At 64.9% G+C, this 56,904-nt stretch carries 50 protein-coding genes, 7 tRNA genes, 1 rRNA gene, 1 other RNA gene and 1 riboswitch (1 of these 60 only partly in view); of the genes, 52 read left to right on the top strand and 7 right to left on the bottom strand.

What is annotated here, in order from left to right:
* Positions 1-145, bottom strand: the 5' end (the start) of a protein-coding gene (locus ACW4QM_RS04620; RefSeq protein WP_157012239.1) for an aminotransferase class I/II-fold pyridoxal phosphate-dependent enzyme. The gene continues 1,145 nt to the left of window position 1, outside the view; only the first 145 of its 1,290 coding nucleotides appear in the window; it begins with the start codon at positions 143-145; its stop codon lies off the left edge, out of view.
* A gap of 242 nt (positions 146-387) precedes the next feature.
* Between ACW4QM_RS04620 and putP the strand changes: the two genes are divergently transcribed.
* Entirely contained in the window at positions 388-1,950 is a 1,563-nt protein-coding gene (putP, locus tag ACW4QM_RS04615) for a sodium/proline symporter PutP (protein WP_157012238.1), read from the top strand.
* 108 nt (positions 1,951-2,058) lie between these two features.
* On the top strand, positions 2,059-3,249 hold the full coding sequence (locus ACW4QM_RS04610) for an FprA family A-type flavoprotein (protein WP_455798222.1): 1,191 nt from the start codon (positions 2,059-2,061) through the stop codon (positions 3,247-3,249).
* Positions 3,250-3,308: 59 nt separating this feature from the next.
* Here ACW4QM_RS04610 and ACW4QM_RS04605 read toward each other — a convergent pair whose 3' ends face one another.
* Entirely contained in the window at positions 3,309-4,472 is a 1,164-nt protein-coding gene (locus tag ACW4QM_RS04605; RefSeq protein WP_022740307.1) for a coiled-coil domain-containing protein, read from the bottom strand.
* A gap of 433 nt (positions 4,473-4,905) precedes the next feature.
* Here ACW4QM_RS04605 and ACW4QM_RS04600 point away from each other — a divergent pair.
* The 10 genes from ACW4QM_RS04600 to rplA all read left to right on the top strand — a co-directional run bounded on the left by ACW4QM_RS04600 (position 4,906) and on the right by rplA (position 9,188).
* Positions 4,906-4,990: transfer RNA gene (locus ACW4QM_RS04600), tRNA-Tyr, on the top strand.
* Between the two features lie 5 nt (positions 4,991-4,995).
* A tRNA-Thr gene (locus ACW4QM_RS04595) sits at positions 4,996-5,071 on the top strand.
* A 3-nt stretch (positions 5,072-5,074) separates the two neighbouring features.
* Positions 5,075-5,151, top strand: a tRNA-Met gene (locus tag ACW4QM_RS04590).
* A gap of 80 nt (positions 5,152-5,231) precedes the next feature.
* Positions 5,232-6,434, top strand: a complete 1,203-nt coding sequence (gene tuf / locus ACW4QM_RS04585) for an elongation factor Tu (RefSeq protein WP_022740306.1) — start codon at positions 5,232-5,234, stop codon at positions 6,432-6,434.
* A 116-nt stretch (positions 6,435-6,550) separates the two neighbouring features.
* Positions 6,551-6,700 (top strand): 50S ribosomal protein L33, encoded by a 150-nt coding sequence (gene rpmG / locus ACW4QM_RS04580; RefSeq protein WP_022740305.1) that lies wholly within the window; start codon positions 6,551-6,553, stop codon positions 6,698-6,700.
* Between the two features lie 23 nt (positions 6,701-6,723).
* Positions 6,724-6,800, top strand: a tRNA-Trp gene (locus tag ACW4QM_RS04575).
* A 71-nt stretch (positions 6,801-6,871) separates the two neighbouring features.
* Positions 6,872-7,273 carry a preprotein translocase subunit SecE gene (gene secE / locus ACW4QM_RS04570; RefSeq protein ID WP_022740304.1) on the top strand — a complete coding sequence of 134 codons (402 nt, stop codon included), beginning with the start codon at positions 6,872-6,874 and terminating at the stop codon, positions 7,271-7,273.
* A 3-nt stretch (positions 7,274-7,276) separates the two neighbouring features.
* Entirely contained in the window at positions 7,277-7,807 is a 531-nt protein-coding gene (nusG, locus tag ACW4QM_RS04565; RefSeq protein WP_041714608.1) for a transcription termination/antitermination protein NusG, read from the top strand.
* 114 nt (positions 7,808-7,921) lie between these two features.
* Positions 7,922-8,419 carry a 50S ribosomal protein L11 gene (rplK, locus tag ACW4QM_RS04560; RefSeq protein ID WP_022740302.1) on the top strand — a complete coding sequence of 166 codons (498 nt, stop codon included), beginning with the start codon at positions 7,922-7,924 and terminating at the stop codon, positions 8,417-8,419.
* A gap of 58 nt (positions 8,420-8,477) precedes the next feature.
* Positions 8,478-9,188 (top strand): 50S ribosomal protein L1, encoded by a 711-nt coding sequence (gene rplA / locus ACW4QM_RS04555; RefSeq protein ID WP_022740301.1) that lies wholly within the window; start codon positions 8,478-8,480, stop codon positions 9,186-9,188.
* A gap of 192 nt (positions 9,189-9,380) precedes the next feature.
* Here the strand turns inward: rplA and ACW4QM_RS04550 are convergent, their stop codons facing one another.
* Positions 9,381-10,409, bottom strand: a complete 1,029-nt coding sequence (locus ACW4QM_RS04550) for an NAD(+)/NADH kinase (RefSeq protein ID WP_455798221.1) — start codon at positions 10,407-10,409, stop codon at positions 9,381-9,383.
* A 66-nt stretch (positions 10,410-10,475) separates the two neighbouring features.
* Between ACW4QM_RS04550 and murJ the strand changes: the two genes are divergently transcribed.
* Together murJ and map are read left to right on the top strand one after the other, a co-directional pair.
* Positions 10,476-12,479: a murein biosynthesis integral membrane protein MurJ gene (gene murJ, locus ACW4QM_RS04545; protein WP_418914615.1), complete on the top strand. Its 2,004-nt coding sequence runs from the start codon at positions 10,476-10,478 to the stop codon at positions 12,477-12,479.
* Positions 12,480-12,483: 4 nt separating this feature from the next.
* Positions 12,484-13,257, top strand: coding sequence for a type I methionyl aminopeptidase (map, locus tag ACW4QM_RS04540; RefSeq protein WP_302404053.1), 774 nt, complete (start codon positions 12,484-12,486; stop codon positions 13,255-13,257).
* Positions 13,258-13,260: 3 nt separating this feature from the next.
* Here map and ACW4QM_RS04535 read toward each other — a convergent pair whose 3' ends face one another.
* Positions 13,261-14,874 carry a CTP synthase gene (locus tag ACW4QM_RS04535; RefSeq protein ID WP_302404054.1) on the bottom strand — a complete coding sequence of 538 codons (1,614 nt, stop codon included), beginning with the start codon at positions 14,872-14,874 and terminating at the stop codon, positions 13,261-13,263.
* Between the two features lie 370 nt (positions 14,875-15,244).
* Between ACW4QM_RS04535 and ACW4QM_RS04530 the strand changes: the two genes are divergently transcribed.
* The 9 genes from ACW4QM_RS04530 (at position 15,245) to ACW4QM_RS04490 (ending at position 24,560) form a co-directional block, all read left to right on the top strand.
* On the top strand, positions 15,245-15,502 hold the full coding sequence (locus tag ACW4QM_RS04530) for a type II toxin-antitoxin system HicA family toxin (RefSeq protein WP_302383954.1): 258 nt from the start codon (positions 15,245-15,247) through the stop codon (positions 15,500-15,502).
* The gene (locus ACW4QM_RS04525; protein ID WP_302383952.1) at positions 15,499-15,828 is read left to right on the top strand and encodes a type II toxin-antitoxin system HicB family antitoxin; all 330 of its coding nucleotides are present in this window, start codon (positions 15,499-15,501) and stop codon (positions 15,826-15,828) included. The genes ACW4QM_RS04530 and ACW4QM_RS04525 overlap by 4 nt, the downstream gene beginning before the upstream one ends.
* 575 nt (positions 15,829-16,403) lie before the next feature.
* On the top strand, positions 16,404-16,949 hold the full coding sequence (locus ACW4QM_RS04520) for a helix-turn-helix domain-containing protein (protein ID WP_418914599.1): 546 nt from the start codon (positions 16,404-16,406) through the stop codon (positions 16,947-16,949).
* Positions 16,921-17,349, top strand: a complete 429-nt coding sequence (locus ACW4QM_RS04515; RefSeq protein WP_418694230.1) for a HEPN domain-containing protein — start codon at positions 16,921-16,923, stop codon at positions 17,347-17,349. The genes ACW4QM_RS04520 and ACW4QM_RS04515 overlap by 29 nt, the downstream gene beginning before the upstream one ends.
* A gap of 39 nt (positions 17,350-17,388) precedes the next feature.
* On the top strand, positions 17,389-18,837 hold the full coding sequence (locus ACW4QM_RS04510) for a helix-turn-helix transcriptional regulator (RefSeq protein WP_417000074.1): 1,449 nt from the start codon (positions 17,389-17,391) through the stop codon (positions 18,835-18,837).
* Between the two features lie 185 nt (positions 18,838-19,022).
* A complete protein-coding gene (locus ACW4QM_RS04505; RefSeq protein WP_302383943.1) occupies positions 19,023-20,864 on the top strand; it encodes an FAD-dependent oxidoreductase in 1,842 nt (613 codons plus the stop codon).
* Between the two features lie 411 nt (positions 20,865-21,275).
* The gene (locus ACW4QM_RS04500) at positions 21,276-22,757 is read left to right on the top strand and encodes a DUF1846 domain-containing protein (RefSeq protein ID WP_418694229.1); all 1,482 of its coding nucleotides are present in this window, start codon (positions 21,276-21,278) and stop codon (positions 22,755-22,757) included.
* Between the two features lie 3 nt (positions 22,758-22,760).
* Positions 22,761-23,528: a trimeric intracellular cation channel family protein gene (locus ACW4QM_RS04495; RefSeq protein WP_114539925.1), complete on the top strand. Its 768-nt coding sequence runs from the start codon at positions 22,761-22,763 to the stop codon at positions 23,526-23,528.
* Positions 23,529-23,531: 3 nt separating this feature from the next.
* Positions 23,532-24,560 (top strand): asparaginase, encoded by a 1,029-nt coding sequence (locus tag ACW4QM_RS04490; RefSeq protein WP_114539924.1) that lies wholly within the window; start codon positions 23,532-23,534, stop codon positions 24,558-24,560.
* Here ACW4QM_RS04490 and ACW4QM_RS04485 read toward each other — a convergent pair.
* The gene (locus ACW4QM_RS04485; protein WP_231699595.1) at positions 24,557-25,480 is read right to left on the bottom strand and encodes a site-specific tyrosine recombinase; all 924 of its coding nucleotides are present in this window, start codon (positions 25,478-25,480) and stop codon (positions 24,557-24,559) included. The two genes, ACW4QM_RS04490 and ACW4QM_RS04485, sit on opposite strands and share 4 nt — an antisense overlap.
* A gap of 451 nt (positions 25,481-25,931) precedes the next feature.
* Here ACW4QM_RS04485 and ACW4QM_RS04480 point away from each other — a divergent pair, with 451 nt between their 5' ends.
* The 19 genes from ACW4QM_RS04480 to ACW4QM_RS04390 all read left to right on the top strand — a co-directional run bounded on the left by ACW4QM_RS04480 (position 25,932) and on the right by ACW4QM_RS04390 (position 47,079).
* Entirely contained in the window at positions 25,932-26,408 is a 477-nt protein-coding gene (locus ACW4QM_RS04480; protein WP_022740289.1) for a division/cell wall cluster transcriptional repressor MraZ, read from the top strand.
* An 18-nt stretch (positions 26,409-26,426) separates the two neighbouring features.
* The gene (rsmH, locus tag ACW4QM_RS04475; RefSeq protein ID WP_114539922.1) at positions 26,427-27,383 is read left to right on the top strand and encodes a 16S rRNA (cytosine(1402)-N(4))-methyltransferase RsmH; all 957 of its coding nucleotides are present in this window, start codon (positions 26,427-26,429) and stop codon (positions 27,381-27,383) included.
* A gap of 105 nt (positions 27,384-27,488) precedes the next feature.
* Positions 27,489-28,049: a cell division protein FtsL gene (locus ACW4QM_RS04470; RefSeq protein WP_114539921.1), complete on the top strand. Its 561-nt coding sequence runs from the start codon at positions 27,489-27,491 to the stop codon at positions 28,047-28,049.
* A gap of 4 nt (positions 28,050-28,053) precedes the next feature.
* Positions 28,054-29,961 (top strand): peptidoglycan D,D-transpeptidase FtsI family protein, encoded by a 1,908-nt coding sequence (locus tag ACW4QM_RS04465; RefSeq protein WP_232325587.1) that lies wholly within the window; start codon positions 28,054-28,056, stop codon positions 29,959-29,961.
* Between the two features lie 15 nt (positions 29,962-29,976).
* The gene (locus ACW4QM_RS04460; RefSeq protein WP_114539920.1) at positions 29,977-31,467 is read left to right on the top strand and encodes a UDP-N-acetylmuramoyl-L-alanyl-D-glutamate--2,6-diaminopimelate ligase; all 1,491 of its coding nucleotides are present in this window, start codon (positions 29,977-29,979) and stop codon (positions 31,465-31,467) included.
* A gap of 15 nt (positions 31,468-31,482) precedes the next feature.
* Entirely contained in the window at positions 31,483-32,985 is a 1,503-nt protein-coding gene (locus ACW4QM_RS04455; protein ID WP_114539919.1) for a UDP-N-acetylmuramoyl-tripeptide--D-alanyl-D-alanine ligase, read from the top strand.
* Positions 32,985-34,031, top strand: a complete 1,047-nt coding sequence (gene mraY, locus ACW4QM_RS04450; protein ID WP_114549109.1) for a phospho-N-acetylmuramoyl-pentapeptide-transferase — start codon at positions 32,985-32,987, stop codon at positions 34,029-34,031. Before ACW4QM_RS04455 ends, mraY begins: the two co-directional genes overlap by 1 nt.
* Positions 34,032-34,051: 20 nt before the next feature.
* Positions 34,052-35,518 (top strand): UDP-N-acetylmuramoyl-L-alanine--D-glutamate ligase, encoded by a 1,467-nt coding sequence (gene murD, locus ACW4QM_RS04445; RefSeq protein WP_455798220.1) that lies wholly within the window; start codon positions 34,052-34,054, stop codon positions 35,516-35,518.
* A 4-nt stretch (positions 35,519-35,522) separates the two neighbouring features.
* Positions 35,523-36,869, top strand: coding sequence for an FtsW/RodA/SpoVE family cell cycle protein (locus tag ACW4QM_RS04440; RefSeq protein WP_232325586.1), 1,347 nt, complete (start codon positions 35,523-35,525; stop codon positions 36,867-36,869).
* A 4-nt stretch (positions 36,870-36,873) separates the two neighbouring features.
* A complete protein-coding gene (gene murG / locus ACW4QM_RS04435) occupies positions 36,874-37,974 on the top strand; it encodes an undecaprenyldiphospho-muramoylpentapeptide beta-N-acetylglucosaminyltransferase (RefSeq protein ID WP_114539916.1) in 1,101 nt (366 codons plus the stop codon).
* A 46-nt stretch (positions 37,975-38,020) separates the two neighbouring features.
* The gene (murC, locus tag ACW4QM_RS04430) at positions 38,021-39,409 is read left to right on the top strand and encodes a UDP-N-acetylmuramate--L-alanine ligase (protein WP_173112451.1); all 1,389 of its coding nucleotides are present in this window, start codon (positions 38,021-38,023) and stop codon (positions 39,407-39,409) included.
* Positions 39,410-39,418: 9 nt separating this feature from the next.
* Entirely contained in the window at positions 39,419-40,570 is a 1,152-nt protein-coding gene (gene murB / locus ACW4QM_RS04425; protein ID WP_157012229.1) for a UDP-N-acetylmuramate dehydrogenase, read from the top strand.
* On the top strand, positions 40,563-41,675 hold the full coding sequence (locus ACW4QM_RS04420; RefSeq protein WP_231699598.1) for a cell division protein FtsQ/DivIB: 1,113 nt from the start codon (positions 40,563-40,565) through the stop codon (positions 41,673-41,675). Before murB ends, ACW4QM_RS04420 begins: the two co-directional genes overlap by 8 nt.
* A 660-nt stretch (positions 41,676-42,335) precedes the next feature.
* Positions 42,336-43,457 carry a cell division protein FtsZ gene (gene ftsZ / locus ACW4QM_RS04415; RefSeq protein ID WP_157012227.1) on the top strand — a complete coding sequence of 374 codons (1,122 nt, stop codon included), beginning with the start codon at positions 42,336-42,338 and terminating at the stop codon, positions 43,455-43,457.
* Positions 43,458-43,481: 24 nt separating this feature from the next.
* On the top strand, positions 43,482-44,309 hold the full coding sequence (locus ACW4QM_RS04410; RefSeq protein ID WP_455798219.1) for a polyphenol oxidase family protein: 828 nt from the start codon (positions 43,482-43,484) through the stop codon (positions 44,307-44,309).
* Positions 44,310-44,313: 4 nt separating this feature from the next.
* Entirely contained in the window at positions 44,314-45,006 is a 693-nt protein-coding gene (locus ACW4QM_RS04405; RefSeq protein WP_302012672.1) for a YggS family pyridoxal phosphate-dependent enzyme, read from the top strand.
* A gap of 104 nt (positions 45,007-45,110) precedes the next feature.
* Entirely contained in the window at positions 45,111-45,908 is a 798-nt protein-coding gene (locus ACW4QM_RS04400; RefSeq protein WP_455798218.1) for a cell division protein SepF, read from the top strand.
* A gap of 46 nt (positions 45,909-45,954) precedes the next feature.
* Positions 45,955-46,212 carry a YggT family protein gene (locus tag ACW4QM_RS04395; RefSeq protein WP_022740272.1) on the top strand — a complete coding sequence of 86 codons (258 nt, stop codon included), beginning with the start codon at positions 45,955-45,957 and terminating at the stop codon, positions 46,210-46,212.
* Positions 46,213-46,275: 63 nt separating this feature from the next.
* Complete coding sequence (locus tag ACW4QM_RS04390) at positions 46,276-47,079, top strand: DivIVA domain-containing protein (RefSeq protein ID WP_022740271.1); 804 nt, start codon at positions 46,276-46,278, stop codon at positions 47,077-47,079.
* A gap of 246 nt (positions 47,080-47,325) precedes the next feature.
* Here ACW4QM_RS04390 and rnpB read toward each other — a convergent pair.
* An RNA gene (gene rnpB / locus ACW4QM_RS04385) (RNase P RNA component class A) lies at positions 47,326-47,698 on the bottom strand.
* 178 nt (positions 47,699-47,876) lie between these two features.
* On the opposite strand from rnpB, the gene ACW4QM_RS04380 reads away from it, so the two are divergent.
* The 9 genes from ACW4QM_RS04380 (at position 47,877) to ACW4QM_RS04340 (ending at position 53,964) form a co-directional block, all read left to right on the top strand.
* Positions 47,877-48,503, top strand: a complete 627-nt coding sequence (locus tag ACW4QM_RS04380; RefSeq protein ID WP_114539984.1) for a thiamine diphosphokinase — start codon at positions 47,877-47,879, stop codon at positions 48,501-48,503.
* A 61-nt stretch (positions 48,504-48,564) separates the two neighbouring features.
* A riboswitch (TPP riboswitch) is annotated at positions 48,565-48,689 on the top strand.
* Complete coding sequence (gene thiC, locus ACW4QM_RS04375) at positions 48,680-50,038, top strand: phosphomethylpyrimidine synthase ThiC (protein WP_114539909.1); 1,359 nt, start codon at positions 48,680-48,682, stop codon at positions 50,036-50,038. It overlaps the preceding riboswitch by 10 nt.
* Before the next feature lie 256 nt (positions 50,039-50,294).
* A complete protein-coding gene (gene thiE / locus ACW4QM_RS04370) occupies positions 50,295-50,966 on the top strand; it encodes a thiamine phosphate synthase (protein ID WP_114539908.1) in 672 nt (223 codons plus the stop codon).
* 115 nt (positions 50,967-51,081) lie between these two features.
* Positions 51,082-51,678 carry a cysteine hydrolase family protein gene (locus ACW4QM_RS04365; protein WP_161128404.1) on the top strand — a complete coding sequence of 199 codons (597 nt, stop codon included), beginning with the start codon at positions 51,082-51,084 and terminating at the stop codon, positions 51,676-51,678.
* A 124-nt stretch (positions 51,679-51,802) separates the two neighbouring features.
* Positions 51,803-52,660: a bifunctional hydroxymethylpyrimidine kinase/phosphomethylpyrimidine kinase gene (thiD, locus tag ACW4QM_RS04360; protein WP_161128405.1), complete on the top strand. Its 858-nt coding sequence runs from the start codon at positions 51,803-51,805 to the stop codon at positions 52,658-52,660.
* Positions 52,661-52,837: 177 nt separating this feature from the next.
* Positions 52,838-52,911 (top strand) — tRNA-Gln (locus ACW4QM_RS04355).
* Positions 52,912-52,932: 21 nt separating this feature from the next.
* Positions 52,933-53,009: transfer RNA gene (locus tag ACW4QM_RS04350), tRNA-Glu, on the top strand.
* Positions 53,010-53,061: 52 nt separating this feature from the next.
* Positions 53,062-53,138: transfer RNA gene (locus tag ACW4QM_RS04345), tRNA-Glu, on the top strand.
* Positions 53,139-53,214: 76 nt separating this feature from the next.
* Positions 53,215-53,964 carry a sulfite exporter TauE/SafE family protein gene (locus tag ACW4QM_RS04340; protein WP_161128406.1) on the top strand — a complete coding sequence of 250 codons (750 nt, stop codon included), beginning with the start codon at positions 53,215-53,217 and terminating at the stop codon, positions 53,962-53,964.
* On the opposite strand, the gene ACW4QM_RS04335 is transcribed toward ACW4QM_RS04340, so the two are convergent.
* Entirely contained in the window at positions 53,961-55,487 is a 1,527-nt protein-coding gene (locus tag ACW4QM_RS04335; protein ID WP_237975197.1) for a CCA tRNA nucleotidyltransferase, read from the bottom strand. The two genes, ACW4QM_RS04340 and ACW4QM_RS04335, sit on opposite strands and share 4 nt — an antisense overlap.
* Before the next feature lie 504 nt (positions 55,488-55,991).
* Between ACW4QM_RS04335 and ACW4QM_RS04330 the strand changes: the two genes are divergently transcribed.
* Positions 55,992-56,904: ribosomal RNA gene (locus tag ACW4QM_RS04330) — 16S ribosomal RNA — on the top strand; the annotation flags it as partial.

Below are 56,904 nucleotides of genomic sequence, written 5' to 3'. Positions count from 1 at the left end.
GGGACAGCTCCAGCTGTGCGGCCGAGGGCTTGCCGCGGGCCATGTTCAGCTTGAGGCCCCGGGCCGCCATCTCGCCGTAGCGGGCGCGCACCTCGGCGAGCTCGGCCTCCAATTCCGCCTTGGACATCTCTGCATAGCGCGGCATATTCCGTCCTTTCGCCGTAAAACTGCTCGTCTGCATAAGATACGGAGTGTCACTCCATCACGGTAAAGTATAATCCCAAAGGTCAATGAAACGACACGGAATATGGCGCTTCGCAAGAATGGCTGGCCATACGGTGTCGGTTTCGGCAGGGCGGCGTTGGGGGCTGGCCCGCTGGCGCCTCTTGCCGAAACCGACCCTGGGAGTTCCAAACGTGTTGCAAGGATTCTCGCGGAAGGGGAAACATGATCGAAAGCGATATGCAAGTCGTACTCGCCATGCTGCTCTACTTCGTCGTAGTAGTGGTCATCGGCTTTGTGTACGCCAAGCGCTCCAACTCGTCGTCCGAGGAGTACTTCCTCGGCGGCCGCGGCCTGGGACCGTGGCTCACGGCTCTGTCGGCCGAAGCGTCGGATATGTCGGGGTGGCTTCTCATGGGCCTGCCCGGCGTGGCCTACTTCACCGGCGCGTCGGATGCCATGTGGACGGCCATCGGCCTGGCCATCGGCACCTATCTGAACTGGAAGTTCGTGGCCAAGCGCCTGCGCAAGTACTCCGAGAAGGCCGGCAACGCCATCACGGTGCCCGACTTCTTCTCCAATCGCTTCCATGACACGAAGCACATCCTCATGACCATCGCCGCGGTCATCATCCTTCTGTTCTTCACCATCTACACCGCGTCCTGCTTCGTCACCGTGGGCAAGCTGTTCGCCACGCTGTTTGGCTGGGACTACGGCGTCATGATGGTCATCGGCGCCATCATCGTGTTCCTCTATACCTTCATGGGCGGCTACCTCTCGGTGTGCACCACCGACCTCATTCAGGGCATGCTCATGTTCTTCGCGCTGGCCACCGTGTTCATCGGCTCTGTCACGGCGGCCGGCGGCGTGGAAAACACCGTCGCCTTCCTGCAGAACATCCCCGGCTTCCTCTCCGGCACCGAAATCGCCACGCCTTTGCTCGACGAGGCGGGCAACCAGCTCATCGAGGGCAACGAGCCTATGTTCGGCCCGGCCGGCACCTACGGCATCATCACCATCGTGAGCGGCCTGGCCTGGGGCCTCGGTTACTTCGGCATGCCCCAGGTGCTCATCCGCTTCATGTCCATCCGCCACTCCGACGAGATCAAAAAGTCGCGTATCATCGCCATGATCTGGCTCGTGGTGTCCCTGTCCTCGGCGGTGTGCATCGGCCTTATCGGCCGCGCGGTCATCCCGACCGAGTTCCTCACCCAGTCGGCGGCCGAGTCGGTGTTCATCGTGCTGTCGAAGATGCTGCTGCCGAGCTTCTTCTGCGGGCTCGTGGTCTCGGGTATCTTCGCGGCGGCTATGAGCTCCTCTTCCAGCTACCTGCTCATCTCCGGCAGTGCCGTGGCCACCAATATCTTCAAGGGCCTCATCAAGCGCGATGCCACCGACAACCAGGTCATGATCGTGGCCCGCATCACGCTCACGGCCATCCTGCTTCTGGGCATCTTCCTGGCCATGGACCAGAACTCCTCCATCTTCGACATCGTGTCCTACGCTTGGGCCGGCTTCGGCGCGTCGTTCGGCCCGCTCATGCTGTGCTCGCTGTACTGGCGCCGCACCACGCTGCCTGGCGCCATCGCCGGCATGCTGACCGGTGCCGTCACCGTGGTGGTGTGGAAGAACCTCATTGCCCCGCTCGGTGGCTGGTTCGCCGTCTACGAGCTGCTTCCCGGCTTTTTGCTGGCGCTGCTCGTGATCGTGGTGGTCTCCAAGCTCACGAAGGAGCCGAGCAAGGAAGTCACCGACGACTTCGACACCTACATGGAGCTTGACGTGTAGCGCTGCGCGGCAACGATACGTTTTCTCAACGGAGCACTCCGAAGCGGGGTGCTCCGTTGCTGTTTCGGGCTACGATGCGAACGTCAACCGTGAGACAAGGAGAGCGATATGTTGAAGGCCATCGAGATCAAGCCGGACGTGTTCTGGGTGGGCGGCATCGATTGGAACGAGCGCAACTTCCACGGCTACACCACCGAGCGCGGAAGCACCTACAACGCCTACCTCATCCTCGACGAGAAGATCACGCTCATCGACACCTGCAAGAAGCCCTTCACCGGCGAGCTCATCGAACGCATCGGCACCATCGTGGATCCGGCCTCCATCGACTATATTGTGTCCAACCATGTGGAGATGGATCATTCCGGAGGCCTTCCGGCTTTGGCCGAAATCGCTCCAAAAGCCACTATCGTCACCGGTGCGCCCAAGGGCATCCAGGGACTTCGCGCTCATTACGGGGACGGTCTTAACCTCGTGGGCGTGAAGACCGGCGACACCCTCGATATCGGCAAACGCACGCTCGCCTTCGTGCAGACGCCCATGGTGCACTGGCCCGACTCCATGGTCACCTACGACGAGTTAGATGGCATCCTGTTCTCCAACGACGCCTTCGGCCAACATTACGCCTCCTCGAAGCGCTTCGACGACGAGGTGGGCCTGCCCGAGGTGCTCGTCCAGGCCCAGAAGTACTACGCCAACATCGTCATGCCCTACGGTAAGAATGTGGAAGCGGCCCTGAAGGCGCTCTCCGGCCTTTCCTTCGATATGATCGCCCCGGCCCACGGCATCATCTGGCGCAGCCATGTGCCGGAGATTCTGGCGATGTATGAGAAGTGGAGCAGCGGCATTCCCGAGGAGTACGCGCTCGTGGTCTACGACTCCATGTGGCATACCACCGAGGCCATGGCCACGGAGATCACCGAGGCCTTCATCGAGATGGGCATCCCCGCGCGCCTGCTCGACCTGAAGGTGAACCACATTTCCGACATCATGGCCGAAGTGCTGAACGCGCGCTACATCGCTGTAGGCTCGCCGACGCTCAACAAGACTATGATGCCCACGGTGGCGTCGTTTCTCTGCTACATGCGGGGCTTGGCGCCGGCCGGGCGCGTGGGCATTCCCTTCGGCAGCTACGGTTGGGCGCCCATGGGCCCCAACGAGGTGTACCAGGCTCTGGAGAGCTGCAAGTTCACGCTGCCGGAAGCCCCGCTTACCCACCAATGGGTGGAAGACGAGGAGGGTCTGAATGCCCTGCATGACGCTATCGTCGACTATGTGAGCCTCTTCCACGGGAAGGCTTAAAGACCGGCACGAAAAAGGGGCTCCCGACGGGAGCCCCTTCGCTAGCTGGCAGATGCGCCCTAGTAGCGCGTGTAGATCATGCCGGAATGCACGGCGGAGATCTTCACGACGTCGCCGGTGCGCGGCGCGTGGATCATCTGGCCGTCGCCGATGTAGATACCGCAGTGGTGATCGTTGCAGCAGATGTCGCCCGGCTTGGGGTTCGAGACGCGCGTGTAGCCCATGAAGCTGGCGGCGGTGCCCAAGCGGCTGTGGCGGCCGAGCAGGCAGTAGCTCACCAGGCCGGAGCAGTCGTAGGAATCCGGCCCCACGGCGCCCCAGGAATAGGGCTTGCCCAGCTCGCCGTAGGCGCGATCGACGGCCGTGCCGCCAACGGTCTGGGGCTTCGAGTTGTTCGACGAGCCGCCGCCGGAGCTGCCGGAGCCACCGCTCGAGCTGCCGCCGGAATTTCCGCCGGAGCCAGATCCGCCACCCGAATTTCCTCCGGAGTTGCTCTGCTGCTGACGGCGCTCTTCCTCCTCGGCCTGGCGACGAGCCTCCTCTTCGGCGGCCTGGGCTGCGGCGAGTGCCGCGGCCTCGCGGGCCGCCTCTTCCTCGGCGAGCAGCTGGGCCGCTTCCTCGGACAGGGAGTTGTAGGTGTCCTGCATCTGGGAGACGAGGCTCTCGGCCTCTTTCTTGACGGCCTCGGCCTCCTCGGCCTTCTGGGCGGCGACGTTGCGCTGCTCCTCGTAGACGGCCTTCTCAGATTCCACCTCAGAGCGCAGGGTCTTGGTTTCCTCCACCATGTCGGCGTCGTTCTGGTTCATATCGTTCAGGAGGTCCCAGTTCGAGGCGAAGGCCTGGAACGTGGTGGCTCCCAGAAGAAGATCGAGGAACGTAGACGAGCCGGAACGGTACATGGAGCGGGCGCGGTTGCCGAGCTTGTCCTGCAGCTCGCTGATGCGCGAGGAAGCGGAATCGATGCGACCCTGAGCCTCGTCCATGCGGGCCTGGGCATCGTCGCGCTCGGTTTCAGCCGCATAGAGGGAGACCTCGGCGCGGTCGAGCTTCTCCTGCATGGCGTTGAGCTTCTCAAGTGCTGCGTTGGCCTCGGCCTGCTTCTCGGCGGCCGTGACGGCGTGGGCTTTGGCGGGCATGAGCGGGGGCAGGCACAGCGAGATGCCGAAAGCGGCCGCTCCGCCGACGAAGGCGCGTCTGCTGAAGGGACGTGTATGCTCACTCATATAAAAGTATCCTCCTGGTTGAGCATCTAGTGCGTTGGGGCAAACTAGTTTCGTATCATAGCACGGATGGCGCCTCTTCACGACCCCCACAGAAGGGATTCACAAGCCGACCTCAGCCCATCCGCGCGGGAATTCGCGCCGTTCGCGGCCGAAAAAAATCATGAGTGAGGGAGGGTTTCCATACCTTGGGGGAGAGGTGCGCTTTCTCATCCAACATATGGTGTCAAAGTCTCTCTATATATAGTAAGAAAAAAGCGCGGTTGCCGAGTTCCTCGTTCGAGGTTGGGGAGGAATCGTGGAGACACGCCCGGGGGCGTGTAAATGGTTGACACGCTTGTTGCCGTAGCGTATTATTCCGTTCGCTCGCTTTTCGCGGAACAACGCGAAAGACGGGTGGCAGCTTGAAAAGTACACATGAATTAAGCGCCGAAATGGGCGTGTGCCCGAGTGGTTAAAGGGGACGGGCTGTAAACCCGTTGGTTATGCCTACCTAGGTTCGAATCCTAGCGCGCCCACCATTTCTGCCTGTGTAGCTCAGTCGGTAGAGCACTTCGTTGGTAACGAAGAGGTCACCGGTTCAAGTCCGGTCGCAGGCTCCACTTGGCGGTGTAGCTCAGTTGGTCAGAGCACACGGTTCATACCCGTGGCGTCACTGGTTCAAATCCAGTCACCGCTACCATTTAGATTTACCGCGTCCTTTCTGGGCGCGTTTATTTTGTTGCAATTCGTTTCGCAATCACCCTTGAAGGAGGATGAAACATGGCTAAGGAGAAGTTCGAGCGCTCGAAGCCGCATGTTAACATCGGCACCATCGGTCACGTCGACCACGGTAAGACGACGCTGACGGCCGCCATCTCCAAGACTCTGTCCGAGAACGACGGCTCCCACGGCACGGCGCACGCTGACTTCACTGCCTTCGACATGATCGACAAGGCCCCCGAGGAGCGCGAGCGCGGCATCACCATCTCCATCGCTCACATCGAGTACGAGACCGATACCCGTCACTACGCTCACGTCGACTGCCCCGGTCACGCCGACTACGTGAAGAACATGATCACCGGTGCGGCCCAGATGGACGGCGCCATCCTGGTTATCGCTGCTACCGACGGCCCCATGGCCCAGACCCGCGAGCACATCCTGCTCGCCCGTCAGGTGGGCGTGCCCTACATCGTGGTCTTCCTGAACAAGTGCGACATGGTCGACGACGAGGAGCTCATCGAGCTCGTCGAGATGGAAGTTCGCGAGCTGCTCGACAGCTACGAGTTCCCGGGCGACGACACCCCGATCATCCGCGGCTCCGCTCTGAAGGCCCTGGAGGGCGACAAGGAGTGGCAGGAGAAGGTTTGGGAGCTCATGGAGGCTGTGGACTCCTACATCCCGACCCCCGACCGCGACGTCGACAAGCCGTTCCTGATGGCCGTCGAGGACACCATGACCATCACCGGCCGCGGCACCGTTGCCACCGGCCGTGTGGAGCGCGGCGTGCTCCATGTGAACGACCCGCTGGAGATCGTGGGTATCCGCGAGACCCAGAACACCGTTTGCACCGGCATCGAGATGTTCCGCAAGCTGCTCGATGAGGCCCAGGCCGGCGACAACATCGGCTGCCTGCTGCGCGGCATCAAGCGCGAGGAGATCGTCCGTGGCCAGGTTCTCTGCAAGCCCGGTTCCGTGACCCCGCACACCGAGTTCGAGGGCCAGGTCTATATCCTGACCAAGGAAGAGGGCGGCCGTCACACCCCGTTCTTCGATGGCTATCGTCCGCAGTTCTACTTCCGTACCACCGACATCACCGGTGTGGCGCACCTCCCCGAGGGCACCGAGATGGTTATGCCGGGCGACAACGTGACGATCAAGGGCGAGCTCATTCACCCCATCGCCATGGAAGAGGGCCTGAAGTTCGCTATCCGCGAGGGTGGCCGTACCGTGGGCTCTGGTCGCGTGACCAAGATCTTCAAGTAAGTCCTTCTTACTGAGTGATTTCGCGGGGCCTGTCTTTTGCGAGGCAGGCCCCGCCCCCCTGCGCTTCATGTGTATGATCAACCCTGCGTTTCGCTTTATAGGTAAAAGGAGAATTCATGCGTACTCTGGTCACTCTGGCCTGCACTGAGTGCAAGCGCCGCAACTACACGACCAAGAAGAACAAGCAGAACAATCCTGACCGCATCGAGCTCAAGAAGTACTGCAAGTGGTGCAACGCCCACACGGTGCACAAAGAGACCCGATAAGAGGTTAAGGAAGAAACAGGCATAGGCCAGTAGCTCCAATTGGTAGAGCGGCGGTCTCCAAAACCGCATGTTGGGGGTTCGAGTCCCTCCTGGCCTGCCAGCTTGTTTTCGTGAGCAGCCTAGAGGCTGCTTTTTTGGCGATTAGACAAGAGACTTTCCATAAGGAATTCCATGGCAAAGAAATCCAAGACACAGAAGGCCAAGGCCTCCGCTGCCCGTCAGCAGCGCAAGGCCAACCGCGAGCTGGAAGAGCAGAACCCGACTTCCGTTGCCGAGGCGACGGAAGAGAAGAAGGGCGGCCTGTTCAAGAAGGGCTCCGAGGACAAGTCTGCGTCTTCCAACGATACTGCGAAGTCCTCCAAGAAGGACGACAAGCCGAAGAAGAAGCGCTTCCAGTTCTTCCGCGACGTGAAGTCCGAGATGAAGCGCGTGACGTGGCCGACCCGCACCGATGTGCTCCGCTGGAGCGGCGTCGTGGTGGTGGCCCTGCTGTTTTTCGGCATCTTCGTGGCGTTGCTGGATAACGTGATTATCACGCCGCTGCTCGTGTTCATCTCTGGGATTGGGGCGTAATCGATGGCTAAGAAATGGTACGTGCTGCACACCTACTCGGGCTACGAGAACAAGGTGAAGTCGAATCTCGAGCAGCGCATCGAGGCCATGGGTCTCGAGAACAACGTCTTCGGCATCGAGATCCCCACGGAGATGGTCACCGAGATCAAGGAGGGCGGCCGTCGCGTGGAGAGCGAGAAGAAGGTGTTCCCGGGCTACGTGCTCGTCCGCATGGAGCTGGACGACCGCAGCTGGGCCGCCGTTCGCAACACGCCGGGCGTCACCGGTTTCGTGGGCAGCCAGGGCAACCCCCAGGCGCTGACCCGCGACGAGTACAACAAGATCATGAAGCGCACGAGCCGCGAGGCTCCGAAGAAGACCTCCACGAACCTCGAGGTCGGCCAGTCGGTGAAGGTGACCCACGGTCCTCTCGCCGAGTTCGACGGCACGATTTCCGAGGTCATGCCCGATGCAGGCAAGGTCAAGGTCATGGTCTCCATCTTCGGCCGCGAGACCCCCGTCGAGCTTTCCTTCGACCAGGTGGCCAAGATCTAATTTTGCAAGCACTTTGACTCGATCGTCGCGCCCGCGTGGACCGGGGCTTCTCGCGGCCTTCGAGTTTTGAGTGATAGAGAAGTAAACGTCGATTCATCTGAAAGGTAGTCACAGATGGCTGACAAGAAAGTCACTGGATTTGTAAAGCTGCAAATCCCCGCCGGCGCTGCCAATCCGGCCCCGCCGGTAGGCCCGGCCCTTGGCGCCCAGGGCGTCAACATCATGCAGTTCTGCCAGGCGTTCAACGCCCAGACGCAGGACCAGGCCGGGACCATTATCCCGGTCGAGATCACGGTGTACGAGGACAAGTCCTTCACCTTCGTGTGCAAGACCCCGCCCGCGGCCGTGCTCATCAAGGAGAAGCTCGGCATTAAGAGCGGCGCCGCCATTCCGCAGATTCAGGTGGCCGGCACGCTGACCGAGGATCAGCTCCGCGAGATCGCCGAGATCAAGATGCCCGACCTGAACGCCAACGACATCGAGGCGGCCATGGAGATCGTGGCCGGCACCGCCCGCTCCATGGGTGTGCGCATCGAGGGCCGCGAGATGAAGAAGAAGTACGTGCCCAGCCGCAAGGTTGCCGCCATGCTTCAGGGCAAGGCCGTCGACTAAGTTTGATTCAACAGTGGAAGGGTGAGAAGCGCCCGCCATTACCACGAAAGGAAATGCAATGACTAAGCACGGAAAGAAGTACGTTGAGGCCGAGAAGCAGATTCCGGCCGAGCCGGTGAGCCCCCTGGCCGCTATGAAGCTGCTGAAGGAGATCTCCGTGGCCAACTTCGACGAGACGGTGACCGGCGACTTCCGCCTGGGCATCGATACCCGTCAGGCCGACCAGCAGCTGCGCGGCACCGTGAGCCTGCCCAACGGCTCCGGCAAGACCGTCCGCGTGGCCGTCTTCGCCGAGGGCGCCGCTGCCCAGGCCGCCGAGGAGGCCGGTGCCGACATCGTGGGCACCGACGAGCTCATGCAGCAGATTCAGGCCGGCGAGTTCAACTTCGACGCCGCTGTGGCCACGCCCGATCAGATGGGCAAGGTCGGCCGTCTCGGCAAGATCCTCGGCCCCCGCGGCCTCATGCCCAACCCGAAGCTCGGCACCGTCACCAACGACGTGGCGAAGGCCATCAAGGAGCTCAAGGGCGGCCGCGTGGAGTACCGCGCCGACCGTTACGGCATCGCGCACGTCGTCCTCGGCAAGGTGAGCTTCACCCCCGAGCAGCTCGCCGAGAACTACGGCGCGGTCTACGACGAGATCCTGCGCATGAAGCCCGCCGCGGCCAAGGGCAAGTACGTCAAGTCCATCACCGTGTCCGGTACCATGACTCCCGGTGTTTCCGTGGACTCCTCCGTGACCCGCGCCTACACCGAGTCCGCCGAGTAAATCGACGATTCTCTATCGAAGAGCAAGGGCCCCGCTTCGGCGGGGTCCTTTTGCGTGTTAGGACATTCTGCGAGCGCCATGCAGGTTGTTCCGTAGGGGCCGACCTTGGTCGGCCCTCCCGACAGGATTGATCTTGCTTGCGGCGAGGGGAGACCGAGGTCGCCCCCTACGGGTCAGCCTGCGAATGCTTCTTTACTCCCCGAAGAAATCCGTGCTGATGCGCTCGTAGAAGGAGGCGCCGTCGGCGCGCAGGAGCGTGACGTCGAAGGGCGCGCACTGCACGTATATCTTCCGCAGGGGCGCGTCGAACGGAACGATATCGCCGTCGACGAACAAGGTCGCCTCGCGGAACTCGTCGGTGTCGTCGAAGCCTACCTCGATAACGTCGCTGGCATCGGTGACCACGGCGCGGGAACGCAGGGTGTGGGGCGCAAGCGGCACGGCGATCATACCCTTGAAGCCGGGGGAGACCAAAGGGCCGCCGGCCGAGAGCGCGTAGGCCGTCGAGCCGGTGGCCGTGGAGACGACGAGGCCGTCGCCGCGCATGCGGGCCACGTCCACCCCCGAGACGTTCAGGGTCAGCTCGATGATGCGTCCCATGGCACCGCGGGTGATGGCCGCCTCGTTCAGGGCGAAGAACTGCCGTGCGCCGGAGAGCCCCCGGCCGTTGACGCCGAAGCGGCCCGGGACGGGCGTCCAGGGGGCGCCTTCGGTCTCCCCGGGCCTGCGAACCGAAGGAGGGGTGGCGGCGCTCGGCTTCGCGTTCACGTCGGGCCTGTCCCAGGCGGCGCCTTCTCCGGCCCCGTTCGCCTCCCCGTACGGATCGTGCTCGCCTTCGCAAACCACCTCGATGGAGAGAATGCTGCGGCGCTCGGCGCGCAAGTCGCCGGCCAGGGCCTCGGCCACCAGCGGCACCACGCCATCGGTATCGGCGTTGGCGAGAAACCCCAGCCGTCCGAAGTTGATGGGCAGGATGGGAACCTGGCGGTCATGGAGCAGGTGTACGGTATGCAGCACGGTGCCGTCGCCGCCGAGCCCGACGACCAGCGCCAGCTGCCCGGGCAGCTGCGCGCGCACTTCGCGGCGTCCCGCATCGGTGCCCAGCGATGAGGAATCGACGAGCAGCGCCTCGATTCCCTGGCTCGTAAGATAGGCGGTGAGCAGCAGCGAGGCGTCAACAGCTTGCGGGTTGGAGTTATTGCGTACGACAAGTATGTGCATGGGGCTCTGCTTTCCGAGTTTGCTATGATAGATGAATTATACCGCTCATCATCGAAGAGTTCGCCCATGTCCGACAAGCTCCAACGAGCCCGTCATATACGCCCGAATCCGCCCGACCCGACGGATAGGAATGCTGCGCCTTTGGGCCGCCACGGCCGGCCGTCGGCGAGCGGCGACGGCGACGCGCCCCAGGCCCAGGGAGCCCCCCGCAACAACCCGCGGGCGAACGCTGAGGCGCGCATTCCCGCCCGCGGTCGCCATCGCGGCGCGGACAAGACGCTCCTGCGTCCTCCGACCGACCCGGGCGCCACAGGGCTCATTCCCGTCGTCGGCTCCCATGCGGGCCTCGACCGCACCATCCCCGGCGCCACCGCCGAGGGGTCCATCCGCCAGCAGGAGGTGATCGTCGCCGAGGCCGCCGAGGATGAGGTCGCGAACCGGCGCAGCGAGGGCAGCGGCGCGCTGTCGGCCGAATCGGTGGGGGCGAGCGCAGCCCTCATTTCCATCTGCGTCATTATCTCCCGCATCACCGGCTTCGCCCGCACCTGGGCCATGGCCTTCGCGTTGGGCTCAACCTTCGTCTCCAGCTCCTACCAGGTGGCGAACAATCTGCCGAACATGCTCTACGAGCTGGTCATGGGCGGCATGCTCATCACGGCGTTTCTGCCGGTGTACCTCTCGGTGAAAAAGCAGCTCGGCGACAGGCGGGGCAACGAGTACGCATCGAATCTGCTCACCATCGTCGTGGTGCTGCTCGCTATCGTCTCGGTGCTCTGCATGGTGTTCGCCGGGCAGATCATCTATACCCAGAGCTTCTACTCGAACCAGGACGAGATGGCGCTCGCGGTGTTCTTCTTCCAATTCTTCGCCATCCAGATCGTCTTCTACGGCGCCTCGTCTATCGTGTCAGGCCTTTTGAACGCGAACCGCGAGTACTTCTGGTCCTCCTTTGCGCCGGTGTTCAACAACCTCATCGTCATCGCCTCGTTCATCTTGTATGCCATCATCGCCCAAACCGACCAGAATCTGGCCTTCCTCGCCATCGCCATTGGCAATCCGCTCGGCGTCTTCGTGCAGATGGCCTTCCAGATTCCGGCCTTGAAGAAGGTGGGCATCCGTCTGCGGCCGCGTATCGATTGGCACGACCCGGCGCTGGCCGACACGCTGCGCCTCGGCGCGCCGGCGGTGTTCGTCACCGTGTGCTCGTTTGCCACGGTGTCCGCCCAGAACGCCGCCTCCTACGTGTTCGCCGACAACGGCCCTTCGGTCATCGCCTACGCGCGGCTGTGGTTCACGTTCCCGTACTCGTTCCTCGCGGTGCCCGTGACCACGACGCTGTTCACGGAGCTGTCGGACATGCAGGCCGACGGGAATACTCGCGGCGTCGTCGCCGGCATCATCGACGGCACGCGGCAAATTCTCTTTCTCATGATCCCCATGGCGCTTTACCTCGTGGTGTTCTCCACACCGCTCGTGACGCTGTACCATATCGGCGCGTTCACCGCCGATGCCATCGGGCAGATCGCGAGCTATCTGGCTGTCATGGCCGTGGCGCTGCCGTTCTACGGGGTGAACGCCTACCTGAACAAGATCTTCAGCTCCATCCGGCGCATGGGGGTCTTCTCGGTCATCAACTTTGTCGCCGTGGCGGCCCAGGTGGCGGTCACGCTGGGGGCGGCCTGGGCCTACCAGCAGGGGCTGGATGTGACGCTGGAGTCCATCGCGGCCTCGACCATCGTCTCCTATGTGATCGGCGACGTGATCGCCTTCGCGTACCTGCGGCGTCACTTCGGCCCCATGGGGCTCGGCGCGGTGACGCGCTCGTTCTTCGTGGCGCTCGCCTTGGGCGGCGCGGGGGCTGTGGTGGGCTACGGAGTGCTCGTGGCGCTTACGCTCGGCTTCGGTCCTATGGACGGCAGCGTCGCCCGCGCCTTCGCCTACGTGGTCGCCGGCGGCCTGGCGGCCCTCGCCGTGACGTTCGGCCCTGCCGTGCGCGGCAACTGGCCCGAGGCGTCCTTCATCTCTGGTGCCGTGCGGAAGGTGGCTCGAACGTTGAAACGGAAAGCGTGATTCCATGGCAGTGAAGTTGAAGTCTCCGGCTCAGATCGAGGCCATGAAGGAGGCGGGCCGCGTGTCGGCGCTGGCGCTGCGGCGTTTGGGCGAGGCGGTCGAGCCCGGTATCACCACCGCCGAGCTGGACGCCATCGCCGAGAAGGTCATCCGCGCCGAGGGCGGCATTCCCGCCTTCAAGGGCTACGGCGGCTTCCCCGGCTCCATTTGCGCCTCGGTGAACGATGCCGTCGTGCACGGCATTCCCTCGAGGAAGCTCGTCCTGCGCGAGGGGGACATCATCTCCATCGACACCGGCGCCATCGTGGACGGCTGGGTGGGCGACAACGCCTGGACGTACCCGGTGGGGAAGGTGGCGCCCGAGGTGCAGCGCCTGCTCGAGGTGGGGGAGCGCTGCATGTGGGAGGGGCTCGACAACGCGCGTCCCACCAAGCGCCTCGGCGACATCGGGCACGCGGTGCAGTCGCTGGCCGAGGCGGCCGGCTACTCGGTGGTACGCGACTACGTGGGCCACGGCATCGGACGCGAGATGCACGAGGATCCGAACGTCCCGAACTTCGGGCGTCGCCGCACGGGGCTGAAGCTTCTGCCGGGCATGGTGCTCGCTATCGAGCCTATGGTGAACATGGGTACCCGCAAGGTGAAGCAATGCTCTGACGGCTGGCTCGTGCGCACCCGCGACGGGAAGCCCTCGGTGCACTTCGAGAAAACCGTCGCCATCACCGAAGACGGCCCGGTCGTCCTCACCACCGAGGAAGGCCATCCGCGCCCCGTGTAGGCTCTACGCTCCCTTGCGTTCGTTGGCGGCTTCCACGAAGGCGGCGAAGAGGGGATGGGGTTTGCCGGGACGGCTCTTGAACTCGGGGTGGCCCTGGCTGGCGACGAAGAAGGGATGGTCGGGCAGCTCGATCATCTCCACGAGGCGCTCGTCGGGGGAGAGGCCCGAAATCACGAGGCCGCCTTCCACAAGCGCGTCGCGGTAGGCGTTGTTCACCTCGAAGCGATGGCGGTGGCGCTCGTAGACGATGGGCTCGCCGTAGGCCTGCGCCGCGCGGGTGCCGGTCACCACCTTGCAGGGGTAGGCGCCCAGGCGCATGGTGCCGCCCTTGTCTTCCACGTCCTCCTGCTCGGGCATGAGGTCGATGACGAAGGGCGTGCCCGCGGGCGCCGCGTCGGCGAACTCGGCGGAAGTGGCGCCTTCCAGGCCGCACACGTCGCGGGCAAAGGAGCAGACGGCCGCCTGAAGCCCCAGGCAGATGCCCAGAAACGGCACGTTGTTCTCGCGGGCGTAGCGGGCCGCGGCGATCTTGCCCTCGAAGGCGCGGGCGCCGAAGCCGCCCGGCACGAGGATGCCGTCCATGGCGCCGAGCACTTTCTCAGCGTTCTTGTCGGTGAGCTCCTCGCCATCTATGAGGTGCACGTTCACGTGGCGCCCTGCCGCGATGCCGGCGGCCACGAGCGCCTCGTTGATGGAGAGGTAGGCGTCGGGCAGGCTCACGTACTTGCCCACCACGGCGATGTCCAGCTCGCCGGCGCAGGCGTCCTTCGCCTTCAGGAAGGCACGCCAGGGAGCGAGCTTGATTTTGCGGGGCGCGAGTCCCATCTTCGCCAGGGCCGAGATGTCGAAACCCTGCTCGTAGAGGCTGATGGGCACCTCGTAGATGGAAGGCGCGTCGGGGCAGGCGAGCACGTCGTCAGTGTCCACGTCGCAGAACAGCGCGATTTTCTCGCGCACCCCATCGGTGATCTCATGATCGGACCGGCACACGATGAAGTCCGGCTGCACGCCTAAGGATCGCAGCTCCTTTACCGAGTGCTGGGTGGGCTTCGTCTTCACCTCGTGGGCTGCGGCGATGTACGGCACGAGCGTCACGTGGACGAACAGCACGTTGCCCGGCCCCATCTCCTTCTTGAACTGGCGCGCCGCCTCGATGAAGGGCAGGCCCTCGATGTCGCCGATGGTGCCGCCGATTTCCGAGATGACGATGTCGGCGCCGGACTGCTCGGCCGCGCGGCGGATCCGCTCCTTGATGGCCTCGGTCACGTGCGGGATGACCTGCACGGTGCCGCCGAGGAAATCGCCGCGCCGCTCGCGGGCGATGAGCGTCTGATAGATGGAGCCCTGGGTGAAGTTGCTCTCGCGCGAGAGGTTCTCGTCGATGAATCGCTCGTAGTGGCCCAGGTCCAAATCTCCCTCGTGGCCGTCTTCGGTGACGAATACCTCGCCGTGCTGAAACGGGCTCATGGTGCCCGGATCCACGTTCAGGTACGGGTCCATCTTCTGCATGGTCACCTTATAGCCGCGCGCTTTCAAAAGCTGGCCCAGCGATGCGGCGGTGATGCCCTTGCCCAGCGACGAGACGACGCCTCCGGTAACGAAGATGTGCTTGGCCATACGAGTCTCCTTATCATTGCGAGCGAATCTCTTGCCATGGGGCAGCGCGCCTGTTGCGGGCTCCGGGCATAAAAAATGCGCTCGAAGCCGCGCGCCTGCGCAACTTCCCAACGCTTATCCAGCATAGCCCTGAAATGTTTCCAACAGGAAACAGATTTTCACGGAAGCCGCCCCGCTGGGGATTTCCTGTAGGCAGGTACCGTCAAAGCTTCGGGAAACAGAGGGAAGTCTGTCGGGCGGATCGAGAATCTCGCCTCAACTATCCATATTTTAACTGGAATAACAGAACATTTGTGCTCTCATCATTCTGATGAGATATTTGACATAGACAAAATTGCAACTATAATATAGTTGCAGAAGGTGAGGGGTTATGACTCAAGTGGAAAAGCTGTACAGCCTTCTTATGACGAAGCCCCGTACCTTCCGCTTCAGAGATTTCGTCCGCGTCATGGAGTCTCTGGGCTACGAGCTGGACCAGAAGGGCGCCACGTCCGGGTCTCGCGTTCGATTCTATCGCGAGTCCGACGGGAGAATGCTGGTCATGCATTCTCCGCACCCTTCCGACGAGATGACCGGAGGCGCTATCAAGGCTGCCGTCAAGTTCCTTCATGGAGAGGAGCGCTTGTGAGCAACGTTCTTTCATATTGCGGTTACTTCGCAACGGTTGAATTCGACAGCGATACCAAGATGCTTTGCGGCACCGTGGTGGGTATGAGCGACGGGGTCTACTTCGAGGCCGATAGCGCCTCTTGCATCGAGCAGGCATTCCACGACGCCGTCGACGATTATTTGGCTTTTTGCGCAGAGAAAGGCAAGAAGCCGGAGAAGTCCTACAAGGGGACATTCAACGTGCGTATCAACCCCGATTTGCACCGTGCGGCCGCCATGGCCGCTGCGGCACGCAACGAGTCTCTCAACCAGTTCGTCGCCGACGCTATTGCGGCTGCTGTTTGAGGGTTCTTGCGGGAATGGGGCATATAGCCCTTGCTTTTCCGATAGTGCGGAAGTGAACGTGATTGGAAAAGTCTTACCTTTTTGCTGGACGTCGACGAGCTCGAAAGTCGTTGGGATTACCAAACCTGTCTACATAAAGGAGGGCCGATTGTCGTGAACTTAGAGCAATCAGACTGAAGCTCCCTTCCTTTTCGCAGAAACAAAAGCCTCTCTGATGTTCTGTCTATTGAAGTCGGCGGTGAGCCGACCCATTGGGTTGCCGCCGCTTCGACAAGCTCGGCACTGCTAGAGAAATGGCCTGCACCCCCCGAGACGAGGAAGCGGCCGCCCTCGGCGACGACAGCCGCGCTCACGGCGTTCGGCCCCTCGGCGACGAATGTGAGGGATGCGGCGCGTGTTCGCCGTCTGCTCGTAAAACGCGCTAGCCATCGACGAGAGATCGAGGCTGTAGTAGCGGGCCACCTCTGCAGTCTCCCGCTTCTGGGTTTTAGAATTGCGGAGAGAGAGTCAGGGGTGCCCCTATCTTGACAGGCCACAGGAAATCCTGTACGTTATCAACGTATAGGAGGTGCGCTATGACGGTTGCGGATTTGCGGAGGGAAACAAAGCTGAGTCAGCGTCAGTTCGCTGAGCTTTTCGGTATCCCCGTCCGGACGTTGCAGCAGTGGGAGCAGGGGAAGAGCGCTCCGCCAGCTTATGTGCTCTCCATGATGGAACGGCTTTTACCAAGGAGCAGCTGGCGTAGGGGAGAGCGGCACGCGGCTCGCCACGTCATTCCCCCTCGGACGTCTTGGCGCGTGTGCGTCGATCGGCCTTTCGACCAGTGCCATCGCGTTTATCCCACGCAGCAGCGGAAGGTGCGCGAGCTCATCGACGACATTGCGCGCGACGATGCGGTGGAGAGCATCGCGGTGTTCGGCTCAAGCGTCACCGAGTGCTGTCACCGTGGAAGCGATGTCGATGTGTACGTGGAAATGGCCAGCGACCGCAATCCCGTGACGGAGGCCCACGATTTCCCCTTCGATCTATGGACCAACTATACCGCCGACGGGGGCTTGAAGGCCGAGATAGCGAGGACGGGGGTGACGGTCTATGGGAAGCGCTTGGACGCTCTACGATAAGGCCGTGGCAAACTTGCGAACAGCTCAAATATTGTTCGACCACGACGCCGACGACGAAGAGCAGATCAACGCGATGGGCTATCACCTTCAGCAAGCCATGGAGCTGGCGTTGAAGTACTTGCTGGAGCAGAACGGCGTCGAATATCCTAAGACCCACGACATCGATCAGCTCATACGCATGGGCCGTGAGGCCGGAGCGGAGCTGTATCTTCCCGAGTATTTGGAGGATCACGCTGAAATGCTTTCCCAGTGGGGGGCCAAGTCGCGTTACGTTCTCGGTTACGCCATCGAATCCCGAAAGGTGGAACGGGCCCTGAGTGAGATCGACGACTATCTAGCCGAAGTGGCGGCACAAGAAACGGCTGCCATTGCTGCCCTTGAGGAGGAAATCCGTGAGTGAGGGCGGCCTGCAGTGTGGGCACAGGGCGATGGAGGGTTGATGGCAGAGCGCAAGCATGAAGGACGCGTGGCCGGCGCAGGGATGCTCTGGCCCGCATCGTGCTGCTTCGGGGCTCTTATAGCCGCGCTGGTTGTGGCGATCCATCGGACGGGCGCGATGGTGCTCGCGGCGGGGCTGGCTGCGTGGAAGCCGTTTGCGGGTGTGTGCTTTGCGGGCCTTCTGGTGTTCGGGGGAGGCCTCGTGCTGTTCTATGCTCGCGAAGGATTCGATCGTTCTTCGGGCTGTCGCCGGCGGCGCCAGGTGATTGGCGGCATCGGCGCTCTCGTCGCTGTTGCCGGGTGGCTGGTGCCGCTTCCGATGTTTGCTGGCGGGGCTGCCGCGGGCTTTGGCGCGTCGCTGCTGCTTCTCGCCTGGCTCGACTGGTTCGCCCGGCGCACCATGGCCGAGCGTTTCTTCTGCACGGGCTTGGCATTCGCGACGGCGGCTGTGGCCAGCGCTCTGCTGTTCTACGTGCCGACGTCGCTTGTGTCGGTCGTGGTAGCTGTCCTCGTTGCCCTGACATGGATCGGGTTGCTGCTGCCCGCTTCCGAGGGAGTCGCCGGCGCCATTGCGCAACCTGAGGGGGAGGGTCTTTCGCCGAAGGAGCGCTTGAAGTCGTTCGCGGCGGGAACGTGGCGGCCGGTTGTCGGCGCGTTCATCACGATGTTCGTCTTCGGGTTTACCTGGGATACCGATCTGATGAGCATCACCTTGAACTACGGCGCATCCCTCGCCTTCGAAAAGGTCATCGGCATGGCGCTGGGCGCCGCGCTGTTCGCCGGGCTGAGCCGTTTCGCGCGCAAGGGCGGCGACGCCCAGCGTGTGCTCTTTAACACGGTGCTGCCGCTCATGGTGCTCGTGTTCGTGATAAGGCCCTACTTCCTCGATGTGCCCACCGGCGCGCTGGTGCTCAGCGTGTTCGGGGTTTTGCGGGAAGCGGGCTTCGCGCTGTTCCTCGGCGCAGCTTGGATTGCCGTGTCGGACGCGGCGCGCGAATCGGATGTGTCGACGGGTTTCAGCGCCGGGGTTCTGCTCGCGGGTTTCGGGGCCTGCGGCCTCGCGGGGCTGGGGATCACCTATGTTCTCGGGCCGATCGTATCCTATATGGGAGCGATCTTGTTCACGTTCTACATCGTGATTATCGCCATCGTGAACGCGCCCATCGTCGATGGGGCTGTCGCCAAGGCCCCCGCGGATGCTCCGAAAGACGATTTGGAAGCGGTCATCGCCCGTCGCTGCGAGGCGCTATCGGACGCTTGGGCCCTCACGCCTCGCGAGCGCGAGGTGATGGCGCTGCTCACCCGCGGTCACAGCTATCCCTACATTGCCAAGGAACTCGTGGTGTCGGAGAACACCGTGCGCACCCACGTGCGCAACGTGTACCGGAAGGCGAAGATCGGCTCGCGCGAGGAGCTGATCGCGCTTATTCACCAAGACGCTTCCTTGTAGTTTCCCGAAAAGCCCACCTCTGGGCTTTTCTGCAATTTCACATGGATTGACGAGGGGTTTTGTCCCTAATTCACATGGTTCGTTGATTCCCTTTCTGCTGCCGAGAGGCCATGATGGCAGTGCGCTCGGCGAGAACTGAACCGCCGAACGCGGCAACAGTCATCAAAGGTTCAGGAGGGATTACCATGAAAACGAACATCAACCGCCGCAGCTTTCTGAAGGGCGCTGCCATGACCGGCGCCGCCGCCCTGGCCGCCGGCATGGCCGGCTGCGCGCCCAAGACGCAAAGCGAGTCGCTTGCGGAAACCGGCGGCAGCGAGTTCGGCACCTTCGATGCCGACGGCGTGTACACCCCGTCGTTTTTGATCGCCCCCGACCCAGTGGACGAGTCGACGCTCGTCGAGACGGTTGAGGCCGATGTGGTCGTCGTGGGCATGGGCCTGGCCGGCATCTGCGCCGCCCGCGCCGCTCTGGAGGAGGGCGCGAGTGTGATCTGCCTCGAGAAGGGCGCCGAGTACCACCTGCACTCCCACCAGATCACGGCCATCAATTCCAAAATCGCCAAAGAGCAGGGCGTGGAGTTCTCCGACGAGCAACTCGACCGCATTTTGCGCCAGGTAGTGGCCGACGGGCGCGGCCGCGGCAACTACAACCTGCTCAAGCACATGGTGTACCACTGCGGCGAGGACTTCGACTGGTACCTGGAGAAGTGCCCCAGCTACACGGTGCTCGACGCCCAGCAGACGGCAGGGGAGACCGATCTCGATTACGAAGCCATTCTGAACATCTGCACCGCAGGTTTGGCCGAGCGCGCCGGCCGCCACTTCGACGACGTGACCCCCGAGCGCGAGGAAGCCGCTCGTGCCGCCGCTCCCTACATCAACCTGTTCAACCATCCGGTGAACCCCAACTGGAACGTCGAGGACGAGCTGTACCCCATGTTCGCCTCGGTCATCGCCGTGGAGCCGGAGCACACCTACGTGGGCAAGTACTCCGCCGAGTTCGTGGAAGAGGGCGCCGATGTGCGCTATGCCGTGTGGGCGCGCCAGCTGGCCAAGGATGACGACGGCCGCGTGACCGGCGTCTACTTCGAGGACGAGGCCGGCGACATGCACAAGGCCGTGGCGAAAAACGGCGTCATTTTGGCCACGGGCAACTTCTCCAGCAACCCGGCCATGATAGACTACTATGTGCGCTCGGCCGCCGAGCTGGAGCCCACCGGCTGGCCGGAGGTGGACGCCAAGGGCAACGTGACCAATGTGGGCGACGGCATCAGCTTGGCCGCGTGGGCCGGCGCCGCTATCGACCGTTCGGAGACCATGACCTACGTGTGCGACTCCTACGGGGGCGCCATGGGCTGCAACCCCTTCCTGCTCGTCGACGGTTTGGGCAACCGCTTCATGAACGAGGACGTGGTCGGCGAGGTGTTCGGCGCGAAGTCGATGCGCGTGGCCGGCAAGGTCATGTGGCAGATCTTCGACGACGACTTCCCGGAGCAGGTGTCGCATATGCCCGTCGGCCACCGCTGCTACTGGCGCATCACCGATAACTACGACGACATCCCCATGGGGCATCTGTTCGATCCCATCGGCACCATGACCCGCGCCGAGGTGGAGAAGATGAGCCAGTTCAAGGCTGACTCGCTGGAGGAGCTGGCCGAGCAGATGGGCGTGCCGGCCGACGCCTTCGCCGCCACTATCGAGCGCTACAACGAGCTGTACGACAAGGGCGTCGACGAGGACTTCGGCAAGCGCGCCGACCGCATGGCCCCGGTGCGCAAGGCCCCCTTCTATGCCACGGCCATCACGCCGCCGAAGTTCCGCAACACCGTGGGCGGTGTGATGAGCGACGAGCACGTGCATGCGTTGGACGCCGACAACATGCCCGTTCCCGGGCTGTACCTGGCCGGCTCCATGGTGGGCAACCGTTTCCATGGCTGCTACCCCAACACCAACATGGGACAGAATCACGCCGGGTGCATCGTCTACGGCCGTTTGGCCGGCCAGAACGCCGCCAAGGGGCTGTAGCGCTTCGTACTTTCCCTTGCTCCCTCCCTTTCGGGCCCGCGACGCTTTCCCTCCCCGGCGTCGCGGGCCTTTTGTGCGTTGAAGCTCATCGAGAGCTCTCCCATTTGCCCATTTTGCAAAGTAGATGCCAGTTGGAGGCAGAAATGGTAAGGAAGGGCTGCCAGTTGAGGGCCGAAATGGCTGAAAATGCCACTTCGGCCCAGAAATGGCTAGAAAGGGAATGCCATTTCAGGGTCGAACTGGCATTTTCTCTTGAAAACTTGAAAAAGGGAGAACAGGTCGGAGACTTCGGGGCGGCTGGGCTATAATTTGGGAGTTTGCTAGCGAGCCGCGAACCGTCCGCCCCTTAAGGCCACGGCGGCGCGGAGACGCAGAGAGCCCGAAGGCAACGGATGCGAAGGAGTGCCGCCCATGCGCGAAGGATTCGACAACGACAAGTACATCGAGCTGCAGGCCGAGCGTATCCGCGAGCGGGTCGAGCAGTTTGGCGGCAAGCTCTATCTCGAGTTCGGCGGTAAGCTCTTCGACGACTACCATGCCTCGCGCGTGCTGCCCGGCTTCAAGCCGGACACGAAGATCTCCATGCTGCAATCGATGAAGGACGACGTGGAGATCGTCATCGCCATCAACGCCAACGACATCGAGCGCTCGAAGGTGCGCGGCGACCTCGGCATCACCTACGATGAGGACGTGCTGCGCCTCATGGACATCTTCCGCTCCATGGGCTTCAAAGTGGGAAGCGTGGTCATCACCCGCTACGCCAACCAGCCCGACGCCGACCTGTTCCGCAAGCGGCTCACGGCCATGGGCATCGTAAGCTACCTGCATTACCCGATTCCGGGCTATCCCAACGACATCGACTACATCGTCTCCGACGAGGGCTTCGGCAAAAACGAGTACATCGAAACCGAGCGCCCCATCGTCGTGGTGACCGCCCCGGGCCCCGGCTCGGGCAAGATGGCCACCTGCCTCTCCCAGCTCTATCATGAGCACAAGCGTGGCATCACCGCCGGCTACGCCAAGTACGAGACCTTCCCCATTTGGAATCTGCCGCTGTCCCATCCGGTGAACATCGCCTATGAGGCGGCCACGGCCGATTTGGACGACGACAACATCATCGATCCGTTCCATTTGGAGGCCTACGGCGAGACCACGGTGAACTACAACCGCGACGTGGAGATCTTCCCTGTGCTGCGCGCCACCATGGAGCGCATCTCCGGCGAGTGCCCCTACCAGTCGCCCACGGACATGGGCGTGAACATGGCGGGGCTGGCCATTTCCGACGACGAGGCGTGCCGCGAGGCGGGCAACAACGAGATCGTGCGCCGTTACTTCCAGACCGCCGAGGAGATCAAGCGCACGGGCGTGGGCGAGGAGGCCCTGAAGAAGATCGAGCTGCTCATGAACCAGGCGAACATCACCCAGAATCTCTCGCCGGCCCGCTCGGCGGCACTCCTGAAGGAGGAAATGACGGGCGGCCCCGCCGGTGCCATGGTGCTGCCGGACGGGCGCGTGGTGACGGGCAAGACGGGCAACCTGCTCGGTGCGGCCTCGGCGCTGCTCATGAACGCGCTCAAGGGCGTCTCGGGGGTCGACGACGAGCTCTATGTCATCTCCGACGACGTGCTGGAGCCCATCTGCCACCTGAAGACCGAGCACCTGAAGAGCCACAACCCGCGCCTGCACTCCGACGAGACGCTGTTGGCGCTGTCCATCTCCTCGGTGCACAACCCGCTGGCCGCCGAGCTCATCGACAACGCCGACAAGCTGCGCGGTTGCGACGCCTACTTCTCGGTCATCATCTCCGCGGCCGACGAGAAGCTGTACAAGACACTCGGCATCAACGTGTGCTGCGAGCCGAAGTACGAGCAGCACCGCTTCTACCACAAGTAAGCCATGGATCAGTTTTTCGCCGGGGGAGGCGCCCTGCAGGTGCCCTTCGGGGCCGACTTCTTCAGCGTCGCCGTGGGCGTTCTCACCGGGGCCATCTTCGCCTGCGACCGCAAGCTGGACATCGTGGGCACCATTGTGTTGGGCCTCGTGACAGCCTACGGCGGCGGCATCATCCGCGATCTGCTGCTGCAGGATCACGGGGTCTACTTCATGGAATATCCCGAGGTCATCCTCATATGCATCTGCCTGGCGGTGTTCGTGTTCTACTTCCGGGGGCTGTTTCGCCACACGGGCCAGGTGCTGTTCTTCGCCGACGCGCTCTCGGTGGCCCTGTTCGCACTGGCCGGGGCCAACAAGGCCTTCGCTTGCGGGGAGGGCTTCGTGATGGTGGTCATTTTGGGCGCGCTTACCAGCGTGGGCGGCGGCGCTCTGCGCGATATCTCGGTGGGGGAGACGCCGGGCGTGTTCCAGCGCTCGAACTTCTACGCGGTGGCCGGATTCGGCGGCGCGTTCGTGTTCGCGGCCATGGCTTTCGCGAAGGCGCCGCTCGTGCTGGCGGCCGCGGCCTGCGTGTTCACCGTGGTGTTTCTGCGCTACCTGTCGGTGTACTACGATTGGAAGACCTCCGACGAGGCCGACCTCACGCCGAAGGTGGCCCGTGGCGCGCGAACGGCCAAGCACTTCTGCGCCGAGCTGTTTCGCCGCGCCACCCTGCATCGCAAGAAGGAGCCCGCCACCCGCGCCTCGTGGTTTCGCCATCGAAAGGATTAGCTTATGCAACCCCGCATTCTCATCGTGTACACCGGGGGCACCATCGGCATGACCGAGGATCTCTCCACCGGCGCGCTCGTGCCCTTCAGCTTCGATCATCTGATGAAGAACGTGCCGAAGATCGGGCGTCTCGGCTTTAACCTCGATCACGTGGAGATGGATCCGCCCATCGATTCCTCGAACATGAACCCGGCCTGCTGGGCCCGGATAGCGTCCGTGATCGCCGACCGCTACGAGGACTTCGACGGTTTCGTCGTGCTGCATGGCACCGATACCATGGCCTACACCGCCTCGGCGCTCTCGTTCATGCTGTCCGGTCTGGCCAAACCGGTGGTGCTCACGGGAAGCCAGCTGCCCATCGGCGAGATCCGCGAGGACGGTACTGAGAACCTCATCACGGCGCTGCAGATCGCTGCGGCCCGTACCGATGCCGGCGAGCCCATGGTGCAGGAGGTGGCCATCTCGTTCGGGCGCCATCTGTGGCGCGGCAACCGCGCGACGAAGGTCAGCTCCACAAATTTCGGCGCCTTCCAATCGTTCAATTACCCGCCCTTGGCCGACATGGACCTGCACATCGTTTTCCGCGAGCGCCTGCTCGCTCGGCCCGCTACGGGAGGGACGCTGGCGGCGGCGCTCGCCATGGACGATGCGGTGTCGGTGGTGTTTCTGTATCCCGGTATCACCGAGGCGGTGCTGCGGCCCCAGCTGGAATCGAAGGCCGTGAAGGCCCTCGTGCTGCGCACGTTCGGCGCCGGCAACGCGCCCACCGAGTCATGGTTCACCGAGCTTATGGCCGATACGGTGCGCGCGGGAAAGGTGGTCGTGAACGTGACCCAGTGCCCTGCGGGCGGTGTGGAGGAGAAGCGCTACGCCACCGGTGACGCTCTGGCGCGCTCCGGCGTCGTGTCCGGTTACGACATGACCTGCGAGGCGGCCCTCACCAAGCTCATGTACTTGTTCGGCCAGGGCCTCACGGCGACCGAGGTGGCCGCCGCCATGGTTAAGCCCCTCGCCGGGGAGATGACGGTCTAGATATTCATTTTGTCGCGGGGATGGGCGTGGGCGTACTCCTCGTGGAGGTGGGTGCGGTCGAGGTGCGTGTACACCTGCAGGGTGGACATGTCGGCGTGGCCCAAGATCTCCTGCAGCACGCGCAGATCGGCGCCGCCCTTCAGCATGTGGGTGGCAAACGAGTGGCGCAAGGTGTGGGGGTGCAGATCGTAGCGGCCGATGACGCGGCCGGCCTTGCGCGCCAGGTTGAAGACGCTCTGGCGCCCGAGGCGGCCGCCCCGCTGGTTCAGGAACACCGCAGCTGTGGCATCGGCGGTTGGGTTGGCGGCCGCGCGCGCGAGGGCCGGGCGCCCTTCGGCTAAATACCGGCGCAGCGCGCGCTCGGCCGCGCCGGCAATGGGCACGATGCGCTCCTTGGATCCCTTGCCGAACACGCGCAGGAAGCCGTCGTCGAAGTTGACGGCCTCCATATCGAGCCCCACGGCCTCGCTGGCGCGCAGCCCGCAACCGTAGAGCACTTCCAAAAGCGCCCGGTCGCGCAAGTCGCTCGGGCGCTCGCCCACGAAGGCGTCCAGCATCTCGCCCACTTCCTCGATGGAAAGCACGTCCGGCAGCCGGTCGGCGGCCTTGGGAATGTCCACGGCGTCGGCCGGGTTCGCATCGGTGAGCCCCTCGCGCACAAGGAACCGGTGGTAGCCGCGCACGGCGGAGATGCGCCGGCGCACGGTGGTGACGGCGAGGTTCTGCTCCATGAGGCTGCGTTCGAAGGCGGCCACCTTCTCGCGGTCGATGTCGCCGAAGCCCTCCACGCCCTCGCCGTCGAGGAAGGCGAGGTAGTCCTCCAGATCGCGTCGGTAGGCCTCGGCCGTGCGCGGCGATGCCCCGCGCTCGATGCGCAGATGGGACAAGTACTCGTCCAGGGCGTTCTCTAATTCGAACACGGGGCTCCTTCTTTCGGGAGATCTTCCGACTTTTCGCTGCGTCTCCGATCGGGACGGTGCAGGACTCGGCGCAGGATGCGCGGGCCTCATTGTAGCCGCTCGGCGGCCGTCTTGGCGCACCTCTTCAAATCTCGTTCACAGGTGGCACGTGCGCGGTCGCGCGCCCCACCGCGCCCCACCATCCGCATGAGTCGGGCATATCTAGTGGCCATTGTGCGCAATACCTCAATACGAATACAAGATATGGGAAATGCTCGCATTTTCCTTCGGTTACCCTTCCATATCTTGAGGATGACAAGTGGGGCGAAAATAGGGCAAAAGTGGGAGAAAATGTTGCGAAGTGGGGCATTGTGGGGTAATATGCGTGCTGTGGAAAACGACCGAGCGGGATTTCGAAACGCACTCCAAACGAAATCAAATCCCCCTCAAAACGCAGCACGGAAAGGAACACGTGGCCGCCACCGCCGACACCGAAGGGACAAGCGAGCTGCCCCAACATGGGGTAGATCTCAACGGCGAGTTCCATTTCAAGGTTGACGGCAAAGGTCGCATGGCCCTTCCCGCGAAGTTCCGCAAGGTTCTTTCCAAAGATCTCGTGGTGACGCCGGAGCTGACCAACGAGTGCGTGTACGTGTTCGAGACGCCCGATTTCAACGAATGGGTCGAGAAGCTGTTCATCGATCGGTTCGGCGAGTACAAGGAGTCCGACCGCGAGCACGTCAAGCTTCGCCGCGTGCTGAAGAGCCGCGCCCGCGATGTCGAGGTGGACGCCTCGGGGCGCATCATGCTGTCCCCGGAAGTGCGCGCCGCCGTCGGCATCGACAAGGAAGTCGTGGTCGTGGGCAACACGGGCCGCTTCGAGATCTGGGACGCCGACCGCTTCAAGGCCATGAGCGACGAAGTCGATCTGGGGCTGTTCTACAGCTAGGCGGAAAGCGAGCGAACCGTGACAAGCGAATACCGGCACATACCCGTTCTTCTCACCGAATGCATCGACGCCCTCGACCTTCCGGATCATCCGGTGTTCGTGGACGCCACGCTCGGCTTCGCGGGGCACTCCTTCGAGGCGGCCAAGCAATTGGGCGCCGGCGGCCTGCTTATCGGCATCGACCAGGACGAGGTGGCGCTCACTGAGGCCGCCGCGAAGCTGGAGTCGATACCTGCGGGCGATCGTCCCGAGCTCGCGCTTCTGCGCGGCAACTTCGGCGACCTCGATGAGCTGCTCGCGAGTTGCGAGATCCCCGGCATCGACGCGATACTGTTCGACCTGGGCGTCTCATCGGTGCAGATAGACACGCAATCACGTGGCTTCTCCTTCAAGGAGAACGGCCCCCTCGACATGCGGATGGATCCGGGGAAACAAACTCTAACCGCAGAAGAGATCGTCAATACTTACAACGCAGCAGATCTCACTCGGATCATTCGCAGTTACTCGGACGAGAAGTGGGCGAGCCGCATCGCGGACTTCATCGTGAAGGCGCGGGCGGACGCTCCGATAACCGAGAGTGGTCAGCTGGTCGATGTGATCAAGGCGGCTATACCCGCCTCGGCGAGGCGCGCGGGGGGACATCCCGCCAAGCGCACCTTCCAAGCCCTTCGGATTGAAGTCAACTCGGAGCTGACCGTTCTGCGTCGCGGCCTTGACGCGGCGGTACGCTGGCTCAATCCGGGCGGCATCATCGCGGTGATCAGCTACCACTCTTTGGAAGACCGCATCGTGAAGGACATGTTCGCGGATTTCGCGAACCGATGCACCTGCCCGCCGGACATCCCGGTGTGCGTGTGCGGAAAGCAGCCGGTACTCGACCTTATCACCCGCAAGCCTCTGCTGCCCAGCGCGGAGGAAATCGAGCGGAACCCCCGCTCGCGCAGTGCCAAGCTGCGCGTGGCGCGCAAGCGCTAGGGGAGTCGCCCGACAAGAGAACAAAAGCAAGCCCGAGGACGCTGTCATCGGGCTTGTTAAGCCTTAATGGACGCTTGAGCCGCAGAATGAGTGAGGAGGGCCAAGATGAGCGCCGCATCATACTCGCGCACGTCGCGCCCCCGCACCGACCGCGTCTCTTATGGGCGCTCCTCCGCCGGACGCGCCGGCGCTGCCTCCGGCTACCGCGGCGCCCGCTACGTCTCCTCGTCTCTGGCCGAGGAGCTCTCCTTCGAGGAGGCGCCCTCCATCTCGGTGGTGCCCGGTGCCGGTCGCCGCGCCCAGAGCGAGGGCATCTCGGCGGCGGCGCTTTCCCTGGCGAAGGCCTGCGCCGTCATCTGCATCGTCATAGCGCTCATCGCCATGGCCCGCGTGGCCATCACCTCGGCCGCCGCTTCCTGCGCGCTGGAGACGCGCTCGCTGCAGACGAGCATCGAGACCGCCCGGGCCGAGGGCAACGAGCTGGAGGTGTCCCAGAGCGTGCTGGCGAACCCCTCGCGCATCAAGGCCCAGGCCACGGCCCTCGGCATGGCGGCCCCGGCCCCCGAGTGCAGCGAGCAGATCACGCTGTCTCCCGATATCGTCGCCACCGATGGCGCCGGCAGCCTGTCGCTGTCGGAGTCGGTGGCGCGCATGAAGGGGCTCTAATCCCATGGAACGCTACCGCTACCCCGACAAAAGCGGCCGCGGCGGCCGTGCCGATGCCTCGCGCACCGGGCGCGTCCGCGGACGCTCCTTCGACGAGCCCCGGCGCGCCTCCTCGCGCACGGCCCGGGCCTCGGCCTCCTCGCGGGGTCGCGGCTTTGCAGGCGGCAACCGGTCCAGCCGCCCCTCGGGGCGCGCGGGCGCCCCTCGCCCGGCCCGCGCCGGCGTGGGCGCCGCCATCGACGCGGCCATGCCGACGGTCTCCGGGCGCGCCAAGGTGCTGCTGCTGGTTTTCGCGGCCATAGCGGCCGTGTTCTTCCTGCGCTTGGTGTTTCTGCAGGTCATCGTATCGGATCAGTACTCGGCCATGGCCGAGGAGTCCCGCACGGTCAGTTTCGAGACGACGCCGCGCCGCGGCACCATCTACGACCGCAACGGCATCGTGCTGGCCACCTCGGTGGAGGCCACCACCATCTACGCGAACCCCGTGGAGGTGACCGATGCGGCGGCCGAGGCGGCGTCTCTGGCCTCGGTGCTCGGGGGAGATGCGGCCGACTACCGCGAGCTTCTGTCCACCCCTTCCACCACCTTCGTCTACATCAAGCGCCAAGCCGACGTCGATGTGGCCGATAAGGTCAAAGAACTCAAGCTCGACGGCGTCTACTTCATCGCCGACACCCGCCGCGAGTACCCCAACGGCGCCATCGGCGGCCAGGTTATCGGCTACTGCAACGTCGACGGCGAGGGCATCACCGGCCTCGAGCTGCAATACAACGACATCCTCTCCGGCACGCCGGGCACCTACACCGCCGAGCGCGGCGAGCAGGGATTCCCCATTCCTGGCGGTGTGAAGGAGGAGACGCCGGCCGTCAACGGCCAGGACATCATGGTCTCCCTCGACATCAAGCTGCAGGACACCGTGGAACAGGCGCTCGCCGAGGGCGTGAAGGATCTGGAGACCGAGGAGGGCTCGTCCATCGTCATGGATGCCGCCACCGGCGAGATTTACGCCGCGTGCTCGTTGCCCTACATGAACCCGGCCGACATGTCCTCGTCGCAGGTGGGTAGCGAATCGGTGAAGGCCATCACCCAGGCCTACGAGCCCGGTTCCACCTTCAAGTCCGTCTCGGCGCTCACCATCCTGGAGCAGGGGACGATGGGCCCCGAGGACACCATGTTCTGCCCGAGCTCCATCTCCGCCGACGACTACGACGTGTCCGACTCCCACGAGCGCGACGGCGAGACCTACTCGCTGCGCGAGATCCTGAATCACTCGTCGAACGTGGGCATCTCGCTGGCCACGGAACAGGCGGGTTTCGACAAGCTCTACGACAACATCAAGCGCTTCCACTTCACCGAATCCACCGGCGTGGACTATCCCGGCGAGGCGGCCGGCAACGTGCTCGACTTCGACAACTGGGCCAAGATCACGGGCTACAACGTGAGCTTCGGCCAGGGCATCGCGGTGACGCCGCTGCAGATGGCGCGCTTCTACAGCGCCATCGCCAACGATGGGACGCTCGTGACCCCGCACTTCCTCATCTCGAAGCCCCAGAGCGGGGACGTGGCCGAATGGGAAAGCGAGGAGACGGGCGTCGACGAAACGGTGCTCGCCGATATGCGCTCGATGCTGCGCTCGGTAGTCACCGACGGCACGGGAGCCGCCGCCGACATCGAGGGCTACGAGGTCTGCGGCAAGACGTCCACAGCGGAAATCGCCTCGGAAGAGGGCGGATACAAGAAGGAAGTCTACAACATCGGCTTCTGCGGCTTCATTGACAACTCGTCAAGCAATTTAGTTTGTTTTGTAGGAGCCAACGAGGTTTACGCCATGCGCCAGACCACGCAGATCTTCAACGATATAATGGAGAACGCTGTCAAGCAGTACAACATTACTTCGATGCCGTCGAATTAGAGGAACGATACCGTTATGACCAAGACCTGCTCAGAGCTCTTCCAAGGGATGGATTGCACCATCATCGGCAACGGGAACGAGGAGGTGGCAGGGCTGGCGTTCCGCAGCGACGAGGTTCGCCCGAACGATATGTTCTTTTGCATCGTCGGCACCGTCGTCGACGGCCACTCCTTCGCCCAGGACGCCATCGACCGTGGGGCCACCTCGCTGGTGGCCGAGCGCAAGGTGTACCTGGCCGACGCCACCGATGTCACCGAGGTCGTCGTCTCCGACTCGCGCAAGGCCATGGCCTACGCCTCGGCGAACTACTACGACAACCCCTCCCGCGCCTTCTCGCTCGTGGGCATCACGGGCACCAACGGCAAGACCACCACGACCTATCTGGTGGAGCACATCGCGAGTGTGGCCGGCAACCGCTGCGGCGTCATCGGCACCGTGGGCAACAAGATCGCCGGCGCCATGGAGCACGCCGAGCGCACCACGCCGGAGTCGCCCGACCTGCAGAAGCTGTTCGCGCGGATGCGCGACGCGGGCTGCACGGTGGTGGCCATGGAGGTGAGCTCGCACGCGCTCGATCTGCGCCGTACCTGGGACACCGACTTCGCCGTGACGGCGTTCACGAACCTCACCCAGGACCACCTGGACTACCACCACACCTTCGACGACTACTTCGAGGCCAAGGCGCTTCTGTTCTCGAAGGACTACCCGGCCCGCCGCGTCATCTCCATCGACGGCTCCTGGGGGCGCGAGCTTCTGCGCCGCTGCACCGCCGCCGGCGACGAGGTCATCACCACGGGCTTCGACGTCTCCGCCCAGATCCATCCGGTGGAGGTCACCTACGAGGCCGCCCGCACCAAGGCGGTGCTCGAGGTGCGCGGGACGCGCATCGCGGTGGAGTACCCGCTCGTGGGGCGCTTCAACGTGGAGAACGTCATGACGGCCTTCGGCTGCGCGTTGGCCTTAGGGATTCCCGCCCAGATCATCGCCGAGGCCCTGGCCACCATGCCGGCGGTTCCCGGCCGCCTGGAGCGCGTGCGCCCTGCGGTGGACGCGCCGGTGTCGGTGTACGTGGATTACGCCCACACCCCCGACGCGCTCACCAAGGCCATCGCCTCTATCAAGGAGCTCTCACACGGACGCACCATCGTCGTCTTCGGCTGCGGCGGCAACCGCGATGCCACCAAGCGCCCCATCATGGGAGCTGCGGCGCTGGCCGCCGACTACGCCGTGGTGACGAGCGACAACCCGCGCCACGAGGAGCCCGATGCCATCATCGCCGATATCGTGGCGGGTATGGAAGACGCCGAGCGCTTCACCGTGGAGCCCGACCGCCGTAGTGCCATCGCGGCCGCCATCGCGCTCGCACGCCCGGGCGATGCCATTCTCGTGGCCGGCAAGGGCCATGAGGACTACCAGCTCGTGGGCGATGAAGTGCTCTCCTTCGACGACCGCGTTGTGGCGGCTGAGGAGTTGGAGCGCGCCTTCGGCGGTGCGTGTTCGGACTAGGCGAAAGGACTCGGCGTGCGCCTCAACGCAAAACAAATCGCAGCATACACCGGCGGCCAGTTCCTTGTAGACCCCATCGACGCCAGCGCCCTCATGACGGGCATCACCTGGGATTCGCGGGAAGTGCGCCCGGGCTGGCTCTACGTGGCCCTGCCCGGCGAGCGCGTCGACGGCCACGCGTTCGTGGAGGCCGCCCTGCGCGCCGGCGCCGCGGGCGCGCTGGTCACCGATGGCCCCTCGCAATCCTGCGCTCTTTTGGCCCGGGAGCTGGGGGCCGCCATCATCGAGGTGCCCAACACCGCCTCGGCCATCACCGACCTGGCCCGGGCCTGGCGCTCCCATTTGCGGGGCCGCGTCATCGGGCTGACCGGCTCGGTGGGCAAAACCACCACCAAGAACCTCACCCGGGACGTGTGCGCCGCCTACGGCAGCGTGGTGGCCACCAAGGCCAATCAGAACAACGAGCTGGGCGTTCCCCGCACATTGCTCAACGCCGATCCGGAGACGGCCGTGGTCGTCGTTGAGATGGGCATGCGCGGCCGCGGGCAAATTGCCGAGCTGTGCGATTTCGTGCGGCCGGTGTGGGGCCTTATCACCAACGTGGGCGAGAGCCACATCGAGCTTCTGGGCAGTCGGGAGAACATCGCCCGGGCCAAGTCCGAGCTCTTCGAGGCCCTGCCCGCCGGTGTGGGCCGCGCCTTCGCCAACCTGGACGACGACTTCGCCGCCTTTATGGCCGAGCGCGGACGCCTGTCCGAGCGCTCTGTGGCCCTCTCAGGCTTCGCCGGGCATCCCGATGCGGCCCTCCGCGGGGCGCTCGAGCGCGAGAGCGCCGCTTGCGATCAGGCGGTCTGGGCCGAGGACGTGTCGCTGGACGCCGAGGGCCGCCCCCGCTTCACCCTGTGCGCCCGCGATGCCGCCGACCACGACGACGGCGCCCTGTTCGCCACCGTGGAACGCGTGCCCTGCGCGCTCTCCCTCACCGGCGCCCACAACGTGGACAACGCCTGCGCCGCCGCCTCGGTGGGCTTCGCCTTGGGGCTCGATTTGGCCACCATCGCCGCCGCGCTGGGAGCGTCGGTGCCCGAGCCGGGCCGCCAGGAGGTCATCGCCGCCCGCGGCGGCTTCACGGTCATCAACGACGCCTACAACGCGAGCCCCGATTCCATGCGCGCCTCGCTCGCGACCTTCGCCGCCACGGACGTGGCCGGCCGGCGCATCGCCGTGCTCGGCGACATGGGCGAGCTCGGCAGCTTCGCCCCCGCCTGCCACGAGGGCGTCGGCGCCGCCGCTGCCTCGCACCATCTCGATAAGCTCATCTGCATCGGCGAGCTGGCGCGGCATATCGCCGCAGGCGCCGAGGCTGCCGGCATGGACGCGGCGCGCATCAGCCGCGCCGACACCGTCGCCGACGTGCTGGAGGAGCTGGACGCGCTGCTCGAGCCGGGCGACGCCGTGCTCGTGAAGGCCTCGCACTTCATGGGCCTTACCCGTATCGTCGAAGGATTGGTCAACTGATGTTCTCTCTGTTCTCCGCCTACCCCACGTTCATGATCTTCCTCGGCGTGGCCATCGCCATGGTGATCACCATGGTGCTCATGCCCGCCTGGATCCGCTTTCTGAAGACGAGCCACATCGGCCAGCAGGTGCGCGCCGACGGCCCCCAGAGCCATCTGGTGAAGCAGGGAACCCCCACTATGGGCGGCGTCATCATGCTCATCGCCGTCATCGTCTTCACCTTGCTCGCCTCGGTGGGCGCCCCTACCGCGGAGCTGTGGCTTCTGCTCGGCGCCACGGTGGCCACCGGTATCCTCGGGCTCATCGATGATGCTTCGAAGGTGGCCCACGAGCGATCGCTTGGGCTCACGCCCAAGGCGAAGCTGATCGGCCAGTTTCTCATCGCCGCCGTTTTCGTGCTGGTGGCGGTGAACCTGCTCGGTATCAAGCCCACCGTGGAGATCCCGTTTGTGGCCACCCTCGATTTGGGCGTGCTCACCACGGTGGTGCCCGTGGGCGACGGCATCGCCATTCCCTGGCTCTACCTTATCTACTGCCTTATCCTGCTCGTGGGGCTCTGCAACGCCGTGAACCTCACCGACGGGCTTGACGGTTTGGCCGCGGGCACGGTCATGGTGGTCATGCTCGTCATGGCCGCCATCGCCTTCCGCGCGGGCGTGCTTGAGCCGGCCCTGTTCGCCGGGGCGCTCGCCGGCGCCTGCATCGGCTTCCTTTGGTTCAACTCGCATCCCGCCGACATCTTCATGGGCGACACCGGCTCGCTCGCCCTCGGCATGGCGCTCGGGTGCCTCGCCGTGGTGACCAAGACGGAGTTCGTCGTCATCATCATCGGCGGCCTGTTCGTGGCCGAGGCGCTCTCGGTCATGATCCAGGTGTTCTACTACAAAAAGACCAAAAAGCGCATCTTCCTCATGGCGCCTCTGCACCATCATTTCGAGAAGAAGGGCTGGTCGGAGACGAAGGTGGTCGTGCGCTTCTGGATCGTTTCGGGCATGCTGGCCGCCTGCGGCTTTGTGCTGTACTTCGCGACGACGCTGGGGGCGTAGAGGCAATGGCTAGGGAAGGCATGGAAAACGTGGAGATGATCGCCGGCAAGAAACACGCCCCGAAGAACCTCGGGCGCGTGCTTATCTTAGGGCTGGGAAAGTCGGGCACAGCGGCGGCGGAGTACTGCTTGGATGCGCTGGGCAGCCGCGTGGAGACGCTGGCCGTGGCCGCCGGCGCGCCGGGCGAGGCGGCGCTGGTCTGGGCCGAGGGCGCCCGCGAGCGCGGGGCCGTGGTGCTCTTCGACCACGAGACCATCGAAGGCGCCTACGATTTGTGCATCGCGAGCCCCGGCATTTCCGAGAACTCCCCGTTCTATCGGAGCGCCGCTGCGGCCTCCGCCGAGGTGATCAGCGAGGTGGAATTCGCCTGGCGCGAGAGCGACGCTTCCTCGAAGTGGGTCGCCATCACTGGCACCAACGGCAAGACCACTACGACCGCGCTCACCTGCCATTTGCTGCGGGAGGCGGGCATGAACGCGGCCGCCGTGGGCAACATCGGCGAGACTTGCATCGATGCGGTGGCCGCCGGGAACACCGACGTGTACGTGGCGGAGACCTCCAGCTACCAGCTGGCCTCGACGCGCCTGTTCGCGCCGGATGTGGCCGTGGTGCTCAACATCACGCCGGATCATCTTTCCTGGCATGGCAGCCTTGAGGCCTACGCCGCGGCCAAGTGGAAGGTGCTCGCCAATCTGGGCGTCAGCGGCGGTGTGGCCGTGCTCGATGCCTGCGACGACGCCGTGCGCGCGAAGATCCGCGAGCTGCGGGCCCGAGGCGGCGTTCCCTTCCGTTACATCCCTATCGGGGGCGCCTCCGGTCTCGGCGCCGACATGCGCGCCACCTGCGGCACTGGCGCCGCCGCCTTCCGCGGCGACGGCGGTCAGCTCGTCGTGGCGTGGGACGGCCGCGTCTCCGACCTCGTTTTCGTGGACGATCTCCAGATCAAGGGCGGCCACAACCAACAGAACGCCCTGGCCGCCGCCGCATGCGCGCTCGTACTGGGCGCCACGGACACGGCGGTGGGCGAGGGTCTGCTCACCTTCCGCCCCCTGGAGCATCGCATCGAGCCGGCAGGGCTCGTGGACGGCGCGGCCTGCTACAACGATTCGAAGGCCACCAACGTGGACGCCACGCTGGTGGCGCTCACCGCCTTTCTGCCGACGCGCCCCATCGTGCTGCTCGGCGGCCGCGACAAGGGCACCGATTTGGCCCCGCTCGTGGCGGCCTGCGAAGAGAACGCCCGGGCCGTGGTCTGCTTCGGCGAGGCCCGCGAGCGGTTCCTGGCGGCTTTCGCGGGCTCGGGGGTCTCCCCAGTGCTCTCCGCCGGCACGATGGAGAAGGCGCTCGATGCGGCTCTTTCCATCGCCGAGGACGGGGACGTGGTCGTGCTCTCGCCGGCCTGCGCCTCCTTCGACGAGTTTAGCTGCTTCGAGGAGCGGGGCGACGTGTTCAAGCGCCTCGTGGCCGACCGGGCCGGGAAGGCCTAGGCCTTTGAGCCGCTCCTCCCGACATAGCGAGACGTCCGCGGGCCCCTCCAGTCAGGGGCCTCGCGTTCTGCTGCTTCTGTGTGTGCTGGCGCTTGTGCTGGTGGGGCTCGTCATGGTGTATTCCGCCTCCATGGTGAAGGCGCTGGATGCCGGCAAGCCGGCGACGGACTTCTTCACCGACCAGCTCCTATATGTGGCTTTTGGCGCGGCCTGCGCCCTCTTCTTGTGGAAAGTCGTGCCCTACCGCTTCTGGGTGGGGCCGATTGTATGGGCCGTGTGGGCCGTGGCCGTGGCGCTCATCTTCGCCGTGTGGCTCGCTGGCACCGACCATTACGGCGCCCAGCGCTGGCTCTATATCGGGCCTGTCGGGCTGCAGCCCTCGGAGTTCTGCAAGATCGCCTTCATCCTGGTGGCCGTGCGCCTCGTCGTCGATTGGCGGGCGGGGCTCGTGGAGAGCCGGGCCACCATGGTGCGCGCGCTCATCTTCATCATCGCCCCCATCGCGCTCATGTACCGCACCCAGTCCGATTTGGGTACTACGGCCATCTGCTTCGTGGGCATTCTCGCCGTCATGTGGATGGGCGGGGTATCGCGCCGGGTCATCTTCGCCTGTCTGGGCGTGGCCGTGCTCGGCGGTCTCGTGGCCATCTTCGGCACCGGCTACCGTTCCGACCGCCTCGTGTTCATGGATCCGTGGAACGACGGGGAGGGCGGCTACGGCACCGGCTACAACATCATCCGCTCCTACTACGCGCTGGCCGAGGGCGGTATCTTCGGCGTGGGGCTCGGCAATTCCCATGAGAAGTTCCAGTACCTGTTCGCCTCGGAGAGCGACTTCATCTTCGCCGTCATCGGCGAGGAGCTGGGGCTTGTGGGGGCGCTCTTCGTCATCGGGCTGTTCTTTTGCGTGCTGTATGCGGGGCTCGCCATCGCCGAGCGGGCGGCCGACGACATCGGTGCCATGATCGCCGGCGGTGCCACGGTGATGCTCGTGTTCCAGGCGTTTCTGAACATCGCCTGCGTCATCGGCGTGTTTCCCACGACGGGAAAGCCGCTGCCCTTCATCTCCTCGGGCGGCACGTCTATGATCGCCTCGTTCATCTTGGTGGGGCTCGTGCTCTCCGTGTCCGCGGCGCCGGCCGCCCCGTCCGTCTACGAGCAGCGCCGGGCCGATCTGCGCCTCGTGCGCCGGGAGCCGGCGCCCCCTGCGCCGTCGGGCCGAACGCGGTCGGGGGAGTCTTTGCGCTCGCGTTCCGCGGGCGCCTCGAGTCGTAGCGGATCCGGTCGCATCGATGCTTCGGCCCGATCCCGCTCCGCGCGCCCATCTAACCGTTCCAATTACAGGAGGTAAGCTCATGCTGGCCGTTCTTTCCGGCGGAGGCACCGCCGGGCATATCAACCCCGCCCTCGCTCTGGCCGACGAGCTGGTAAGCCGCGGCTGGGACGTGCGCTTCGCCGGCACCCCCGGCGGGGTGGAGTCGCGCCTCGTGCCCGCCGCCGGCATCCCGTTCACGGCCTTCGAGGCCTCAGGGTTCGACCGATCGCATCCGGCCTCCCTCGCGAAGGGCGTGGCGAAGATCGCCGCCTCCACGGGCAAGGCGAAAAAGTGGTTTGCCGACATCAAGCCCGACGTCGTCGTGGGTTTTGGCGGGTACGTGTGCATTCCCGTGGCCCGAGCGGCCGAGAAGACCGGCGTGCCCGTGGTGCTGCACGAGCAGAATTCCGTGGCGGGTATGGCAAACAAGTATCTGGCCCGGCGGGCTGACGCCGTCTGCGTGACCTACGAGTGCTCGGCGGAGAGCCTGGGCGCGGCCGCGCCGGTCACCGTGACGGGCAATCCCGTGCGCCGTTCGGTCATCGAGGCCGATCGCGCCGCGGGCCGGGCGATGTTCGACCTTGCCGAGGATGATTTCATGCTGCTCGTCTTCGGCGGGTCTTTGGGCGCGCGCCACATCAACGAGGCCGTCGTCGCCCTGAAAGACGAGCTGCTCGCGCGCCCGAATCTGCACATCGTGCACATCACGGGCCCCAAGGAGCTGGATGCGGTGACCGAGGCGCTGGCGCTCACGGATGACGAGGCGCGCCGCTGGCACCTTCTGGGCTACCAGGATCGCATGGGGGAGACTTTGGCCGCGGCCGACGCCATCGTGTCGCGCGCCGGGGCCACCTCGCTTGCGGAGATTTCCGCGCTGGCCATTCCGGCCCTGCTCGTGCCCTATCCCTTCGCCACGGCGGACCATCAGACCACCAACGCCCGCGCGTGGGTGGAATCGGGCGCCGCGTTCATGATGCCCGACGACGAGCTGGGAAGCGACGAGTTCAAAGCCAAGCTCTTCGCGCTCATCGACGACGCGTCGGTGCGCGAGGGCATGGTCGCGGCGGCCCGGGCCCAGAAGACCGGCGAGGCGGCGGCCGCCTTGGCAGATGTTGTGGTCGGCGTCGCCACGGCGCGCTGATGCTTTACAATAGCGGGATTGCAACGAGGACGAAAGGCGAGGCGACGTGAATAGCGAACAAGAGCAGCTTCACTTTATCGGGGTCGGCGGCGTTGGCATGAGCGGTATCGCCCGGGTCGCCCACGACCAGGGCATGGCCGTGTCGGGCTCGGACATCAAGGAGAGCCGCTACACCAAGCAGCTGCGCGATGCGGGGGTCACCGTGTTCATCGGCCAGGACGGCGCGAACATCCCCGACGGCGACGTGACGGTGGTCGTCTCCACGGCCATCCTGGAGAACAACCCCGAGCTCATCGAGGCGCGCCGGCGCAACCTTCCCATCGTGCACCGCGCCCAGATGCTCGCTCGCCTCGGGCGCGATCTGGACACGCTGGCCGTGGCGGGCACCCATGGGAAGACGACGACCTCTTCCATGCTCGCCAGCACGCTGGACGCCATGGGCTACGATCCCACCTTCCTCATCGGCGGCATCGTGCGGGCCTACGGCACCAACGCCCATTCTGGGCGCGGCCGCTCCTACGTGGTGGAGGCCGACGAGTCCGACAAGTCCTTCACCTACCTCTCCCCGGCGGCGGCCATCGTCACGAACATCGAGGCGGATCACCTGGACCACTACGAGGGACTCGAGGAGATTTACGCCCAGTTCGCCGCGTTCCTCTCCGGGGTGCGAGAGGGCGGTCCCATCGTCGTGTGCGGCGATGACCCGAAATTGGTGGAAGTGGCCCGCGGCACCGGGCGCACCGTGACCACCTACGGCTTTTCCGAGGATTGCGACGCCCGCATCCTGGCCACGGAGGCCCAGGGCGTGGGCACCCGCTTCACCCTGCGGCTGCCCGACGGGCGCGTGGTGGCCAGCCGCATCAAGCAGAACCCGGGCCTGCACAACGTCTCCAATGGTGCCGCGGTGCTGACGCTCATCTCGCTTCTGGGCCTCGATGTCGATCTGGCGGCCGAGAAGCTGCAGGAGTTCGCCGGCGTTCGTCGCCGCTTCGACCTTATCGGCGAGGCCGGCGGGGTCACGGTGGTGGACGACTACGCCCATCACCCCACGGAGATCGCCGCCACCATCAAGGCGGCCAAGGCCCTGGATTTCAACCGTGTGCACGTGCTGTTCCAGCCGCACCGCTATTCCCGCGTCGCCCTGTTCACCGATATCATGCGCGACGAGTTCGGCAGCGCCTTCGACGAAGCGGACACCGTCACCTTCATGGACGTGTACTCCGCCGGCGAGGCGCCGGTGCCGGGCGTTACCGGCAAGACCTTCTTGAACGTGGTCACCGACCATGGGCATCCCCATGCCGTCTTCGTGCCGCGCCGCATCGACACGGTGCCCCATATGCTGGAAGTGGCCGAGCCCGGTGACCTCGTCATCACCATGGGCGCGGGGGACGTGACCGCCATCGCGCCACAGCTTGTGGACGAGCTGGGCCGCTAAGGGAGCCCCATGGCCCGTCACGCCTCGCCCGTGCAATCGCTGCTTGTGGACGACCGCTTCGACGGCGACGTCTACGCCCACGAGCCCTTAAGTCGCCACACCACCTACCGCATCGGAGGCCCGGCGCGCTTCTTCGTGCGCGCGAATTCCGTGGGGGCGCTCACGGGGCTGGTGGACGTCTGCGCGGCCGAGGGCACGCCTTGGGTCGTGCTCGGCCGCGGCTCCAATGTGCTCGTGGCCGATGCGGGATTCGCCGGCGTGGCCATTGTGCTCGGCCGCGACTTCCGCACCCTGCGCTTCGATGATGACCGCTTTATCGTGGGCGCGGGCGCCTCGCTCTCTGCAGTGGTGCAGGAGGCCTTCAAGCGCGCTATCGGCGGTTTCGAGTTCGCCGTTGGTACTCCGGGTACCGTGGGCGGCGCCCTGCGCATGAACGCCGGCACGGCTGACGAGTGGATAGGCCAGCGCGTCGTCTCCGTCACCACCTACCGGCCCGGGCGCGGCCTGGCCCGACGACGCGGCGACGAGATCTCCTGGGGCTACCGCGCGAGTTCCTTTGCGGCGGACGAGGTGATTCTGGAATGCGAGCTGGCCGCCGAGGCCGCCGATCCCTATCGGGTGCGCGACAAGATGGAGGGCAACCTCGCCCGGCGCAAGGGCTGCCAGCCGCTTTCCGAGCCCACCTGCGGCAGCGTGTTCAAGAACCCCGAGGGGGGATCGGCCGGGCGCCTCATCGAGGGGGCGGGATGCAAGGGCGCCGAGGTGGGCGGTGCGAAAGTGTCCGAGCTGCACGGCAACTTCATAGTGAACCGCGGTGGCGCCACGGCCGCCGACGTGCGCGCGCTCATGGAACAGGTGCGCGCCGCCGTGCTTGAGAGCACCGGCGTCGAGCTTGTGCCCGAGGTGCGCATGCTGGGCTTCGACGAAGATTTCCCGAGTGCGCGCGGTGCCGACGAGGCATTTGGCGACGAGTGCGCGCGCGGTGCCGCTGGCGGCACGTCTGCTGGCACGGGCGCGAGCGTTGCCTCTACGGCGGGCTCCGCGCCTTCTACCGGCGAGCGCGGCACGCCTTCCGCTGACGCGGCCGCTGGCGAGACTGCTGGCGAGGTTGGCGCGCTTTCCACAGGCGAGGGGCGCGACGAGGACGGTCGCCGTGGCTAGGAGATCGAGCAACCGCAACGTCTCGGTTCCCCGGGGCTCCACCTCGCGGGGGAGTGCGCGCGGAGGCGTTTCGCGCAGCGCCTCGCCGTCGCGGCGCCCCGCGTCGGCCCCGATGCGCCCGGCTTCGTCCCGACCTGCCCCGTCCGTGCGCCCGACCTCGCGCGCACATTTCGGCTCGGCGGCATCTTCGGCGGCCGGCCGCTCTGCCGGCGGTCGCGCCTCGGGCGCGCGCCCCGCGCCCCGCACGGTGACGACATCGGTGCGCCTGGGGGACTTGCCCGCGTCTCGTGGCGACCGCCGCGCGCCGGCGGCCCGGGCCATCGCCCGCCCGAAGCGCTCCGGCGCCTTCAAAGCCTTTATCGTGGCGCTTGTGCTCGTCTGCGTGCTGGGCATCACCTATGCGGCCCTCTATTTCAGCGGGGCCTTCGCCATCACGTCGGTGAAGGTCAACGGCGCCGACCACCTCACCAACGACGAGATGGCCATCCTCGCCGCCGTGCCTCAGGGTACGACGCTTCTGAACGTGGACACGTCTTCGGTGGCCAACAGCGTCGACCGCGACGCCTGGGTCGCCGACGTGTCCGTGAACCGCATCTTCCCCGATACGCTGGAGATCAACGTCACCGAGCGCGAGATCGCCGCCATCGTGGAAGTGGCGGCCGACAACGCGAAGGTCACCCAGATGTGGGCCATCGCCTCCGACGGCATGTGGCTCATGGAGATTCCCGCCCGCGATTCCGAACTTGGTGCCACCATTTCTCCGCAGATCTACGAGGACGCCGACCGGGTGCTGCATATCACCGGCGTGCCTTTCGGCCTCACGCCCGAGGTGGGCACCTACTGCGCCGACGGCAACGTGAACAACGCCCTGGCCATCTTGGACGGCCTTTCCACGGAACTTGCCGAGCAGGTAAAGACGGTGACGGCCACCGACGCCGCCTCCACGTGCCTGACCTTGGACAACGGCATCGAGATCGCCTTCGGCACCGCCGAGGATATCCGCGACAAGGAACGCATCGTCCTGCAGATCATGGCCGACAACCCCGGCAAAGTCTCCTACATCAACGTCCGCGTCCCCGACCGCCCCACCTGGCGCGCCGTCTAGGAGGTTTCGCTCGCCCTACGGGACGAACGTCCCTGCCGACGCTGCGCGCCCGACAGGCACCGGTTGGCTTCTCCCTGACTTCCTCGGGCGAAACCGTGAGCGATCTTTCCCGTAGGGGGCGACCTTGGTCGCCCCTCCCAACCGCGTCTACCGAGCAGGTGTCGCGGTCTTCGGTCGGCGAACACCCCCGTTTTTGCAGCAAATCGCGAGTTGTAAGCGTCTAGGGGGTGCGGAACTTTTTGAAACCCCCGCAGCCAATGCTCACGACCTGGGGTTTTGCAAATATGGAAACTTCTGCGGGCCTTCTCTCCCGCATCGAGACGCTTATAACTCAAGATTTGCTGCAGAAACGGGGAGGTTCGCCGACCGAGAGTTTTCCCAGGAAGCGAGAAAACGATGCGGTCGCTCGCTTCGGAGCCCTGCGAAGCACGGCGCGGTTGCCCGCTTTGCCGCCCTGCGAAGCGCGATGCGGTGGGTTTCTTGTCGTATTCGTGTATCTGCAGGCTCCTTTGGCGGTGATTTGCGTTGCAAACGAATGGGCATCGTGTACAATGTCCTGCATAAATGCCGCCTTTGGGCGGACCGCAGGGCGCGCCCGAGCAACGACGCGCGGAAACGAGACAAACGCAGCAGTAAAACGCAACAGGTGTGGAGGACGAAATGCCGAACATTCCAGGCTCTGAACATTTGGCCGTCATCAAGGTCGTCGGTGTCGGCGGCGGCGGCACGAACGCCGTGAACCGCATGGTGGAGGCCGGCGTGCGCGGCGTGGAGTTCATCGCCGTGAACACTGACCGCCAGGCCCTTCTCATGTCCGATGCCGACAAGACCATCCACATCGGCGAGGAGCTGACCCGTGGTCTCGGCGCCGGCGCCAACCCCCAGGTGGGCTGTCAGGCCGCCGAGGAGAGCCGCGCGGAGATCCGCGAGGCTCTGGCCGAGGCCGACATGGTCTTCGTCACCGCTGGCGAGGGCGGCGGCACGGGCACCGGCGCGGCCCCCATCGTGGCCGAGATCGCCCGCGAGGAGATCGGCGCCCTTACCGTGGGCGTCGTCACCAAGCCCTTCTCCTTCGAGGGGCGCCTTCGCCGCAATCAGGCCGACCAGGGTATCGATCTGCTCTCCCAGAAGGTCGACACCCTCATCGTCATTCCCAACGACCGCCTGCTCGAGATCGTCGACAAGAAGACGTCCATGATCGACGCCTTCCGCATCTGCGACGACACGCTTCGCCAGGGTATCCAGGGCGTCACCGACCTCATCACCATCCCCGGCCTCATCAACCTCGACTTCGCGGACATCCGCACGGTCATGAAGGATGCCGGCACGGCCATGATGGGCATCGGCATCTCCACGGGCGAGAACCGCGCGCTGGACGCGGCCCAGCAGGCCACCTCTTCCAGCTTGCTGGAGTCCTCCATCGCCGGCGCCTCGCGTGTGCTGTTCTCCATCGCCGGCGGCCCGGATCTCACGCTGACCGAGGTCTCCGAGGCGGCCCGCACGGTGGAGGCCTGTGCCGACGAGAACGCCAACATCATCTACGGCCAGATCATCGACGAGGAGCTGAAGGACGCCGTGCGCATCACGGTCATCGCCACGGGCTTCAAGGTGGGCGCCTCTCAGTCCTCCATGGACTTCGCCCCCCGCAAGGACCTGTTCGCCTCCACCGAGCCGGCTTCCCAGCCGGTCCAGCAGGCGCCGGTCACCTTCTCGGCCCCCGCGCCCACGAGCCGTTTCACGGATGAGGACTACATCCCCGACTTCCTGAAGCGCGCCCGCTAGGGGAGAGGTCGACGTTCGAGTCCCATGGCACTTCCCAAGCCGACATTGCAGGCCCGCCCGTCAGCGGGCCTTTCCTTTTTAACCGATGAGCCTCTGTTCGTGGCCACCGGCGTGCGCCTGGGTTTCTCGCGCCGCCAGGGCGGGGTGAGCGAGCCTCCCTACGACGGTCTCAACTTGGGTGATCACGTGGAAGACGACCCGATGGCCGTGGCTGAGAACCGCGCGCTCCTCTTGGATGCCGCGGGCCTCGGGAGTACTCGGCTGCTGACGCTCAACCAGGTGCACGGCGATGTCGTGCTCGCCTTGGACGACGATGCGGCTGCCGCATGGGAGGAGGTGACGCGCGCCGGGGCCGCCGGCGCCGACGGCGTGGCCGTGGCCGTGCCGGACGTGACGGCGCTTTTGTGCTTCGCCGACTGTACCCCGGTTATCGTCGTGTCCCCGTCGGGGGCTTACGCCGTGGCCCATGCGGGTTGGCGCGGAGCGCTCGCCGGCATCCCCGCCAAGGCCGTTGAGGCGCTGGCGGCTCTCGACGCTCGTGCGGGGCGAGCCGCCGATCCTTCCGAGTACAACGCCTACATCGGCCCGCATATCGGCGCGGAGTGCTACGAGTGCGTCCCCGACCTCGTCGGCCGCTTCGCCGAGCGCTTCGGGCCCTCGTGCGCTCGCGGCGCCGATCATCTCGATTTGGAAGCCGCCGTGCGCGCCAGTCTCGCCGAGGCCGGTGTCGCGGAGGCGCGCATCGCGTCGTCGGGGGAGTGCACCGCCTACCGCGACGACCTTTACTTCTCGTATCGCAAAAGCGGAGGCCGCTGCGGACGCCACAGTGCCTTCGCCGGTCGAAAGGAATGAGCTTGTGAGTATTGCCGAGCGCTATCAGAGGGTGGCCGCGGAGGTGGCCGAGGCAGCGGTGGCTGCGGGCCGCGCGCCCGAGGACGTGCTCCTCGTGGCCGTGTCGAAGACGGTTGGGCCCGAGGGCGTGGCCGAGGCGATCGAGGGGGGCGCCCGGGATTTCGGCGAGAACCGCCCCGACCAGATCGTGCCGAAGTCCGCCGCGTTCCCCGAGGCTCGCTGGCACTTCATCGGCAACATCCAGTCGCGCCGCATTCCCGAAATCGTCGCCTCTGCAACGCTTATCCACTCCCTGTACCAACGACGCCATGCCGAGAAAATCGATCGCGCGGCCGCGGAGCTTTCCAAGGTACAGGACGTGCTCATCGAGGTGAACGTGTCGGGCGAGGTGTCGAAGAGCGGCGTCGACCCCGTCGAGGCGGCCGATTTGGTGCGCACGGTGGCCGCCCTGCCCCACGTGTCCGTGCGCGGCCTTATGACCATGGCCCCTGCCGGCGACGCGCAGGCGGCCCGCGAGGCCTTCGCGGGACTAGCTGAACTGGCCGCCCAGATTCGCTCCCAGCTTCCCGCCGATGACGCCGCCGTTTTCACGGAGCTCTCCATGGGCATGAGCGACGACTGGCGCGAGGCGGTGCCCCTGGGGGCTACCATTGTTCGCGTCGGGCGGGCCATCTTTAGTGAATCTTATCAGGAGTAGCCTTCAAGCTGGTATGATGATCGAGAACACTGCGGGGCCGCAAGCGCCCCTTTAGACCTTAGAACCACGGCGGGCGGCACCGCCCACACGAAGCAGGAGGCTCCATGGACGGCAAGAGCATGTTCGGCGACATCAAGTCGAAGCTGGGTTTCGGCCGTAAGAACGGTTACGAGGAGTTCTACGAGGACTACGAGGAATTCGAAGAGGGCGACGACTACGGCGAGTACGGCTACGACGAGTCCTACGAGCGCACGTCCGGCTCGGCCTATGACCCCTACGACTCGGTAACCACCCGCGAGCCCGGCGAGCGTTCCCGTGGCCGCTCCTCCATGCCCCGTCTCGTCTCCATCGACGCCGTGCGCGCCCGCACGGCGGTCCCCACGCTGCCCGACGACGATGCGCCCGCGAGCCGCCGCGGCTCCTCCAGCTCGTTCCGCACGATGGTCGATTCCTCGCTGCCGCCGCAGATGACCCCAGAAGGCACAGCCGCCGCCTCCGCCGCCGCCTCGGCGGTGCATCACGCCCGCTCCGAGGGTTTGAACTCACTGTTCGAATCCACCACGCCCCCGGCCGATACGCGCCCGGCAAGCTCGCGAGGCACTTCTGCCTCCGCTTCCGGTTCGCGCTTCACCCCCTCTCGCACGCTGAAGGTGGTGGCTCCCGGCGCCTACAACGACGCCGAGGCCGTCTCCACGGCGCTCAAGCTCGGCAATGCGGTGGTGCTGAATTTGGCGGCCACTCCCGATGCGCTGGCCAAGCGCATCCTGGACTTCTCCTTCGGCGTGGCCAGCGCGCTGGATGCGAACGTGGAATGTGTGGGCAACAAGGTGTTCGCCCTCACTCGCATCGACGAGCTCACCGAGGCCGAGCGCTCCTACCTGCGCACTCAGGGTATCATCTAGCGCTTGGCGCGCCCTTAAGACCTTCCGACTAAGGAGCCTTTGAACTATGCTGACCTACCTCCTCGTGAGACTGGCCGACGCCTACTCCATGATCATCTTCATCTACGTGATGATGTCCTGGCTGCCGAACACCCAAAGCGGCATCATCGGCGACATCTACCGCGCTCTGGGCAAGCTGTGCGACCCGTATTTGAACTTGTTCCGAAAATTGATTCCGCCCCTTGGAGGAATGGTGGACGTGACTCCCATCATCGCTCTGCTTGTATTACAATTCGGGGTACGTTTGCTGGTGATGATTTTCTAAATTCAGACGGCCGGCATTCCGACGTGTCAGCGACGTAACATCGTAAGAAACTGAGGTACCTACATGGCAATCACCGCTTCCGACATCCACAATCAGAGCTTCTCCATCGACCGCAAAGGCTACGATGTGGATGAAGTGGACGTGTTCCTCGAGCATGTCGCCGACGAGATCGACATCTTGAACGACACCATCGCGCACCTCCAGGATCAGCTGGAGGCCGACCGCTTCAGCGGCTTCGACGCGCCCGCCGCCTCCACGGTGGCCATCACCGAGGTGGCTGCAGCGACCGTCGACACCTCCGAGTACGACGCTCAGCTCGCCCAGAAGGACGCCATCATCGCCGATCTGGAGCGCCAGCTTTCCGACAAGCGCGCCGACGACAACGCCATCGCCCAGGCCCTCATCATCGCCCAGCGCTCGGCCGACGAGATCCTCGCCAAGGCCAACGCGAACGCCACTGAGACCATCCAGGACGCCCGCGACGAGGCCCAGCGCATCATCGATCGCGCCAACACCGATCGCCAGGACGTCATCGACGCCATCCGCAAGCTGCAGGACGACCGCGAGGATGCTCGCGAGGAGTACGCTGACCTCTTGAAGGACATCATCTCCGACGCTTCCCGCAAGCTGGCCGACATCGGCGCCAACGTGCCGGCCGCCGCGACGGCGCTGGACGGCGAGTACGACGTGGTGCCCGGCCTCACCGGCAACTTCGAGATCGACGAGTACGTGGCGCCCTCCGCTTACGTGACGCCTCAGGCCCCGGCCGCCGTTGTGGCCGCCGCCACCCCGGTTGCCTCTCCCTACGAGAAGGACCTCTCGGGCTTCGGCGACGCCGACGACTTCGAGTTCGAAGAGATCGACTAATCAGCTGAGAGAATCTATATGGTATGTAAGAACCGCCTTATTGGGCGGTTCTTCTTATTACTTGATCTTTTGTCTTACCCGTTCGCCCAAGGAAGTCAGCGAGGTTCCGACAGGTGCCTGGAATTCGCTTGAAAAGCGGCTGAGCGTACTTTGGTACGCGAAGGAAAGCTTTGAATGCGAAGGCCAGGTGCCTGTCGGAACCGCAGCATCGACGTAGTTTGTGCGCCGTCAGGCAAACGAAACAAAGAGGCGAGCGGACCTGTAAGCCGGGTTCTGTCGGGGACGGCCATTTATCTCGAACGCGAGTCGCCCCGCGCCTCTAGCACGCAACCCGAGCGCACGGCGGGCCACCGTATGGCGCTCCTATTTGCGCTTGCTCCAGATGGGGTTTGCCAAGCCGCGACGTTGCCGCCGCGCTGGTGCGCTCTTACCGCACCGTTTCAGCTTTTCTCCTGTGTCGCGCATGCGGCTCGCACCGCATGTTCCGAGCAGGGGAGTCTTCTTTTCTGTGGCACTTTCCGTCGGGTCGCCCCGCCCAGCCGTTAGCTGGCATCTTGCCCTGCGGAGCCCGGACTTTCCTCGCACCCCTGAGGGGGTACGCGACCGTCTGGCCCGCTCGCCTGTGGTATTGTAGCAGAACTTGCTTCACCCTGGTCGAACCACACGAGTGACACACCGTGTCATCCTGAGCGGAGCGCGCAGCACGAGGTCGAAGGATCTAGCGGCTCCCCGCAATGAGATCCTTCGACTTGCGCTCGCTTAAGGATGACATGGTGAATGTGAATGGAGGATATGTTTTGAGCACGGTCGCATTAGTTGGCGCATCGGATTTCAATGCCGCTCACTTTGCCGCCCATTGGAAAGAGGGCGCCTTCGATGCGGTCATCGCCGTGGACGGGGGGTTTGCCTCCCTGGCAGCTGTGGACTGCGCGCCTGATCTGGCCATGGGCGACTTCGACTCGCTGGGATACGTGCCCGAGGGCATGTCCGTGAAGGCGTTTTCGCCGGAGAAGGACGCGTCGGATATGGAATTGGCTTTGGAGGAGGCCCTCGCGCGCGGCGCCGATGCCGTGGAGGTGTACGGCGCGCTCGGGGGGCGGCTCGACCACACGGTGGCGAACTTGCAGCTCTTGGCCTCCTTTGCCGAGCGGGGGCTCGCTGTGGCCGCAGTGGGGGAGCGCGAGCGTATCGCGTTTCTCGTCGGCCCCGGCGAGCTGCGCCTTCCCGCGTTGCCGAGCGGTATCGTGTCGGTGTTCTCGCTGACCGATGTTTCTGCAGGGGTCGTGGAAGAAGGCTTGAAGTACGGCCTTGACGGCGTGGCCCTCACGAACCGCACGAGCTGGGGCCTTTCCAACGAGATGGTCGACGAGCCGGCGCGCATCGCGGTGGAGAGCGGCACGCTGGCGGTGTTTATGCCCCTGTAGGGCGGCCGTCCGCGCCCACGCCGCTTGCGACGCGGCCCAACTTCCCTATACTGTGCCTACAACCTCATACCCGGGGAGCTTGCAGCCGCGCGACGGTCGGGCAGGCTGAGAGGGGGCGCCGGATACGCCCCGACCCGAAGAACCTGATATGGGTAATGCCAACGAAGGGAGTCTCTATGGCCAATGCCGCACCGTGCGCCGCCGCCGACGCGCAAACCCCCATCACCCAGATCGATTTCGCCCGCGCCGGCGTCGTCACGCCTCAAATGGCCGCCGTGGCCGCCGCCGAAGGCCGCGAGCCGGAGGCCGTCCGCGCCGCCGTGGCCGCCGGGCGCACCGCCATTCCGGCCAACATCCATCACGCAAGCCTTGTTCCAGCCGGCGTCGGTTCCACCCTGGAGGGCGTCCCTCTTTCCACGAAGGTGAACGTGAACCTCGGCATCTCGGGCGATCTGGCCGATGAGGCTCTGGAATGGGAGAAGGTGGACGTGGCCCTGGAACTGGGCGCCGACGCCATCATGGATCTTTCCAACTCCGGCAAGACCCGCGCCTTCCGCCGCGCGCTCGTTGAGAAGTCGCCGGCTATGATCGGCACCGTGCCCATGTACGACGCCATCGGTTACCTGGAAAAAGCGCTCATCGCCATCACGCCCGAGGACTTCCTGGAGGTGGTGCGCGCCCATGCCGAGGACGGGGTCGATTTCGTCACCATCCACGCCGGCATGAACCGCCGGGTCATCGAGTCGTTCAAGGAGACGGGGCGGCTTACCAACATTGTGTCCCGCGGCGGCTCCCTCATCTTCGCCTGGATGGAGGCCACCGGTCGCGAGAACCCCTTCTACGAGTACTACGACGAGGTGCTCGCCATCTTGCACGAGCACGATGTGTGCATCTCCATTGGGGACGCCATGCGTCCCGGCAGCGGCTACGATGCCACGGACGCCGGGCAGATCGCCGAGCTCATCGAAATTGGCAAGCTGACGCGCCGCGCCTGGGACGCCGGAGTGCAGGTGATGGTGGAAGGCCCCGGGCATATGGCGCTCGATGAGATCGCCGCAAACATGAAGCTGGAGAAGCGGCTGTGCCACGAGGCGCCCTTCTACGTGCTGGGGCCGCTTGTGACTGACATCGCCCCGGGCTACGACCACATCACGGCGGCCATCGGGGGCGCCATCGCGGCTTCTGCCGGCGCCGACTTCCTCTGCTACGTGACGCCGGCCGAGCATCTGCGCCTGCCGGACGCGAACGACGTGCGCGAGGGGCTGGTGGCTACGAAGATCGCCGCCCACGCCGCCGACATCGCCAAAGGCGTGCCCGGCGCGCGCGATCGCGACAATCGCATGAGTGATGCGCGCCGGCGCGTGGCCTGGGACGAGATGTTCGAGCTGTCGCTGGATCCGGCCCGCGCCCGCGCCGTCTTCGAGAGCGCCCCGCCTTCCACCGAGGGCACCTGCACCATGTGCGGCAAGATGTGCGCCATGAAGACCGTGAACGACATCATGGACGGTCTCGTGGTCGACCTGGATGCGGAGTAGGGGCGCCAAGGAGGCGCTGGAAGAGAATGGGGCGCGAGGCGCAGGGTCGGGTCGATCTTCGCCCCCTATCGAGGCAGAAAAATCGAGTTGTTAGACTTTTTCAGCAGGGCATTTTGCGGAAACAAAGAACTAAAAAGGTCTGACCAGGCATTTTCGTAGTGTTTCCTCCTGTTTGCTCGGCATCGCGCTTGCGCAATGTCTAACAACTCGAAAAAAGTGACCAGAACGAACACCTGGTTTGGAACAAGGAGTGAACATGCCTGTACGGGAACGTGGAAAGTGGTCGGCGGAGGCCATTCGCTGTGCCTTGAAGCTGTACGCGGTGACGGACAACGCGTGGCTCGGAGAGCGGACGCTGGCGGAATGCGTGGAAGCGGCGCTTGCCGGGGGTGCGACCTTCGTGCAGCTGCGCGACAAGCAGGCGACCGGCGATGCGCTGCGGGCCGAGGCGGAGGAGCTGCTCGCGCTCTGCCGCGCGGCCGGCGTGCCTTTCGTGGTGAACGACGACGTGGAATGCGCGCTCGCCGTGGGCGCCGACGGGGTGCACGTAGGCCAGGACGACATGGCCTGCGAGCGAGCGCGGGCGCTGCTCGGCCCTGACGCCATCGTGGGCGTATCCACCCAGACGGTGGAGCAGGCGCGGGCAGCCGAGGCGGCCGGTGCCGACTACCTGGGCGTCGGCGGCGTGACCGGCACGGCCACCAAGCCCGAGGCCGGGGTGCTCGCAGCCGAGGAGTTCCGCGCTATCGTCGCTGCCGTGGACATCCCCGTCGTCGCCATCGGCGGCGTGAATGCCGCCACGGTGCCGTGCCTGTCCGAGCTGGACGTTGACGGCGCCGCCGTGGTGAGCGCCATCTTCGCCGCTGACGATATTGAGGCCGCAACACGCGAGCTTTCCCGTATCATCGACGAAACCCTGAGTATTTAAGTCATGGTCGCCTGCTTGCCGCAGACGCGAAAGGGGCGGCGCTCCTGGCTTCGGGCAACGCGCAGGGAGAAACGGGACGGGAATCGGAAGACCCGTTAGCGAGAAAGGAACATCCATGCTCGGCGACGAGAACAACAACGACCTCATCGACCTCACTTCCATCGATCGCGCGAAGTGCGCGCTGCTCGTCATCGACGAGCTGGGCGATCCCACGGGAGGCCCGCTCGAGCCGGTGCTCCTGCCTGCCATCCAGCAGACGGCCAAGCTCACGACGGCCGCCCGCGCCGCCGGTATGCCCGTCGTCTTCACCAACGACGCCCACCTCCCCGGCATCGATCGCGAGTTGGCCCTGTGGGGCGCCCACGGCATCGCCGGTACCCCGGAGGCCCAGACCTCGCCGCTGCTTGATCCTCAGCCCTCCGATTACGTGGTGGAGAAGCGCCGCTACAGCGGCTTCTTCCAGACGGGACTGCTTTTGCTGTTGAACGAGCTGGGCGTCGACACGCTCATCTGCTGCGGCATGGACACGAACATCTGCGTGAAGCATACGGTGGCCGACGCCTACTTCAACAATTTCAACATCATCGTGGTCGGCGACGCCACGGCCACGTTCCTCGTGGGCAATCAGGAGGAAGGCCTCGAATACATGAAGGTGTGCTACGCCGCCAAGGTCGTCGACACCAACGAGGCCGTGAAGCTCATCGAGGGGTAGCCCCCGTCTCATCAACGGTTGATTGCCAGAAAGGGGCGGCCGTGCAGGCGCGCCCCTTTCGTGTGAAATGATGGTTTCATGCGGCCGTTCGGGAAGCGGTCGACGCCGTCGCGAAAGGAATGCCATGAAAGCGGTTCTCACCATTGCCGGATCCGATTCCAGCGGGGGAGCGGGTATCCAGGCCGACCTGAAGACCATCGCCGCCCATCATCTGTTCGGGGAGAGCGTCATCACGGCGCTCACGGCCCAGAACACGCTCGGCGTTACCGACGTGCTCGAGGTGGATCCCGTTTTCGTGGGCACCCAGATCGACGCCGTCTTCGACGACATCCGGCCCGATGCGGTGAAGATCGGCATGGTGTCGTCGCCGGCCATCGTGAGCGCCATCGCCGATGGGCTCGATCGCCACAAAGCCGCCAATGTCGTGGTCGATCCCGTTATGGTGGCCACGTCGGGCTCGGCGCTCATCGCCGACGCCGCCGTGGACGCGCTGGTGCGCCAGCTGTTTCCCCGGGCCACGGTGATCACCCCCAACATCCCCGAGGCCGAGGTGCTCTCGGGCACGGCCATCGCATCTTCGGAAGACGTGGAGGCGGCTGCGTCGTTGATCGCCGACCGCTGCGTCGCCGTTTGGGAGAACGCGTCGGATTTCGCGGACGCAGCGCCTTCCGTGCCCGCTATCCTCATCAAGGGCGGCCACGGGGTGGACGAGCCGGACGCCGCCGACGACTACCTGCGCATGGCCGACGGCGAATCGGTGTGGCTGCGGGGTACGCGCATCGCCAACGACAACACCCACGGCACCGGCTGCTCCCTCTCCTCGGCCATCGCCTGCGGCCTGGCCCGGGGCTTTTCCGTGGACGTGGCCGTGCGCGACGCCAAGGCCTACGTGGCCGGCGCCCTCGCGGCCGGTCTGAACCTGGGGCGTGGCTCGGGTCCCCTCGACCACATGTGGCAGTACGGTGCCCCGATGCCCTGCTAGGGCGAGAACAGCTCTGTCGTACTGGGGTTTTCGCGCGAGCTTTTCACGCGATGCGGTTGCGGCCGCTCCCCGCATTTTTCGTAATTCCCAAAATTGGGGCTTGACGGGGGGCGCTTGCTTCCGTAACATACTCACTTGCGCTCGCCGCTTTCGAGCGGTGTGGCGAGAAAGTTCTGTTGGGGTGTCGTCTAATGGCAGGACAGCGGTTTCTGGTGCCGTATGTGAGGGTTCGACTCCTTCCACCCCAGCCATTTTCTCGCGTGGCATTTCGTGGCTCCGTCGTCTAGCGGTTTAGGACGCCGCCCTCTCAAGGCGGAGGTCGCCGGTTCGAATCCGGTCGGAGCTACCAAGGAATCCGGGTCGGGAGGCCGCACGCCTCCCGGCTTCATGAAGCGCCATGTGGCTCCGTCGTCTAGCGGTTTAGGACGCCGCCCTCTCAAGGCGGAGGTCGCCGGTTCGAATCCGGTCGGAGCTACCAAGAACTCACGAGCCGCCCTCGGGCGGCTCTTTTTGCGTCCGGCGAGTGTGGCGGAGAGGCGAGAAGGGAAGGCGTCGTGGAGTTTCTCATCGTGTGCCCGTTGGCGCTCATCGCCGGTTTCGTGGACGCCATCGCCGGCGGGGGAGGGCTCATCTCCCTGCCCGCCTACTTCTTCGCCGGACTGCCGCCCCATGCCGCCATCGCCACCAACAAGCTCTCCAGCACCTTGGGCACGCTGGTGGCCACCGTACGCTATGCGTTGTTCGGTTACATGGTGAAGCGCTTCGTTGTCGCAGGCGTCGCCTGCGGCCTGGTCGGCTCGGCCATCGGCGCGAATCTGGCGCTTCTGGCCGACGCCACCGTGCTCACCGTGGTGATGCTCGTGGCGCTTCCCCCCGTGGCGTTCCTCGTGTTCCGCTCCAAGAACCTCGACCGTTTCGCCGAACGTCCCCTGCCCCCGCGCCAGGCCCTTGCGGCCACGGCCCTCATCGCCCTGGCCGTGGGCGTCTACGATGGGTTCTACGGGCCGGGAACGGGCACCATTCTCATGTTGCTGCTCGCCGCCGTGGCCCACCAGGACGTGCGCACGGCCGCCGGCACCACCAAGGCGATCAACCTGGCCACCAACGTCGCCGCCCTGGCGGTGTTTCTCGTCAATGGCGCGGTGCTCATCCCGCTGGGGCTCGCCGCCGCGGCCTTCAACATCGCCGGCAATTGGCTCGGCTCCACCTTCTTCGACAAGAAAGGGGCGCTCATCCTGCGCCCCATCATGCTCGTCGTCATTGTCCTGTTCGCCATTCGCCTCGTTACCGACCTTCTGGCCTAGGACGTCTCCCTGCGAAGCTTTTCCGCGAAGGCGAGCAGCTCCTCGCGCTCGTTGGGGACGCGCTCGTCGATGACGGCGTCCAGGCACGCATCCAGCAGGCGGCCCACCTCCGGGCCGGCCGCCACGCCGAGGGCCATGATGTCGCGGCCGTTTATGGCGAGGTGCTTCACCGTGAAAGCGGCCTCCTCTTCCAAGATCTGCTCCATGAGGGCGCGCAGCTCGTCGGCGGCATCGGCTCGGGGAGCGCAGAACGGCGCCTGGGCCAGGGCGTCGGCCCGCTTGATGTCGCAGAGGGCCGCGAACAGGTCGGTGCGTCCCCCGAGCCGCCCCAGCATGCGGCGCACGGCTCGGGCGTTGGGGGGCACCACGTCGTCGTGGGCCCGCACGAGAGGCGGCACGTCCCGGCGCAGCCAGGCAGGGAAGGGGAGGCGGTGCATGATGCCGCAGGCCAGCGACACGCTGACGGCGGCATGGCCGTAGAAGTGCTCCACGGGCCCCTCGTCGGTCTCCTCGAAGAACGCCGCTGCGGGCTTGCCCATGTCGTGGAACAGGGCGCTCCAGCGCTGCAGCGGCTCGGGAGGCGTGCGCTGCACCACCCAGGCGGTGTGCTCGAGCACATCGTATATATGGTACTTCGTCACCTGGGCGCACCCCTTCATGGCCACAAGCTCCGGCAGCACGAAGGCCAGTACATCGACGCAGGCCACAAGCGCATCGTGCACATAGTCGCCGCAGACGAAGCGCTCCAGCTCGCGGTAGACGCGCTCGCCGGACACTTGGCGCAGCAGGTTTTTGCAGGCGATCATGGCCTCGAAGGTGGCAGGGTCGATGGCCACACCGAGCTGTGAGGCGAAGCGACAGGCTCGCAGGATGCGCAGTGCATCCTCGGAAAAGCGCGTCGCCGGGTCTCCCACGCTGCGCAGGACGCCGCGCTCCATGTCCTTCAGGCCGCCGAAGGGATCGATGATCCCGCGGGCGGGATGGTAGGCCAGGGCGTTGATGGTGAAGTCCCGCCGCTGTAGATCCTCTTCTATAGAGGAGGCCGGCGCCACGGAGTCAGGGTGGCGCCCATCGCTGTAGGTGCCGTCGGTGCGGTAGGTGGTGATCTCCAACGGCTCGCCGTCGCGCACTACCGTGAGCGTGCCATGGGCGACGCCGGTCTCCACGGTGCCCCAGCCGGCATCACGAAAGGCCTCTTGCACCGCGGGCCAGGGCAGGCTCGTCGCGATATCCACATCGTGGATGGGCCGCCCGAGCAGAGCGTCGCGAACGAAGCCGCCCACGCACCATGCCTCCCCTCCGGCCTCCTCGATGATTTCCAGAGCATCATGGGCGGCAAGAGGAAGGGGCAGCGCTTGGGGAAGATCGTCCCGAATCGCTTCGCCGGGAGCGAATTTGTTTTCACGTCCAGCACGGACAGCGACCGTCTCGTCGGGCTTTGTCGCGTCTGAAGGCCGCGATGCGTCGTTGGAGAAACGATAAGGACGCGGTGATGTGTTGGGGTTGCGGTGAGCGGCAGTCATAGAGCTTGTCCTTAGGATCGATGATTTATCCCTATTATACAGGGCTTTTGCGAGATAAGAAGATGCAGCGTGATGCAGCTGGGCAAAAAGTTTTAATAAATTTCAAAAAACCCCTTGCGCGAAATCCCGGGAGCTGTATCATATGCGAGCTGCCTTTTTCGGAAGTGCGGAAGGCGGCGCCCCCGGCGGTCCGGGCGGCCCGTCGAGCGAGAAAGCGAAGTTGTCGAGATTTCGTGAACCGCTTGACGGGGGATGCGAGTCCCTGTAAAGTATTTCCTTGAGCCGCTCGCGAGGGCGGCGGGGCGGGAAGCCTCCCGCGGAACCTTGACAACCGGATACTGAGGATGGAATTCGAGAGACGGAACAAACGTCTTCTCGGATGTCAGACGGACATTCGAGAGAGCAAGCTTTAACTTTTTCCCTGTCAGGGGCCCTAAGGCCCCGACGGAGAGTTTTCAAACAGAATCACACTCACATGATCTGTCGGCGCCTCCGGGCGCTGTTCGAACGGAGAGTTTGATCCTGGCTCAGGATGAACGCTGGCGGCGTGCTTAACACATGCAAGTCGAACGATTAAGACGGCTTCGGCCGTGTATAGAGTGGCGAACGGGTGAGTAACACGTGACCAACCTGCCCCGCGCTCCGGGACAACCGCTGGAAACGGCGGCTAATACCGGATGCTCCGGGGAGGCCCCATGGCCTCCCCGGGAAAGCCCTGACGGCGCGGGATGGGGTCGCGGCCCATTAGGTAGACGGCGGGGTAACGGCCCACCGTGCCCGCGATGGGTAGCCGGACTGAGAGGTCGACCGGCCACATTGGGACTGAGATACGGCCCAGACTCCTACGGGAGGCAGCAGTGGGGAATTTTGCGCAATGGGGGAAACCCTGACGCAGCAACGCCGCGTGCGGGACGAAGGCCTTCGGGTTGTAAACCGCTTTCAGCAGGGAAGACATAGACGGTACCTGCAGAAGAAGCTCCGGCTAACTACGTGCCAGCAGCCGCGGTAATACGTAGGGGGCGAGCGTTATCCGGATTCATTGGGCGTAAAGCGCGCGTAGGCGGCCGCCTAAGCGGAACCTCTAATCCCGGGGCTCAACCTCGGGCCGGGTTCCGGACTGGGCGGCTCGAGTGCGGTAGAGGCAGGCGGAATTCCCGGTGTAGCGGTGGAATGCGCAGATATCGGGAAGAACACCGATGGCGAAGGCAGCCTGCTGGGCCGCCACTGACGCTGAGGCGCGAAAGCTGGGGGAGCGAACAGGATTAGATACCCTGGTAGTCCCAGCCGTAAACGATGGGCGCTAGGTGTGGGGGGACCATCCCCCCGTGCCGCAGCCAACGCATTAAGCGCCCCGCCTGGGGAGTACGGCCGCAAGGCTAAAACTCAAAGGAATTGACGGGGGCCCGCACAAGCAGCG

The organism is Adlercreutzia sp. CNCM I-6207, assembly GCF_977072305.1.
This window is presented reverse-complemented; position numbering and strand designations above follow the sequence as displayed.

Excerpts from the sequence above, each read along its gene's own strand:
- putP (WP_157012238.1), top strand. The coding sequence starts at position 388 with ATGATCGAAAGCGATATGCAAGTCGTACTCGCCATGCTGCTCTACTTC.
- ACW4QM_RS04610 (WP_455798222.1), top strand. The coding sequence starts at position 2,059 with ATGTTGAAGGCCATCGAGATCAAGCCGGACGTGTTCTGGGTGGGCGGC.
- ACW4QM_RS04605 (WP_022740307.1), bottom strand. The coding sequence starts at position 4,472 with ATGAGTGAGCATACACGTCCCTTCAGCAGACGCGCCTTCGTCGGCGGA.
- tuf (WP_022740306.1), top strand. The coding sequence starts at position 5,232 with ATGGCTAAGGAGAAGTTCGAGCGCTCGAAGCCGCATGTTAACATCGGC.
- rpmG (WP_022740305.1), top strand. The coding sequence starts at position 6,551 with ATGCGTACTCTGGTCACTCTGGCCTGCACTGAGTGCAAGCGCCGCAAC.
- secE (WP_022740304.1), top strand. The coding sequence starts at position 6,872 with ATGGCAAAGAAATCCAAGACACAGAAGGCCAAGGCCTCCGCTGCCCGT.
- nusG (WP_041714608.1), top strand. The coding sequence starts at position 7,277 with ATGGCTAAGAAATGGTACGTGCTGCACACCTACTCGGGCTACGAGAAC.
- rplK (WP_022740302.1), top strand. The coding sequence starts at position 7,922 with ATGGCTGACAAGAAAGTCACTGGATTTGTAAAGCTGCAAATCCCCGCC.
- rplA (WP_022740301.1), top strand. The coding sequence starts at position 8,478 with ATGACTAAGCACGGAAAGAAGTACGTTGAGGCCGAGAAGCAGATTCCG.
- ACW4QM_RS04550 (WP_455798221.1), bottom strand. The coding sequence starts at position 10,409 with ATGCACATACTTGTCGTACGCAATAACTCCAACCCGCAAGCTGTTGAC.
- murJ (WP_418914615.1), top strand. The coding sequence starts at position 10,476 with ATGTCCGACAAGCTCCAACGAGCCCGTCATATACGCCCGAATCCGCCC.
- map (WP_302404053.1), top strand. The coding sequence starts at position 12,484 with ATGGCAGTGAAGTTGAAGTCTCCGGCTCAGATCGAGGCCATGAAGGAG.
- ACW4QM_RS04535 (WP_302404054.1), bottom strand. The coding sequence starts at position 14,874 with ATGGCCAAGCACATCTTCGTTACCGGAGGCGTCGTCTCGTCGCTGGGC.
- ACW4QM_RS04530 (WP_302383954.1), top strand. The coding sequence starts at position 15,245 with ATGACTCAAGTGGAAAAGCTGTACAGCCTTCTTATGACGAAGCCCCGT.
- ACW4QM_RS04520 (WP_418914599.1), top strand. The coding sequence starts at position 16,404 with ATGACGGTTGCGGATTTGCGGAGGGAAACAAAGCTGAGTCAGCGTCAG.
- ACW4QM_RS04515 (WP_418694230.1), top strand. The coding sequence starts at position 16,921 with ATGGGAAGCGCTTGGACGCTCTACGATAAGGCCGTGGCAAACTTGCGA.
- ACW4QM_RS04510 (WP_417000074.1), top strand. The coding sequence starts at position 17,389 with ATGGCAGAGCGCAAGCATGAAGGACGCGTGGCCGGCGCAGGGATGCTC.
- ACW4QM_RS04505 (WP_302383943.1), top strand. The coding sequence starts at position 19,023 with ATGAAAACGAACATCAACCGCCGCAGCTTTCTGAAGGGCGCTGCCATG.
- ACW4QM_RS04500 (WP_418694229.1), top strand. The coding sequence starts at position 21,276 with ATGCGCGAAGGATTCGACAACGACAAGTACATCGAGCTGCAGGCCGAG.
- ACW4QM_RS04495 (WP_114539925.1), top strand. The coding sequence starts at position 22,761 with ATGGATCAGTTTTTCGCCGGGGGAGGCGCCCTGCAGGTGCCCTTCGGG.
- ACW4QM_RS04490 (WP_114539924.1), top strand. The coding sequence starts at position 23,532 with ATGCAACCCCGCATTCTCATCGTGTACACCGGGGGCACCATCGGCATG.
- ACW4QM_RS04470 (WP_114539921.1), top strand. The coding sequence starts at position 27,489 with ATGAGCGCCGCATCATACTCGCGCACGTCGCGCCCCCGCACCGACCGC.
- ACW4QM_RS04465 (WP_232325587.1), top strand. The coding sequence starts at position 28,054 with ATGGAACGCTACCGCTACCCCGACAAAAGCGGCCGCGGCGGCCGTGCC.
- ACW4QM_RS04460 (WP_114539920.1), top strand. The coding sequence starts at position 29,977 with ATGACCAAGACCTGCTCAGAGCTCTTCCAAGGGATGGATTGCACCATC.
- mraY (WP_114549109.1), top strand. The coding sequence starts at position 32,985 with ATGTTCTCTCTGTTCTCCGCCTACCCCACGTTCATGATCTTCCTCGGC.
- murD (WP_455798220.1), top strand. The coding sequence starts at position 34,052 with ATGGAAAACGTGGAGATGATCGCCGGCAAGAAACACGCCCCGAAGAAC.
- murG (WP_114539916.1), top strand. The coding sequence starts at position 36,874 with ATGCTGGCCGTTCTTTCCGGCGGAGGCACCGCCGGGCATATCAACCCC.
- murB (WP_157012229.1), top strand. The coding sequence starts at position 39,419 with ATGGCCCGTCACGCCTCGCCCGTGCAATCGCTGCTTGTGGACGACCGC.
- ftsZ (WP_157012227.1), top strand. The coding sequence starts at position 42,336 with ATGCCGAACATTCCAGGCTCTGAACATTTGGCCGTCATCAAGGTCGTC.
- ACW4QM_RS04410 (WP_455798219.1), top strand. The coding sequence starts at position 43,482 with ATGGCACTTCCCAAGCCGACATTGCAGGCCCGCCCGTCAGCGGGCCTT.
- ACW4QM_RS04400 (WP_455798218.1), top strand. The coding sequence starts at position 45,111 with ATGGACGGCAAGAGCATGTTCGGCGACATCAAGTCGAAGCTGGGTTTC.
- ACW4QM_RS04395 (WP_022740272.1), top strand. The coding sequence starts at position 45,955 with ATGCTGACCTACCTCCTCGTGAGACTGGCCGACGCCTACTCCATGATC.
- ACW4QM_RS04390 (WP_022740271.1), top strand. The coding sequence starts at position 46,276 with ATGGCAATCACCGCTTCCGACATCCACAATCAGAGCTTCTCCATCGAC.
- thiC (WP_114539909.1), top strand. The coding sequence starts at position 48,680 with ATGGCCAATGCCGCACCGTGCGCCGCCGCCGACGCGCAAACCCCCATC.
- thiE (WP_114539908.1), top strand. The coding sequence starts at position 50,295 with ATGCCTGTACGGGAACGTGGAAAGTGGTCGGCGGAGGCCATTCGCTGT.
- ACW4QM_RS04365 (WP_161128404.1), top strand. The coding sequence starts at position 51,082 with ATGCTCGGCGACGAGAACAACAACGACCTCATCGACCTCACTTCCATC.
- thiD (WP_161128405.1), top strand. The coding sequence starts at position 51,803 with ATGAAAGCGGTTCTCACCATTGCCGGATCCGATTCCAGCGGGGGAGCG.
- ACW4QM_RS04335 (WP_237975197.1), bottom strand. The coding sequence starts at position 55,487 with ATGACTGCCGCTCACCGCAACCCCAACACATCACCGCGTCCTTATCGT.